This window comes from Salinibacillus aidingensis (assembly GCF_055393355.1).
Window position 1 is genome coordinate 115,344 of sequence record NZ_AP043759.1, and the last position, 54,483, is coordinate 169,826.

Consider the following 54,483-nt stretch of genomic DNA (forward strand, 5'->3'; position numbering starts at 1 on the left):
TGAAGGCAGAAAAGGTATTGAAAGTTGACATATTATATAATGATCCGTAGTATCTTCAAAGGGCTAAAGATTTAACCATTTATCATTTAATGGTAATCGTAAACTTTTAATGAACTTCAAAGGAGGTTAGCAGCTATGCGGCTTGTGATTGTTGAAGTCTGTGACGGCAATTTGATGGCCAGAGTTGATCTGGAGGAAATTATAGAGCATGAATATCCGGAAGCTGCTGTGATTGAAAATAGCTGCCTTAACTTCTGCGGAATGTGTGCGAAGCGTCCTTATGCAATGGTTAACGGTCACCGTGTGTTTGGTCAGACTGCTGAAGAATGTCTGGACAAAATCCGGACTAAAATTGAAGAAGAATTAGCTGTATTTCATTAAAAGGGACAGTCCCCACATGCGCAAATGTGGGGACTGTCCCTAAGAGGGAGGCTGGAGGGATGCTAATGAAGAATAATCCTATCATAGATTTACCGCCTAGCAGAATTGTTAAAAGGCTAAATGCGGTTACTCTGATAATTATACTAGGTACATATATTTATTTAGCTTTTGTTTTCCCTGGGCTCCCCGAGGAAGTACCTATGCATTTCAATTTGGCCGGGGAAGCTGATAATTGGGGGAATAAAGCGTTTATTCTGGTTTTGCCACTTATTTTTGCTATTATCCTTTTGCCTTTACACTTTTTGCAAAGGACTCCATACATGTATAATTTTCCTGTGAAGGTGACTGAAGAAAATGCCAGTCGTTTATATCGGCTGGGACGATTACTTCTGGCTGTTATGAATGTGGAAATGGCTCTCCTGATGGTATTCATCACCTGGGCGGTGGTTCAAACGGCCAAGGGCCATCCATTTTTAAATGGGATTATGATTGCCTTTCTTCTCCTTCCATTGGTCACTGCGCTGATTTTCATCATAAAAATGGTAAAATCTAAGTAAAAGGAGCTGATAACGTTGAGTAAAACCTTATTTTCATTTCAAATTTCAACCCATGAAAAACAGTCTTTTACGAATTTAGATCAATATATACAGGATGCCTTAGAGCAAAGCAATATAAAAGACGGGATTATGGTAGTTTATTGTCCTCATACCACCGGAGCGATTACCATCAATGAAAACGCTGATCCAGATGTTAAAACTGATTTAAAGCTTGGGTTAAATGAAACCTTTCCCAATAAATCAGAATATGTACATATGGAAGGGAATTCAGACGGTCACATGAAGTCATCTGTCGTTGGGGCGAGTGAAACCCTGATTATTTCAAACGGACGCCCTGTGCTTGGCACCTGGCAAAGTGTATATTTCTGTGAATTCGACGGACCAAGAATAAGAACGGTTTATATAAAAATCATTGAAGGGTAATAAGAAAAGCGGAGGCGACCCGTTTAGGCCCGACGGCATAAGCAAAATCTCCGGAATGGCCGCTTTTTGGCCATGGAGGAGATTTTGCTTATGACCGCTTGGGCCTGGGAGCCGCAGCTGGACATAGAAAAGCGGAAGCGACTTTTCAGGTCATGCGGGATAAGACGAAGACATGGAGTGGCATGGGTTTTGCCACGTAATGGCTTTGGCTTATATCCGCCTTGACCTAGGAGCCGCAGCTGGACATTAGAAAAGCGGAGGCGACTGGATAATCAGTCGCCTGCGCTTATGTTCAATAACTATTCTCCCTGCCATTCATTATGGTTTTGCACAGAATACGTACTCTTAATGGAGAGTATGGCTGTCACAAGGGACGCACCAATCAGAATTGCTCCAATAAAAGCATTTTGTTCAACGGTAGTCTGTTCAATGATGATACCTCCCAGTAAAGAACCGAATGCAACCCCGAAATGCAGGGCAGAGTTACTTAAACTTTGCTGAGTATCCGATGTTTCGGGTGATGTGTCGATCAGGTAGGTCTGCATTGCAGGGGAAATGGCCCAGCTTAGAATCCCCCAGATGAGCACCCCTATAAATAATAAGGGGATATTAAAGGTCATATAGGGAATGGAATAAACGATAACCCCAAAGATAATCAGTGAATAAACAATCGTTTGTTTTGTACCGAATAAATCTCCCAGCGTACCCCCGATTCCACCGCCACTGACAGCAGCAAATCCGAACGCAAAGTAAATCACGCTAATCCAGGTTCCATCCAGACTGGTTGATGACTGCAGGAACGGTTTTAAATAAGCATAAAGAGCCGTATGACCAGTCATATACAGAAATGTCGTAGCGTGTGCAAATACAATTTTGGAACTTTTTAAGGTCCTAAGTTGATCTCGGAGCGGTACAGGTGGAGTCGGTGTCCTTCTTTCCATTAAAAAGTAAACACCAGCCATTGAAATTATCGTCAGGATTGCAATTATGACAAAGGGGGCCCGCCAGCCAAGCCCTTCACCAATTAAAATGCCAAAAGGAACCCCTAATACGATGGCTCCACTGACCCCCATGGATACCATTCCGATAGCCCTGGCCCGGTACTTACGCTCAACTAAACCTGGAGCCATGACCAGACATAATATAATGAGTAATGCCCCGCTTGTTGCCGAAATCACTCGACCAAGAAATACTATACTATAGGTGGTACTGAAAACGGTGACCACATTTCCAATGAGAAAGATGAATAAGGATATCATCATTAAGGTTTTTCGTTCAATCTTAGCTGTCATCACCAGTAATATTGGAGACATGATCGCAAAAATAAGTGAAAATATTGTAATGAGAAAGCCGGCCTGTCCAAGTGATATATTCAGATCCCTGGCGATTAAATCTAAAATACCGCCAATGATAAGTTCGACCAGACCAATGACAAAGGCAATGACCATTAATAAATATACCCGTTTATCCATACACTGCCGTCCTTTCTTAGAAGTTCAATTCTCATCGTATACCTCTCGGCCGTTAAAAACAAGGAGGATTTACCTGGAGTGAAGAAGTCCTGCTTGACACACGGATTGAATAAAACCTATTTGCCTGTAAATGCTATAATAATTCATACATCATTTTAGCAAAACCCGGGTGATTACATGACTGGACGGATAAGAGAACAACTGCAGAAACCCTGGATTCTCGTATTAACCATTGGACTCGGTACCATGCTGAATCCATTGAATTCATCGATGATTTCTGTAGCACTGACTCGCTTGCAGTTTGAATTTGAATTATCGTTTGCGGATGCCTCATGGCTAATCTCTATTTTTTATCTTGCAAGTGCAGCAGGACAGCCTGTAATGGGGAAATTAAGTGATATGTTTGGTCCTAAGCGATTATTTATGACAGGGCTGGTACTGGTAGCGGGTGCATGCCTGCTGGCCCCTTTTTCACCAAATTTCGTCTTTTTGCTTGGGTGTCGGGCTTTGCAGGCGATTGGCAGCTCAACGCTATTTCCAAGCGGGATGAGTATGGTACGCACAAGTATCACACAAAAACAGGGACAAGCCCTGGCAGCCTTATCTATATTCGCCAATGTTTCGGCAGCATTCGGGCCATCTATTGGCGGCTTTTTAGTAGGTGCCTGGGATTGGCCTTCCATTTTTTTCGTCAATTTTCCTTTTATCATTCTTTCGTTTGTTATGGCTCTTTTTATATTGCCGAATACGGGTAAAATGGAATTTGATATGAAGCGAATTGATTTTGGCGGAATTTCTCTGTTTATTGTGTCGATTGTCGGCTTAATACTGTTTCTTCTTTCTTTGGAACAAACGGTTAATATATGGGCGCTTATCGTATTTGTATCAGCTGGAATCGCTTTTTATTTCTATGAAAATCGACATCAGGCGCCATTTATACATTTTCCGACCTTAAGGCAAAATCCGACCGTAACATGGATTTATTTACAATTTATGACGATTAATCTGGTTTATTATTGTTATTTCTTCGGGTTTCCCACGTATTTGCAGCAGGCTGCAGGTTATAATGAAGGAAAGACAGGCTTAATAATGCTTGCACTGGCGGGGTTCAGTGTCATTATCTCACCACTGGCAGGGGCCCTGATTGACCGTTTTGGATCAAAAGTTCCCATGGTTATTGGAGCCGTCCTCCTTTTAATTGGAACAGGACTCTTACTTACTTTCGATCAGGCATCCCCATTACTTTGGTTAATGGTGATTATGGCTGTGCTGGGAATGAGTAATGGCTTTAACAATATTTCCGCACAGACGGCCTTGTTTGAAAATGTATCAAGAGAGGAAACCGGTTCAGCTTCCGGACTATTTCAAACGAGTCGCTATTTAGGAGCCATATTATCCGGTAGTCTGCTTGGGATCACCTTTAATCAATTTGTCGATACCAAGCACCTGCACCTTGTGGCTATCATCTGCTTTATTTTCTGCCTGATCATCGTAGGTCTCTGTCCCTGAAGCTACCAGGGGAAAACAGGGCTTCTAATTCAGGTCACCTTGACAGCTAGCCCCATTATCCGATATAATTTATTTTGAATTCGAGATATTAAAAGATATTTTAAAATAAGGGTTGATAACGATGAGTTCAACTGAAAATTTTAATCAGGAAAGTGAGCTTTCTTTAAAGTTATTTATCGTTTTAACACGTGCATTACAATCCGTAGAAAAAAAAGCCATCAAAGATATAAAGAGTCTCGGACTTAATCTGACCGAGTTTTCCGTTCTTGAATTGCTTTATCATAAGGGGGAGCAGCCGATTCAAAAGATCGGAAGCAAGGTTCTCCTTGCCAGCAGCAGTATTACGTACGTGGTCGATAAACTGGAAAAGAAAAACTATATAAGAAGACGTGCGTGTCCGAATGATCGGCGTGTGACCTATGCAGGTGTTACAGAAGCCGGGAAGCAGTTAATGGATGAAATCTTTCCAAAGCATGTGGAGGCGATTAATGATATTATGGGCGGCCTCAATAATGATGAAAAGCAAACGATGATTGAATATCTGAAAAAGTTAGGCTATCATGCGGAAGGACTGGAAAAGGAGTAAGCCAGCTGGTTGATGAAGGACCTGAGCTTGAAAATTGACAAGGTCCTTCCTTTTATTTAAAATAAATCTCGAATTCATAATAATTGAATTTGTAATAATTAACTTAAAACAATTCATGAACACAGGAGGAATACATCATGCTAAAGATAGGTATCGTTTTGGGAAGTGTAAGAGAGGGGCGTAATGGAGAGGCAGTAGCCAATTGGATCAATGACTTTGCCGGAAACCGTAATGACGAAGCAGAGTATGAAATTATCGATCTTAAAGATTACAGCCTTCCGTTATTAGGTGCAGCCGTACCTGAAAACCAACAGGAGGAAGCCAATGCTGCAGTAAAAGCCTGGTCAGAAAAAATGGCCTCTTTTGATGGGTATATCTTCGTCGTACCTGAGTATAACCATGCAGTTGGTGGAGCCTTCAAGAATGCCTTAGATTATTTAAAATCAGAAGTAAATAATAAGGCAGCGGGCTTTGTCGGTTATGGAAGTCTGGGTGGTACTCGTGCCCATGAAAATCTCCGTTTAATTTTAGGTGAGCTTCAAGTAGCTGATGTGCGTACAGCTGTTACATTCTCTCTTATGACTGATTTTGAAAACATGAGTGTGTTTAAACCAGCGGATTACCATGAAAATAATGCAGATGAAATGCTGGATCAGCTTCTTGCATGGAGCGGTGCATTAAAAACAATTAGATAAACTGGAATAAAAAGGCTGCCACACATTGTGGCAGCCTGTTTCCTATAAAAGGCAGGCTTTTAAAATCATCCGCCGTAACGGATAAATATGAAAGGAGATGAACATATGGAAAAGCAGTTTTTTAATGAGAATGCCATTTATGTAGGAGAAGTAAATATTAAAGTGACGAACTTGGAACAATCCATCACGTTTTATAAGGAAATCATCGGATTTGACGTTCTGGAACAGACAGAAGGGAGGGCTGTTCTGACAGCTGATGGGAAAACACCATTGGTTACTCTTGAACAGCCAGAAGGTATCCAGCCAAAAGAAGGAAGAACAGCTGGCCTTTATCATTTTGCAATCTTATTGCCTTCGCGTGCTGATTTATCCCACTTTTTATCTCACATTATTCAAACGAAATACCGCTATGGCCTTGGTGCTGCCGATCATTATGTCAGTGAAGCTTTATACCTCTCCGACCCGGATGGAAATGGGATTGAAGTTTATCATGACCGCCCATCTTCTGAGTGGAACTGGGCCAATGGTCAGGTGGATATGGCAACCGTTGAACTTGATGCACAGGGGATTCTTGATGAAAGCAATGGAAAGTGGGCAGGACTCCCATCGGATACCATTATCGGGCACATTCACTTACATGTAAGAGATTTAGAATCAACGGAAGCTTTTTATATACAAGGACTGGGTTTTGAGGTTGTTACTCAATTACCTGGAGCACTCTTCACCTCAACAGCGCGCTATCATCATCATATTGGTCTGAACGTATGGAATGGTACAGGGGCAAAAATCCCGGATAAAAACCGTGTAGGACTCAATTATTTTACATTGGTGTTTCCGGATGATGACCAGCGGCAGCAGGCAGTAGACCGTCTGGAAAATCAGGGGGTACATGTAGAAAAACAGGGCGATATTCATGTAGTAGAAGACCCCTCAGGAAATGTTATTCATTTGGTGTAGGTGCCTGTCACCACCCGAATTTTGTCGAAGCATCACAGGTTGGGGGTCTCATCAACAACGTTCGTTAGAATTCTACAGGGTGAGAGGTTTTTAATTTAATCGATACCCTTCTTGTAACGCTACGAATTCCCCATAAGATGATACTGGCCAAAAGTATGGACCCAATAATGGATAGCGGCATTGGTACCTGATCTGCTTCAAAAGGGAGCCACTCCGGAATATACAGTTCACTGTATTTTTTCCTATCCTTTTATTTACAATAATCATTAAGGAGGGTTGATCATGGTTACCTTTACAGAACCTGCAATTAACAAAATTAAAGATGAACTGCAATCGGTTTTAAAAGATGGCGAGGAGCCTTTACTACGATTAACCATGGCAATTGGTTGAGGAGGCCCTCAATTACAACTGGCTCTGGAGGAGTCAGCCATGAAGAATGATCAACAGTTTGAGGCACATGGAATTGAGTTTTTAATCAATGAAAAGGATCAGCCATATTTCAATAACACAAAAATTGATTATACAAGGACCTTATTAGGTGGAGGAAAATTTGAAGTTCTGAGGGTATAATCATTTAAGGTGGTGACAACTTCTGTCACCACCTTTTTCAATGGTCAACTGCAGGGAGGGGAGTGCTTGGCCATAAAGAGATTTGATTGATGTCATCCGTACAGTGACTGATACCAGGGCTGAATCGATTGATATCGCACATGCAGCGACTGATATCATTGCCAAAACGACCGATAGCCCAAAAGTAAATTGATAAACAGAGAAAACTGATGGATGAATCCCGTTAACTGACGGATATTCCATAAATTTAGACGTGATTCTGCATAAACATAAAGGATAAACCACGAAAGGCGATTGATTTCCTGAAGTCCAATTGAAACCAGGACTGAAACAGATTATATTTTGGTTGATTCAAAGCCATAAGCAACCGATAACCCCATCCATCAGACGGATAAACAGCAGAAACCGACTGATCCCACACATTTGCCCTTTCCAATTAATAGCCATATGATCTCCAAACATCTCGCTATTCTCCTTAAAATGTCTCAATATTGCCATATCTCATATTTTTCTAATATACTGAATGTATAAACTAAAAAGGTGTGTGGATGATGAACATAGTCGTTTCAGCAGATTCATTTAAAGGCAGTGCCTCAACATTTGAAGTGAACGATTATATTGAGAGGGGAATCAGGCGGGTGATGCCTGACGCTCAAGTGACGAAGCTTCCTTTGGCTGACGGTGGTGAGGGAACGGTTGATGCTTTTATACATCATTTAAATGGGCAGCACATCGAACGGGAGGTAACCGGACCATTAGGGAAAAAGGTAAAAGCTAAGTTTGGTCTGGTAGATAATAAAGCTGTTATTGAAATGGCGGAAGCTTCCGGTCTGCCACTTATTACTGAAGAAGAAAAAAATCCATTCGATGCAACAACATATGGAACAGGAGAATTAATAAAAGCAGCACTGGACTACGGTGTAGATGAAATTTTGATTGGGCTTGGCGGAAGTGCTACAAATGATGGGGGTGCCGGTATGGCGCAGGCCTTAGGTGTATCCCTTAAAGACGACAGGAATGATGAAATAGGATTCGGCGCAGCCCAGCTGGAGCGTTTGTCCCATATCGATATGTCAGGAATCGATGAACGCCTGGCACATACAACAATCACGGTATTATCTGATGTAACCAACCCTTTATGTGGAGAGAATGGAGCTTCCTATGTGTTTGGCCCCCAAAAAGGAGCCTCTGACCAGGATGTGAAGAAATTAGACCAGCTATTAAGACATTTAGGTGAGAAAATTGAAAATGAACTCCAATTACAGGTTATTGAACAACCTGGAGCAGGCGCTGCTGGTGGGCTTGGAGCGGGATTAGCTGCCTTCTGCGGGGCCAGGATTCACTCAGGGATTGAAAAAATTTTGGAGATTATGCAACTGGACGAGTATGTCAGGAATGCCGATCTTGTTATTACAGGAGAAGGAAGAATGGATTATCAGTCCGTTAATGGCAAGGCCCCAATTGGTGTTGCCAAGGTGGCTAAGCGGTACAACCTTCCTGTAATTGCCATTGTAGCAAGTGAGGGTGAGCGAGTGACCGAGGTTTATCAGAATGGCATAGATCTCGTGATTGATATCATTAATGAGCCTATGACAGTTGAAAAGGCCATAAGTAAAGTGGATGAACTGACAGAGGGTGCCGGGGAAAAGGCTATTCGAGCTTTTCGATTATCTGTATAAACATCTAATTTTGTACCACTAAATGAATAGAAAAAGGCATAGAATGTAGTGTGGATAAGGGAATGGGTATTTGAAAGGAGCAGGATAATTGTATGCAGGACACTCCATTAAAGGATAAGTTTGGTCGACCATTTCAGGATCTCCGTATTTCAGTGACAGATCGTTGTAATTTTCGCTGCCGCTATTGTATGCCTAAGGAGATTTTTGGCCCGGATTTTTCATTTTTACCCAAAGAGCACTTATTATCCTTTGAAGAAATAGAACGACTGGCAAAGCTGTTTGTACAATTGGGTGTGAAAAAAATACGCCTCACTGGCGGTGAACCACTGCTTCGAAGGAATTTGTCATTGCTGATTCAAAAGCTGTCCAATATCGACGGATTAGATGATATAGCTTTAACGACAAATGCATACATGCTGGAAAATCATGCAGAAAAACTTAAGGATGCAGGGTTGAAACGTGTCAACGTCAGTCTGGATGCTATTGATGACGAAACATTCAAATCCATCAATGATGTAGGTGCGAAAACCAATCGTGTTTTAAAAGGAATCCATAAGGCCAAGGAAGTCGGGTTGGAAGTAAAAGTGAATATGGTTGTGAAAAAGGGAATGAATGATCATGAAGTCATTCCAATGGCCAAGTATTTTAAAGAGCATGAGATTACGCTTCGTTATATTGAGTTTATGGATGTTGGTCAAACGAATGGCTGGGACTTCAGTCAGGTCGTTACGAAGAAAGCACTCTTTCAGCAGCTTAATGAACACTTTAAACTGGAGCCTGTGGAACCTGCCTATAAAGGGGAGGTAGCTCAAAGATACCGGTACGCTGGTACAGATACGGAAGTCGGTTTTATAACGTCTGTTTCGGAATCCTTTTGCTCAACTTGTACACGCGGCCGCCTCTCTGCGGATGGGAAATTCTTCACCTGTTTATTTGCAACGGATGGTCTGAATCTGAAAGAATTGCTCAGAACTGGTGCCACCGATGACGAAATTATTTCAGCTTTCACCCCAACCTGGGAAAACCGTACAGACCGTTATTCTGATGAACGTACAGAAGAAAGTGTGAAAAACAGGCCTAAAATAGAAATGTCTTATATTGGCGGATAAGCATTTTCACTTCGCTATCTCTTTCATCAATGTTTTTTCACAAAACTTATCGACAAGTTCTATCCTCCTTTGATAGTCTATAGTAGGAAGAAAACGTTTTCTGAATAATGCTTACATCAATAGACAAAGGGTAGGGAGTTTACTTATGAAGAGATTAGTCATACTAGGTGGAGGCTACGGGGGAATGAAAATTGTTCATCAGCTGTTAACGAGCGGGTTTCCCCATGACGTGGAAATTATTCTGGTCGATCGGAATCCGTATCACTCACTAAAGACTGAGTTTTATGCGATAGCAGCCGGAACAACAGCTGATAAGGATGTACGTATTGAATTCCCTCATCATGAACAGATTCGTTATGTTTTTGGAGAAGTTACTACGATTGATACAGAAAATCAGTTGGTAAAAATGGGGGATGAACCTGATGTTTCCTATGATTACTTAGTCATTGGATTGGGTTGTGAGGACAACTATCATGGAATTGAAGGGGCAGAGGCGTATACCGAAAGTGTCCAGACAATAGCAAAAGCCAGAAAAGCTGGTTCAGCCATCGGAAATCTGGATGCGCATTCGAAAGTAACCATTGTTGGTGCCGGCTTAAGCGGAATTGAAGTAGCTTCAGAGGTCCGTGAGAGCAGACCGGATTTAACAGTCCGTTTATTGGACCGGGGTTCATCTGTCCTAAAAGCCTTTGACGAAAAAATCCAAAGGTACGTAGAAGACTGGTTTGCTAAAAATGATGTCGAAGTGGTTCATCATGCCAACGTGGAATATGTGGAAAAAGGCCAGGTCTGTAATAATGGCAGTTGTTTTGACAGTGATGTAACGATTTGGACAGCAGGTGTTAAACCCAATCACATCATTGAGGAAATTCCCTTTGAAAAAGACGAACAGGGAAAAATCATATTAAATGAATTTTATCAGGTGCCCAGTCAAACAAATGTTTATGTGGTAGGTGACTGTGCCTCATCGGTCCATTCTCCAAGTGCACAGCTGGCAGGTCAGCAGGGGGAAAAAATTGGAGATGTCTTAACGGATGTATTGCAGGATACAGAGCCTGATGTTCCTTCAGAAGTTAAATTAAAAGGGAAGCTTGGCTCATTAGGCAAATCGGATGGGTTTGGCAGCATGTTTAACCAGCCTTTTACCGGTTTTCTGCCACGCCTGGCTAAAACAGGAGTACTCTGGTTAAGCAAAAGACACTAAAAAAGCCTTGTCATTGTCGAGTTTCATTTCGACAGTGACAAGGCTTTTGTTGTAGAAGCGACGGCCGGCTTCAGCACCCTATTCCTGGCTGGACAAACGGGCGCTTCCGCCTATGCTTTTAAAATCGCTCGGTTATGGTTGTGGCTTGTCTGGATGTTTCCTCCATTAATTCTGACAGCTTTTGATGGTCATTGGATAAAGTATCAACGGTTGCATTCATTTCTTCTAAGCTGGCGGATGTCTGTTCAATAATAGCAGCCAGATCATTTGTGGAACGTTCTACGCCATTGGATTGATTTTCAACCATCTCTGCCAGCTCGGTAAAGCTCTTTAACCCATGAGTTAAGTTCTGCAGGGTTCTGGTAATATGTTCAAAATAGCCTGTGACATCATTTGTAGAGGAAACACTGTCTTTAATTGTTTCTTCACTTTGTCCCATCTTGTTAATGGCTTCCTGATTACTCTTATTTAATTCTACAAGATTTTTAGTGATTTTTTCCGTCGTCTGGCCTGTGACATCAGCCAACTTTCGAATTTCATCAGCTACAACAGCAAAGCCTGATCCAGCTTCACCTGCCCGCGCGGCTTCAATTGATGCATTTAAGGCAAGCAGGTTGGTCTGCTCTGTAATATCCTTGATCGAATCCGCGAATGTATTTGTTTCCTCAATTTTTTCAGTTAAAACGCCAAATGTCTCATTTAAGGATTGAATAATTTTTTCCAGGTTATAAATATGGCTGGATAAGGTTTCAATTCTATCCTGACCATCGTAGGCGAGATTCTTGGCTTCATTTGATTCCTCGTATAGTGATGTGGATGTTTGATAGACCTCCTGAGCACTTGATCGGGTACCTTTTGTGCTTTCGGCAATTTCAGATATTTGTTCCGTTTGAGATTGACTTCCCAGGGATATTTCATGAATTGTGGAAGCCATTTCCTTCTGGGCACTTAAATTTGTTTGTAAATGCTCGTTGGCTGATTCAATATTTTCTGTAATGGACGAGACACTGTCTTCCAACTGGGTCTTTTGCTCTTCCTTCCGTTTAGTCTCTTCTTCTGATTGAATCAGTAACTCCTCAATTTTTTTATCCTGCTGATTGGATAGATGAATGATGACGTAGAAAATCACACCCATTAATAGATAAACCAGCATATAGGTAGGGAAGATGGCTTTGATGACTTCCTGCTCCGGAGCAGCCATCACCAGATTCGCAATGACGGTAATAAGTCCTAATATAAACCCTTGAAGAAAGATTTTTGTATGTAAATGAATCGCTGAATATACGGTAAGAAATAATAAAATAACCATAACATCCAGGGTACTGCTATCAAAAATAATGCTGACTAAACAAAATAAGTAAACGATCCAAATAAAAATGGACGGTAAAATATTAGGCTTTTTAAGTGCCTTCTGAAGGATGAAATAAGAAAGCCATAAACAAAGCAGCTCTGTACTGTAGATCCCGGTGTTAAAACCTTCTCCCTGTATAATGGATAGTGTCAAGGCGGCGACAAGAGAGATTGACATGGTGACAACCATTAAAGTGTTCTTTTTGAATGTATTGCTCTTACGCATATGTTCTATACTGCTCATCATATTCCCCCTGATCTTGTTGAAAATTGTCAACTATGTATTTACGTCCTATTATATGTCTTTTTCCTCTTTTTGTCATACCAATATATGTAAAACTGGTTATCTTTAATAAAATTTATAAAAAGTTTGACGTTTTTGTGAACATTGTGAATAATATATAGTATAAGGGGGTTGGGAAAATGAACACCAATCAAAGGATATTGAATGCTGTAAAACTTACAGGCGGGTTGATTCTGTTAGCCGGAATTGTATTATTTGCTATCGGACTGTTTGAAAGCCATTACAGTATTCTGGTTTCTATTGGAACGGGAACCATTATAGGGGCCGTGTTTATTTTTCTAATGGGAGTTTTTCTTGTGATATCAGAGGAAATAGTGGAGAAAAAATCAAGCAGAGCAGAAAACATGAAGAAGATTTAAAAAGGAGAGCGCCTTTTGACGCTCTCTTTTAATCTTTAAATATATCCCCAGGCAAGGGCGAGCAAGGAGCCGAATATCGTTACTAATGCAATGATCAGCCCATAGTAGATGTTTGTATAAATGGCTCCTTTATCCTTTGATTCTCCAGCATGCATAAACACAACCAGCTGAAGAGCGGCCTGAGCAAATGCTGTAATAAGCAGAATCGTTAAACCGACTGTAAATGAAACATCGTAAAAGTAAACCAGCAGAGCCACAATTGTAAGGATTAATGACCCTGCAAAACCCATGACATGTTTACGTGGAAATAGTTCTTTCATCTTACATCATTCCTTTCAGGTAGACGAAGCTGAAAATAAAGATCCATACGACGTCTAAGAAATGCCAGTAAAGAGAAAATATGAATGATTTATTGGTCGTCTCTGGTGTTAAGCCACGTTTTTTAATTTGCATCATAATGAATATCCCCCAGAATAATCCAAAGGTTACGTGGGCTCCGTGAGTTCCCAATGTTGTAAGCAGAATCGATGTGAAACCACTGGTCTGCAGTGATGCCCCTTCATGTACATAATGGGTAAATTCATAGATTTCCAGCCCAAGGAAACAGACCCCTAAGAGAAGGGTGATTGCGAAAAAGGCTTGCATCGCTTTCTGTCTGCCTAATCGCATAGCATGCACACCCAGGCCAATGGTGAAACTGCTTGTTAATAGAATAAAGGTTTCAAGCATAATCGGTGTAATAGTGAAAATTTCCTCCCCGGATGGTCCACTTCCTGTTCGGTTTTCAAGCAGGAAGTAGGACGCAAAAAGGGTAGCAAACAGCATAATTTCTGCACCGATAAAGATCCAAAAGCCTAATATATTAAGGTTGTTTTGTTCTGTACTATATTCAAGAGGCTGCGTTTTTTCTATACTCATGATTTAGCACCCCCTAATTTTTCTTCGGTCTCTTTAATATGATCCACCGACAGATGGTGCCCATGATCCTGCTCCAGGGAACGGTGAGCCATACAGCCAAATATACCAATGGCCGAAATAATCGCCAGAATCCATAAGCTGAATACCATCGCAAAACCGAATACAAAGAAGAAAGCACTCATGATAAACGGAACACCGCTGTTATTTGGCATGTGAATTTCTTCGTATTTTCCTTTAAACAGGTTTCCGTTGTTCTTCTTGTGATTCCAGAATGCGTCACGAGTGGTAACCTCTGGTGTAACCGCGAAATTATATTCCGGAACCGGGCTGTGTGTTGCCCATTCTAAGGAACGTGCATTCCAAGGATCTGCAGGTATATCTCTGGATGCATATCGTGTACTGTAGTAAATGTTGTAAACGATAATCACAAACCCTATAGCCAGCATAATGGCTCCAACAAAGGCAATCATGTTCCAAATACCGAATCCAGTTGCTTCGGAATAGGTGTACATCCGGCGTGCCTGACCGTCAAGACCTGAAATAAACATCGGGAAGAAGGCGACACAGGTACCAATTCCGATCAACCATGCTGCCCATTTTCCGAGTTTTTCGTTCAGCATGAAGCCAAACATCTTTGGCCACCAGTACGTGAGGCCAGCAAGCATAGCGAATACAACACCTGGAATAATCACTAAGTGGAAGTGAGCAACAAGGAACATCGTATTATGATACTGATAGTCAGCAGCTGACATCGCCAGCATAACCCCTGTTACACCACCAATGGTAAAGATCGGAATAAACAGCAGGGAATATAGCATCGGTGTTGTAATCCGTATCTTCCCTTTCCATAGCGTAAATAACCAGTTAAAGATTTTAATTCCTGTTGGTACAGCAATCGCCATCGTTGTAATGGAGAAAATACTGTTGACCAACGCGCCCTGCCCCATCGTAAAGAAGTGGTGAACCCATACAAGGAAAGACAGCAGGGAAATGATCACCATTGAGGCAACCATTGATTTATAGCCATAAAGATTTCGGCCTGAAAATGTTGGGATGACCTCACTATAGACACCGAAAGCAGGCAGAATCAGAATATAAACTTCAGGATGTCCCCAAACCCAGAACAGGTTGGCCCAAAGCATATCCATACCACCGTTTCCGGTTGTAAAGAAGTGAGTCGCAAACAGACGATCCATAGTTCCCATCGCCAGAGCTACTGTTAACACTGGGAAGGCAAACACAATAATGATATTGGTAATAAGCGCTGACCAGGTAAACATTGGCATTTTCATAAGGGTCATGCCAGGTGCTCTCATTTTCAGGATGGTGGCAATAAAGTTAATTCCGGTCATCAGCGTTCCTATACCGGATATTTGAATCGCAATCATATAGTAGTTGGTTCCAACAGACTTACTAAATTCATTTCCAGCCAGAGGGAAGTAAGAAGTCCAGCCTGCATCAGGTGAGCCCCCAACTATGAATGAAATGTTAAATAGCATCGCTCCCATAAAGAATAACCAGAAGCTCAAAGCGTTTAATCTTGGGAAAGCAACGTCCCGGGCCCCAATTTGTAAGGGCACAACGTAGTTCATTAGGGCAATGATAAAAGGCATTGCCATAAAGAAGATCATGACAACTCCATGTGTTGAAAAGATCTCATTATAATGCTGGGAGTCCAGCAATGTATTATCGGGTACTGCGAGCTGAGCACGCATCATAATAGCGTCCACGCCACCACGGAATAACATGAGTATGGCAGAAATTAAATACATAATCCCAATACGTTTATGGTCAACCGTTGTCAGCCATTCGCGCCATAGATATCCCCATTTTTTAAAATAGGTCAGACCTACGATAATGGCAATGGTGGTAAGGACAATCGCTACCATCGCTGCATAAATTGCAGGACTGGGATGAGGTATGGCAAATCGTTCAAAAAACTCCATCCTGATTGCTCCTTTCAGTAAATGTCATGAATGTGTTTTTCGGTATAAATGAATCTCGTAAACTTTGAAAACAAAAATCTATCGTAAATCTATTCATTCGTGTTCATATTCTTACTGTCGTGATTCTCTTCCTTCATTGATGAACCATGCTTTTCAGGAGGCGGCATAAAGTCTAAATGTGTGCCTTTAAATGTCAATTGACCTAAATGACCCGGCTCCAGCAGTTCATTAAACCGTTTTTCTGTAATCGGTTCAGCTGTCTGTTTTACCTCATCTACCCACTCATCAAATTCCTTTGGTGGAACAGCCTTTACGTTAAATGTATTTTCGGCAAAGCCTTTACCACTGAAGTTTGCATTTCGTCCCATATATTCACCGGGAACATCAGCAGCTAAGTGTAAAGTAGTAATCATATCGGCCATAGCGTATTTTTGCCCGCCTAATTGCGGAATCCAAAAGCTTGTAATCGGACCATAAGAGTAAAGTTTGAATTCTAATGGTCGATCAGTTGGAACATATAAGTAATTGACCGTTTCGATATCCTGCTCCGGATAACTGAAATGCCATTTCCAGTTTGAAGATGATGCATAGATAACTAACGGTTCTTTATCTTCATATCCTTCTGGGGTGGATTCTACGGCATAGTTACTTTGAACCGAAACAAAGGAGAGAAATGTCACAATTAAAATAGGAACAACGACTACAATGGTCTCAACAATCGGATTTCCTTCGATGTGAGGTGGTTCATAATCATCCGGCTGTTTAGAAGCGCGATATTTTAAAAGGATAAAGGTCAGAATCCCAAATACGACAACCACAATGACTGACATGAGAACGATGGATAGTTTAATCACATCCGCCTGCGTTTCAGCTTGTGGTCCTTTAGGATCTAAAACGAGTAAATCACAGCCTGATAATATCGTAAAAGCAGTAAATACAATGGATAGGAAAGCCCATTTCATTTTCATGCAGGTACCCCTTTCTATTAAAAGTGAATCAATGGACTTGATTTAAGAAGGTGTGATACTTATCACTATCTCTATAGTGTTAATGTTATTTTAGCGGTATGGTATTTCTCAAGAAAAAGTGATGCATTTCACAAAAAGTTCATAAGAAATCAACGAATTTGTGACGGATATGATAAAAGTGTGACAAATCGGGCTTTAATATTTCGTCTATTCAAACTTGTCCACCATATTATGTGGGGCGTATCGACAATGGAGCGAAAAAAGCATACCCGTTTATGGGTATGCTTTAACGATACTGTTCTTCAATGAGCAGGGACAGTTCTTCCCAGCGTTCCATCGCTTTTTCCAGTTTTTCTTTTGTTTCCTGTTGTTCCTCGAATAAATGCTGAGCTTTTTCAACATCACTGCCGGCCTGCTCAATTTCAGCTTGTAATTCCTCTATCCGTTCTTCCAATTCAGTAATGTGGTCTTCTATGGTTCCCCATTCTTTCTGTTCATGATAGGAAAGCTTTTTCCGTTTCTGCTTTTGCGGCTTTTGGTTTTTTTCCTCTTTGTGCAGCTCTTTTTTCTGCTGTTCCTCATGCTGTTTTTCTTCTTTTTTTACGTCCATATATTCTGAATAGCTTCCATAATAAATACGTATTTGTCCATTTTCTTCAAAAGACAGCAGACGATTTACTGTACGATCAAGGAAATAGCGGTCGTGGGATACGGTTATGACAACCCCCGGGAATTCATCCAGATAATTTTCAAGAATGGATAAAGTCTGGATATCCAGATCGTTGGTTGGTTCATCTAAGAATAATACATTCGGCTCTTTCATGAGTATACTTAATAAATAGAGCCGGCGCCGTTCCCCTCCGGATAGCCGGTAAATATAGGTCCACTGCATACTCCTTGGGAACAGGAAGCGTTCCAGCATTTGCTCCGCAGTAATGTAATCCCCGTTGGAGGTTCGGATTACCTCAGCGCTTTGCTTAATATATTCAATGACTCGCAGGTTTTCATCCAGTTCCAGACTTTCCTGGGTGTAATAGCCGATCTTAACGGTTTTTCCAATATCAATATAGCCATCATCGGGCTGTATGCGACCAGCCATCATATTGAGCAGGGTCGTTTTTCCACTTCCATTAGGACCGATAATTCCGATTCGGTCCTTTGGTGTAATGAGAAAACTGAAGTCCTTTAACAGCGGTCGATCTTCAAACTGTTTTGAAACGGATTCTAATTCGATGACCTGTTTTCCCAATCTTGAGGTGCTGAGTTCTATATCAAACGTTTGATTGGTTTGCTGGGGAGTCTGATTTTTCAACTCCTCGACCCTTTGTTTACGTGCTTTTTGTTTCGTGGAACGGGCTTTCGCTCCCCGGCGCAGCCATGCAAGCTCATGTCTAAGTGTATTTTGCCGTTTTTGTTCATTGATTTGGGCCTGCTCTTCTCGTTCGGCTTTCTTTTCCAGAAAGACTTCGTAGTTTCCTTCGTATTGGTATAAGTTGCCTTGATCCAGCTCAAAAATCTGATTGGTCACACGATTAAGGAAATAGCGGTCGTGGGTAACAAGAATGAGAGCCCCTTCGTAGTGGGACAAATATTCCTCCAGCCATTCGATGGTTTCATTATCTAAATGGTTGGTTGGCTCATCCATGATCAGAATATCTGCTGGCTGAATCAGGGATTTGGCAATGGCCACTCGTTTTTTCTGTCCCCCGGATAAGGCGTGTACCGGATGGGAGAAGGTCGTGATTCCCAGACGTGTCAGGACGGTTTTGGCCAGTGCATTAGCATCCCAGGCATTGTCTTCGTCCATCTTTTGCTGAGCAGCCAAAAGCTGCTCCTGTTTTTGTGGGCTTTGAGGATCTGCATTTAAGTGAGCTAATGCTCTCTCATAGTTGCGCATGGTCTCCATGATTTGGGAGTTTCCGGCATAAATATACTCCAGCACAGTTTCGGAGCCATCAAATTCAGGGTTTTGCGGTAAGTATTCAATATGAAAGTGCTTAGCATGGTCAACCTGTCCTTCTTCAGCTGAATCCAGTCCCGCAATGACTTTAAGAAGCGTAGATTTTCCTGTACCATTGACCCCGATCAAACCAATCCGGTCATTTTCCTCAACTGTAAAAGAAATATGATCAAATAACACCTTTTCTCCATATGTTTTCGTTAAATTCTCTATGTTTAATAAACTCATTGGTGCCTGTCACCACCCGAAATTTGTCGAATTATTTAGTGTCTATAAACTAACATGAATAGTATATCATTTAAAGGAAGAGGGGTGGAATAAAAGGGCTAATAATTTAATTCACAAATACTACTGGATCTGAACGGGTTGTTCATGTGTATATTCAAATTCAAAATCATTTCCCATGTTATCAGGCTGTTTTGTATGATAATGATAGGATACACCGATTCCTTTTTTTATAACATATTCTTCTTCATAACGATTATTGGGATAGCCCTCTATTCCATTTATAAAGGATGAAACTCGAATTTCATCGTCCTTTTTATCTGTAATTTCCGAGGTCATAGAATAGGTTTCTCCATCGATTGAGACTTCCTGTTCCCAGGCGGAGCCCTTTTGCACATGATATGGAAGGATCATGCGGGTCGGAGCGATGCCATAAGGAAATGGGAAGATGTTTTCTGTGGAATTTGTTGCCGGATCATGGACTTGATAGACTCTTCCATCTCTTACAAGATAGCTAATAAAAAAGAATGGTGATCCTGCACTCGCTGGGTCTTCTACTTGAACATAATTCTCAAAGAGGGACTCGTGAGTTTCAGGCTCTGATGCTTGTTGAACCTGTACAGCACCATGGGAATATTCAAAGAGTCCGGAATAAATGATTCCTTCTTTATCCTTGATATCAAACCAATCCTGTAACTGTTTATTCTTCGTTTTTGTAAGAACATAATAGAGAAGGGATAATTCATTTTCGTTTAACTGATCCGACGAATGATCGAGCTTCTGTATATCAGAAAAGCCAAGGTCGGTCAAATCCTCTTGCACGACATTCTGAGTCTCTCTGTCTATTGATTGATAAGCCTTGTAAGTTTCTTTTAAAGACACTGGCTGCAATAGGTTAGGTTCCATTTGCGTATAAAAGTCATCGGGCCTTTCTAAGTGCTTATAAGCCGGAACTTTAATGCCTGAGTTTTTATGCTGATTCTGCGCTGGTGATGTGTCTATTTCCTTTTCTTCTTCTTCTGAGTTTATTTTCTCCTCTTCTCCCTGATTGTCTGGTGGATTAGATATAGTCTGACCATTCTGAGAGTTGGACTTAGCACCATCCTCACAAGCGGTCAATAGTAAACTGAATAGAAACAGGCCAGCCATAAACCTTTTTTTTAAAATCATCACGATATTCAAATCCTCCATTTCTTAACAATGAACCTTCCCTAACAAAAATAAAGTAAAACTTCCATCAGTGGGGGGATTACGGCCAGTTCATGCGTGATAAATTTATGACATGATATGTTATACTATTCACCGTTATCCTTTTTATGTCATGAATCTGTGAGGTTGGGAGAAGTGAAAATGAAAGACAATCAATCTCGTATTTGGACGTTTCTGAACAAAAATCGGTGGGCTATAGGGGTTATGATACTAGTAATTACACTCCTCTGGGGTTATGCCTGGGTTCTCATGAAAGATGCCCTTCAGTATATGGGGCCATTTACATTTTCGGCCTTTCGCTTTGGGACGGGTACACTCACAATGATCATCGTATTAGCCATTATGAGGATAGGTTTGCCCCCTAAGGATAAATGGGGTCACTTACTTGTGGCAGGTATTCTGCAGACTAGTATCGTCTTTTTGTTTGTGATGTATGGTTTGCGGTTTGTTGACGCTGGTAAATCCTCTGTTCTGTTATATTCCATGCCTATTTGGAGCAGTATACTGGCTGCTAAGTTTTTAAAAGAGAAAGTTCCCCGGATGAAAATGATTGGGCTTGGTATGGGGTTAATTGGCCTCTTAACCATTCTTGGCTGGGATATTTGGATAAACCAGAACCCGAGTATCATTATTGGAGAGTTACTGATTGTAACTGCGGCCATATCGTGGGGCGCATCAAATGTTTATTACCGCCTGAAATTGAGTGATGTGCCGCAGCTTCAGGTAAATACATATCAGATGCTCTTTGGTACATTGGGGATCATATTAGCAAGCATCGTAATGGAGTGGGGAGATTCGGTACAGCTTACAGGTGAGAGCATTTATTATGTATTATTCACAGGTGTACTTGCTTCTGCCTTGTGCTTCACAGCCTGGTTCTTTTTATTGAGTCTAATTGACATGGTCACAACAACGATTTCTACTCTGCTTGTTCCTGTTTTTGGGATGTTTTTTGGCTGGTTATTACTGGATGAGAAATTAACCATAAGCATTATTATTGGTTCCGTTCTGATTCTGAGTGGGATCATTATTGCCAATGTGTATCGTGGTCCGGCTAATCGCAAAACATATATTTCGAAGCATGAGGCCGAGAGCCAGGGTGGCTAAGGAATGGTCACTTCCGCTGATTAAAGTTTTATAGAATAACAGGCTCCCGTATCAAAAAAAGATGCGGGAATTTTTAATGGCCAAGAAAATTGTAAAATAATCGATTAGTGGATAAGAAATCGGGAGAGGCGACATCCGGCTCCAGCGCCCAGCGACTAGCGAGACTTCCTTCACCTCCGTACGATAAGTCAACATCGACTCACAAGGTTCGTCGTGTTTCCTTTTCCGCGTGTTAACTTCTGTAAGACCCCCTGTAAGAAATAAGTGGGGGTCAACAGCCAGTAAACACCCGATTTGTTCAACTAACAATCCGTGGGGGATGAACCCCCACTAATTGAAGTTTCACTTTATCTCCTCCGGCTCAGTCCTGTCCGTACGTCGCTAATAGAAAAGCGGAGGCGACTGTTCAGGTCATGCGGGATAAGACGAAGACATGTAGTGGCATGGGTTTGGCCACGGAATGGCTTTGGCTTATATCCGCCTTGACCTAGGAGCCGCAGCTGGACAAACGGGCGCTTCCGTCTTTGTTAATTTGCTCATATTTGTATTCATTTTGCTTTTCAGACGGAAAAAATGAAAATAACAGCTAAGCATTTTTATTTTTCATTTATTAAATCGGTCCTGTTTTCTCCTTTTCGGAATTTGCGCAGGGTATAAAAGAAAGACATAATAAGCACATTCAATTATTTATTTCAGGAAGGAGATTTAAAGAATGGCAGATTTTAAGTATGAGATTGTAAAAACCATTGCTGTATTGTCTGAGTCAACAAAAGGCTGGACAAAGGAATTTAATGTTATCAGCTGGAATGGCAGGGATCCTAAGTATGATCTGCGGGATTGGGCACCCAATCATGAGCGTATGGGCAGGGGAGTAACCCTGTCAAATGAAGAAGCGGATAAATTGAAAGAAGTGCTTAATGATCAAGTCACCCCAGAACTAACACCTGCAGGAACTTTAAAAGAATAGAAAAATAAAGGAACACATTCATCAATAAAGAGAATGTGTTCCTTCACGTAGAAATAGGTTATTCATGATAGCACAGTTTGAAATGGTTCTTACTTAGAGGATTTTACTTCGTGTGGTTAGGTTATGGCGGAGAAGGTGGGATTCGAACCCACGCGACGGTTGCCCGTCCTAATGCATTTCGAGTGCATCCCCTTCAGCCGGACTTGGGTACTTCTCCACATAGAAGATGCTGGTGAGAGGATTCGAACCTCCGACCCCTTCATTACGAGTGAAGTGCACTGCCAACTGTGCTACACCAGCATAATTTCATAGACAAGCGCTAAAAGTCACATAGAATATAATAAAACATTCTTCGGAAATCTGCAAGAGTCAGTTGATAAATTCCTCATTTTAACAGACGGACAGGGGGATTCGTAATGAATCCCCCTGTCTGGTTACTTTTGATTACGATCTGCATAAACCGCCATGGCATCACGCATAAATACAGCTAATCCTTCGCCGTACTGATCAATATTTTTCGTAAATCGTTCATCAGCGACATACATCTGGCCTAAGCCTTTAAATGCATCTAAGGAGTAGTGACCGATTTTATTAAGATAATCATACCAGACTTTAATAGCCACCTGAGCCTCTTCAGAATCGGGGGATGAATGACGGATAGCAGCCAGATCCTTATATATTCTGTCAAACTCTTCCCCTAATGCCTTCTGTTGTTCGTGAGACATACGTCCTATTTTATGATTGGATTCATCTACAGCTTTATCTCCCCATCGTTTACGGGCTTCCTGTTCATAGGGATTGTGACTGAAATCAAATCCTGCAAATTTCTCTTTATCAGACATGGTGATTTCCCCTTTCTCATTTTGAATCGTCCTGTCGATTGTTCTGATCATCTGGTCCAGACGCCGGCGTTTTTCCTCCAGCATTTTTCTATGCATAAGAAGAGCTTCTTCACGGTCAAAGTCCGGGCGATTCATGATTTCCTTTATTTTTTTCAAAGGGAAGTCAAGCTCTCGGAAAAATAAGATTTGCTGCAGTCTGCTCAGATCTTTTTCTGAATATATCCGATATCCTGAGGCATTTTTTTGCGCAGGTGTGAGCAAACCGATTTCATCATAGTGGTGAAGGGTGCGCACACTGATACCTGCTATTTCTGCCAGTTCTTTTACCTTCATTCTTATGAACCTCCCTTGTACTCTTAACTTTAAAGGATAACGTAACGTAAGGGTCAATAAAAATGTGAAAAATTTTTCTAGCCTATATTAAACAATGTTGCACCAGTTTCTTTCCTTCCTATGTCTTTCATCACAGACAATCGTTGAGGCAAAATGATAGTAATGGGGAAGGATAGTAGTACGGAAATGACGTAAAATTGGGGGAGAAAACAGTGAATAAGTGGTTTTACTTCAATCTGTTCCTGCTGGCGCTGGCGGTTTGGCAGGGGGTGCTTAATGGAATCGCGAACATTTCCATCTGGTTCGGAATAAGGGGATTAACGTTTATTTTATATAACTGGAATATGCACTCGTTTTTTTCGGAAATACGGAACGAATCTGATCGTAAACGGAAAATAAAAATAGCGAATATAGCCAGAAAACTGATGCCTCATCATACATGGGTCGGGTTTGCTGCCTGTGGTCTCATCACCCTTCATCTTGTCCTGATTTTGAATAACTATGGGTGGAATATCGAGAGCCTGAAAATGGTGAGTGGAGTCATTGCTTTCATGGCTTTGATTGCCCAAACCGTAAGTGGGTGGATGAGAAAGGTAAGGCTACAGGAAAAGACGACGAGCCCATTTACGTCTCGGCTTTATTCTGTTTTTCAGTATCCTGCTTCATATTTTGCTGTAGACAGAGGATTTTTTACACCCCAAAAAGAATGAAGTGATGTAGACTCATTATAAAGATACCTGCGTTGGAGGGGTGTATAGCTGTGACGAAAGTTCTGATTGTGGAGGATGAAAAGAAGCTGGCGAGAGCTTTGCAGCTGGAACTGGAATATGAAGGCTATGAAGCGGAGAGTGTCCTTGATGGGAAGGAAGCTGTTGAACATATTCTACAGGATACAAGGCTTGATTTAATTCTTTTAGATATTCAATTACCAGGACTGAGTGGCTTTGAGGTTTTACGAAGAGTCAGACGTGAAGGAGTTCAGATTCCTATATTGCTGCTAACAGCCCGGGATGAGGTCCATGATAAAGTGAGTGGTCTTGATTTAGGGGCGAATGATTACCTGACCAAGCCTTTCCAGATTGAAGAACTGCTGGCCAGGGTTCGTGCCCATCTCAGACAGCAGCCAAAGCAGCAGGAGGATATTCTCAGAATGGAGGAGTTATCCGTTAATCTTCAGACCAGAACAGTCAGGAGGGGGCAGGATTCCGATTGAGCTGACCCCGAGAGAGTTTGACCTGTTAGTCTTTCTGCTGAAAAATGAAAACCAGGTATTAACCAGGGAACAGATTATTGAACAGGTTTGGGGCTATGATTATTTAGGGGATACCAATGTAGTGGATGTATATATCCGCTATCTGAGACAGAAAATTGACAAACCCTATTCCAAGGCCTATATCCATACGATTCGAGGGGTTGGCTACTCGGCAAGGAACGGTCAGGTATGAAGCTGAAAACAAAGATTCAGGTCTATGCTACCCTGGTTTTACTCATTACTATACTATGTATTAATACCGCTATATTCCTTCTGTTCAATAAGATAACTGTAGACGCTGAGGTTAATCGGGTAAAGGCTGAAGCTGATACGTTAATGGAATCCCTGGCAACAAATATGAATACAGGTGTCAATCTGGATGAACTGTTAAAGGCTTATGTTCCTAATCAGGGTATTGTACGTATCATTAATAATGAGGAAATGACCATCCATACGGTGACAAAAAAATCAAAGTATTACAACCTTTCAGCAGACTATATACAAAAAGAAACGCATGACATCGTGGAAGGACAGGATGGTATGCGATATGCCGTCATTTCAACCCCGATGATCTGGGAAAATGGGGAAGTCGTAACTCTTCAGGTAGCCGAGGAGCTTATCAACCTTGAAGACACTATGTCGACGTTATTTTATGTTTTGCTGTTTGCATCATTAATCATGGTGATTCCTGCACTGATTGGGGCCCGGGTCCTCAGTAACTCTTTATTAAGACCAATCCAGCGCCTGACCAATATTATGACTGAGAATGCCAGTCAGGGGCAAATGAAGAAAATTCGACTGTCAGGCCGTTCTAAGGATGAACTCCATCAGATGAGCAGTACATATAATCAAATGATTGATCGACTTAGAGAAAGCTTTACACGTCAGGAGCAATTTGTTTCCGATGCCTCTCATGAGCTGAAAACGCCAATATCTGTAATTAAGAGCTATACTCAATTGCTGAATAGATGGGGAAGAAAAAAACCTGAAGTCTTTGAGGAAGCTACTGAAGCCATTCAAACCGAGACTGATCGAATGGATGCGATGATTCGTCAAATGCTCACTCTGGCCCGGAACCAGAAGAGTGACCACCTTAAGCTTGAATCTGTCAATCTCACTGCTCTCCTGCAGGATTGTGTGAGAGCATTTTCGGTGACTTATGACAGAGATATTCAGCTTTTTTCCACGGAAAATAAGTTAGAAGGCAGGGTGGATCGTGAAAAAATCAATCAGGTGTTCTACATTCTGATTGATAATGCCTGTAAATACAGCCAGGATGAGGTTCATGTGTACACCGATTCTTCAGAAGGCTATATTCAGGTTAAGGTTCAGGACTTTGGCGAGGGTATTCCGGAAGCAGACGTAGAACGTATTTTTGACCGGTTTTACCGGGTGGATAAGGCAAGAAGTCGTGATAACGGTGGTACGGGCTTAGGTTTGTCCATTGCAAAGCACATTGTTGAGAGCCATAATGGAATCATTACTGTTGATACAGAGCTGGGTAATGGAACAGCCTTTACCGTTAAGCTTCCGAAATCTTAGATATTTCCATTCATTTTCTCATCAAATTTTAATCTTTCTCACATTGTCTTTTCATCTCCGTTGTCTATGATAAAGACAGTAAAAGAAATAGGAGGGAAAAGCATGAAGAAAAAAATTCTTGTTTCTGTCATGGCCATTATAGTAGCCTTTGGTGCGGGAATGGGGATCCATCAGATGACCAAAACTTCCTCGGCAGCATCATTATCTATAGAAGAGGCGCGTAAAATTGCCGAGCAGCAGTTTCCGGGTGAAGTGGTTGAAATTGGGCTTGAAAAGGATGGCAATCGTGCTGTCTATGAAATGGAAATTAAGGGTGATGGTCAGGAGTATGAACTGCTGCTTGATGGAGAAACAGGTGAAGTCATTAAATTAGAACAAAAAGCTGCAGCGAAAATTGACACAGAGAAACAGTCAGGACAGTCACAAAAGCCTTCAGACCAGTCGGATGATAAAAAGCAGGAGGGTTCATCCGGAAAGAAATCGGATGATGATGCAAATTCTGAGCCATCTCAAAATGACCCAGAAGACCAATCATCCAATCAGCCAAAAGATGATCATCATGATGACAAAGATGTAAAACAAGATAAAAACAACGATTCTAAAAGTGATGGGAATGGCAATCAAAAATCAGATGATGACCCTGAAGCAGTCAGATTCGAACAGCCTAAAAAAGAAAAACTACCCATTATTCAGGCTCAGGCTATTGAAATTGCCCGAGCAGAAATTAATTTTGATGGAAAAGTAGAAGAGGTTGAACTTGACGATGATGATGGCCGCTTATACTACGAAATCGAAATGGTAAGTGCAACCCATGAAGCAGACATTGAAATTGATGCTTATACGGGTGCTGTTTTATCCATATCCACAGAGCGAGAAGAGGATTAAGAACAAAAAATGGTTAAAAAAACACGTTATCCGAGAGTTATAATCGGATAACGTGTTATGTTCCGTTCACCTAAGGGAGAAACAGAATATCCTGTAGCTGAGCCTGAAGATGATGCACCAAAAGCACCAATGTGGACTGAGCGTTGGGGACTTTGGATGGCATTACTATTAGCCGTTATGGCCATGGCGTATGTTGTACCAATTGTTGATATGATTATGAATGCACCTCCAGGGTCACCGCCAATTAGAACCTGGTAAAATTTTTGAGCCAAGTATAAGTGGATCTGCTGACCATGAAATACTTGGCTCTCATTTTTAAAGGAAGTGATTCCATGAAGCAAAACAAGCGAAACTGGATGGCTGTGATTGCGGTTCCAAAATTTAACTTATCTGTTTTTCACTTTTATGTTATTTGCCATGGCCTGGATTTATATTAGCGCCGATGAACAAATTTGTAATAACTATCTTGAAGTAGAGCAGAAAACCCTCGGATGGGGGTCTTTAGCCCTTGCAATATGCTTAATCATCTATGTAGTACAGGTTATGTTTATGAATAAACCGGAAGAAGAGCGCTGACCCTTCAGTATATTAGCTGACTTAAGGGATCAGCGCTTTTGTTTTAATATCCTACTTCAACTGAGGCTACTGCGATAACCATTAAGTCGTTTTGGTCTTCTTTATCTTCAAGTACGATGCCGTGGGTGGTGGCAAGACCTCCGTGTTGAACTTCCAATGTCACCTGACCATATGGAATTTCAGCTTTTACGGCCTCCTCATCTAACTGCTCCTGATTGGAGGGTACACCAAGTTTGATCTTTACCTGCATATTTTCCAGACTTTGATCGGGTAGTAATTCCTTAATTCCAGGCATAGAGTTAAAATGAATGGCATTATGGACCGCTCGAACAGCAGCTTTTGTTACGTTCTGGCCGTGTACATCAATTCCCATTCCGGTTTCAATGAACAGAAGTTTTTTCATTATGAATGCTCCTTTATACCATTAAATATGCTACCCTATATTATAATAATATAAAGATAGCTGGGTAAAATGAGTAGCTTAATATTCAGACAGAGGAGGCCCGTGAAGACTTGGGAAACGTTTATACTTTAGCAAAAGTCATTCTTCAAATAGGTATTATATCTTTATTCTATATGGTGGGTACCTGGATTCAACAGCTATTTCATCTGATGATCCCCGGAAGTATTATTGGTATGCTCCTGCTTTTCGTTACGCTGCTGACAACAAAATTTAAACCGGCTTGGATAGAGGATGGTGCAAATCTATTAATAAAGCATCTGCCATTATTATTTATCCCTGTCACGGTTGGAATTATAAATTATTTATTTATTTTTGAGGGAAAGGGACTCGTTCTGATACCGATTGCCTTTGTCAGCACAATCCTGGTGATTGCAGGTTCCGGTGCGGTGAGTCAGTACCTGGCGGGAAAAAAGGTGACGGAGCATGAATAGTCTTTTGATCATCCTGGCAGGTTTGATAGGAACCTTTATCGCGTATACAGGAGCTTTATATTTGTACCAGAGATTCCCCTATCCAGTTTTGCTGCCTGTGTTTGTTGCAACTCTCATTATTGCTATATCCCTTCTTATGTTCGATGTTCCTTATGAAGCCTATATGCAAGGAGGGAAATGGATCGATTGGCTGCTTGGACCTGCTGTTGTGGCACTGGCATTTCCGCTTTATAAACAATGGGAGCTTGTAAAAAAATATCCCTATCCATTACTGGCTGGAGTAGGGGTCGGATCAGTGCTTGGAATTTCCACAGGACTATTGTTAGCCAAGTGGTTTCAGTTCGATGACCAGATTATATATTCGATGATTCCGAAAAACTCCACCACACCTGTGGCGATGGATATTACGGAGTCTCTGGGCGGAATCGCACCTATGGCAACCGTGTTTGTAATGATTGCCGGGATTGGTGGTGCCATTACAGGACCAACCATTTTAAAGTGGTGTGGGATTACTCATTTCTTAGGGATGGGAGTGGGGATGGGGAGTGCTTCTCACGCGATTGGCACCTCCAAAACCATGGAACAGAGTGTGCAGGCAGGAGCTGTCAGCACGGTGGCTATGACATTGAGCGCCATTGCTATCTCTATTTTAAGTCCGGTCTTTTCCTATCTTTTGCTGTAAATGAAGCCTTAAAAAGCAGAGCTAAAATGGCAGGTTGAAACATTCCTTTCCATCATCTGCTCCTCCTGCCTATTACTGCACCACATTCATCTCGGCCAGTAACTGCTTAATTTGCTTTGTGGCATCCTCGACACTTTCAGCCTTAATCGGAATAATATGATCCTCGGCATATTGGGTGATGGAGTGCAGATAACGGGGATCATAGTAATAATCCAATAAGCGATCAACAGCTGTCTTATAATCCCCCGTTTTAAGGGCTTCTTCAATTTCTTTCGCTACAGGTGTATGGATTCGCTTTTTAATTTTATTGAACGCTTCTAAGCATTGCTCGGGATAATTCCATGGCTGGTATTCATCCAGGATGACTCTGATTCGTTCTTCTCTGGGCAGCTCTATATAGAACTGTACCCCTTTCTCTTTTTTATTCATTAAAAAGTCTGGAAGGACAGCCTTTCCAATCCGCTTACTTTCACCTTCCATTAGTACATATTCACGGTCCTGATAATTCACGAGTTCCTGAAGAAGAAGGGAATCAAATGTCTTCTGGTTATGAGGTCTGCGGCCGACCTGTCCAAAAATGGATCCCCGATGATTTGCCATTCCTTCTAAGTCCAACACAGGATAACCTTCTGATTTTAATTGCTGCAAAATCTCAGTTTTTCCTGTTCCGGTGTAGCCATTTAAAACAAAGGCACGGGGCTTCATATCGAAGTTTTCCAGCGTTTCGACGACCCAATTCCGATAAGTCCGGTAGCCGCCATTCAGACGGTAAACAGGGGTTCCGGCCAGGTCTACAACTGTTGCAGCAGCTTTACTCCGCATACCTCCCCGCCAGCAATAAACCACCTTTTCTCCTTTTAAATCCTTCACTTGTTTTATAAAATCAGGAAGCTTGGCAGAGAAGATCTCAATTCCCCGTTCTCTTGCTGCTTTTGGGCTCTCCTGCTTATAAATGGTTCCAACTTCTTTTCGTTCTTCATCATCAAAAACAGGGATGTTCACACTTCCAGGAATCCTTGAATCCTCATATTCTGATGGTGATCGGACATCAATGATGGAGATTTTCCCCTGCTCTGCTTTTGTCTGTAACTCATCTAATGCCATGTCTTGAAACATATCAATCAGCCTTTCTAATCTTAGAAAAAACGTATCCTTCATATATTGTAAATCTAATTCGTAAAAAAAGAAAATCACAGACGCCCAGTGAATTAATGGAAATGATGATTGATTTTTTCATATTCATCGTTAAGGTGTTCCCTGTTGATTAAGTAAATAAAACCCAGACTAAGTAAAGAGGCAATCACAGCCAGAAGAATCATCCATGTATGCGCAGTGCTGACTCTGTTCATAACAGCAAAATGACTGGCAAACCCCGTCATTAAGAGAGTGATTCCAATCGAAATAGACATTTTCATTTTTTTCGATGGATGGCTATTCTGTAATAAACCAGCCTCTGAAAACAGGGTAAAGCCTAAACGATAGCGATAAAAAAGAATGGATAGATGAAAAACGATAATGGCATATAGAAACTGCATGGTCATTAGCGATGTAAAGCTTGTCAATGTTGCTGATACCAGGTCACTATTGATAATTTCCAGCTGATTTAAAAGTGTATATACAGGGCTCTGGATTATTGATGCACTTAAATAACCAGCGATTGTAACCATAAATGACTCCCATAATTTGAGATGCACAAGAAGAAAGAAAAAGAGTATAGATACACTGTGGTTCACGATTTCCCCAAGGTAGAATGAGAGATTCCAGACATTATAAAACAATAAGGAAATCCCCGATATAACAAAACTAGTTAGCAAGAGCCGAAAATAGATGCTTCGAAAAGGGATACGAAAAAGGGTAATCGATAGCAGTAGTGTGGCAAATGCTTCAACAGCGCCAAATAAGAACTCTAAAATAAATAAAAAACTGATCATTTACTCGTCTCCTTTTAATCCTTTTCAGGTTTTTTAAACCAACGCTGTTTCGGCTCACCTTTTATCGTTGTAGTCCTTTGCAGGTCAAGATTATTCGCAATGGCTCTGTGGATAAGGGGAGAAAGAATTTTTTGTTTTATTTTTGCAATGGTCGTAAACGTTCTTTCTCCTTCCTGTTTCTGATCAAAGTAGACATTCCCAAGCTTCTCATCATATTCTTTTACATGGTTTAAATTAACGAGATTTGTACGATCCAGAGAAACAAAACCGTCCTGTTCATTAAGGACCTGGTGCATTTCACTTAATTTTGTGATCTGCAGGTAGCGTTTATCGCCAACATAGTATACGAGACGACGGTTTTCAGACTCTATATAGTCGACATCATTTAAATTAATCGTAACAAATTCTGACGTACTGTCGATTGTATCTTCTATAACAGTCATCCATTTACACGGTTGTTCAGCTGACAAATATTTCACTCCTTAGCACAATATGTAACTCCTGTCAATATAAATTCATGTACATCGATTTTTCTTTTATTACCTCTCATTCCTTTATATACTGAGAGAGGAGGATAACATCTCGTTTTTAACGAGGCTGACAAATAGGATGTTCATAAGCCATGGCAGACTTCATGAACGGTTTACTATTATATAAAAGAAATAGAGTAGCGTCTAGTTTCCGAGTGATTGATAGATATTAGAAAGTCTGTTGCCCTTATTGAACATCCATATCTGTCTTTTCATACCCTGCTGATAAAATTCCCCATAAGGATTCCTTCTGATTTCCTTCCTTAATGAATTACATAATTTCATCACGCATTAACTGGCTGTAATATCCCCCACTTCAAGTCTTAAGGGTAACCTAACAAGACTAAGTGGGGGATAAACGGCCAGTAAATTCCTGATAAGTTCAACTAACCACCAGAGGGGGGCCCCCCTCTGATGGAAGTTTCACTTTACAAATGTACTTTGCTGTTGATGTTCCTTGATTATTCACCGTGTTTATTTTATTGTAGATATGAAGTTTATATTGGAAATAGTTTAACTAGACTACATACTAAATTATATATGTAAAGGAGAATTTGTAATGGGCAAAGTACTCGTCTTTGGACACAAAAATCCGGATACAGATACGATTGGTTCAGCTATTGCTTATGCACACTTGAAATCAGAATTAGGTGCGGATGTTGAACCGGTACGTTTAGGTGAAGTAAATGGTGAAACTCAATATGCATTGGATCATTTTAATGTTGAAGCCCCAAGATATGTCGAAACCGTTGCTAATGAAACCGATCAGGTCATCTTGGTTGACCACAATGAGCGTCAGCAAAGTGTAAGCGATATTGATCAGGTGCAAATTAAAGAGGTTATTGACCACCATCGTATTGCGAACTTTGAAACCAGCGATCCATTATACTATCGCGCGGAGCCTGTAGGTTGTACGGCTACAATTCTTAACAAGCTTTATAAAGAAAATAATGTAGAGATTCCTAAGAACATTGCCGGATTAATGCTATCCTGCATTATCTCGGACTCTCTATTGTTTAAATCTCCTACATGTACGGAGGAAGATGTTCAGGCAGCTAAAGAGCTTGCAGAGATTGCCGGTACTGACGCTGAAAGCTATGGTCTTGAAATGCTTAAAGCAGGTGCAGATGTAAGTGATAAAACGGCTGAAGATTTAATCTCTCTTGATGCCAAAGAGTTTGAAATGGGTTCAGAAAAAGTGGAAATCGCCCAGGTCAATGTGGTAGACCCTAATGATGTATTGTCCCGTCAAAGCCAAATTGAAGAGGCTATTAATAAGACGATTGACGATAAAGGGTTAGGTTTATTCCTATTTGTCGTTACCGATATTCTAAATAACAATTCAGAGGCTGTTGCACTGGGAAGCCGTACAGATGCAGTAGAAAAAGCTTTTGATGTAACATTATCCGAAAACAAGGCAACACTTGAGGGAGTTGTATCCCGTAAAAAACAAATCGTTCCTTTCGTGAAAGAAGCGATGTAATAACAGAGATGCCTGTTTAGCAAAAAGGTTGTGAGCCATGACTTTGGCCCACAACCTTTTTTGAAATAGACTGGTACTTCCGTCTTTGTTACTTAATTAATTCAACCTTCTTAAGGCCATGCAAAATACCGTCCTCATCCACAGGCTTTGTTACTAGTTTTGCTGCTTCTTTAACTTCGGAAAGTCCATTCCCCATCGCAATGCTATTGGGTACAGCTTTAAGCATTTCAATATCATTTAAGCCATCCCCAAAGGCATAAACATTCTCGAGTGGAATTCCGAGATGCTGGATCATCTTTTGAATACCATTGGCTTTAGAACCCCCTCTGGGAATGATATCCATGGAAAATTCATGCCACCGTATAAATGTTAAGTCATCAAACGCTTCCTCGTAAGGTTTTTCTTCACCTGCCGTACAAAAGAGTAATGACTGATATAAATGACGGTCTTTAAAGAAGTCCGGGTCATATTCAGGGTGACTGAATTTTAAGCTTTTAAGGCTTTGATCCACATGGGGATGATATTCGATATTTGATTTCATCATAGATTCATTCATATAAACCAGTGGATGATCGTTTTCTACTGCCATTTTCGTAAGTTCTTCTATGCTTGTTTTATTAATAGGGTTTGTAAAAATAACCTCATCCTGAGAAACCGCATATTGGCCGTTATAACTTACGTATGTATCAATGCCTAACTCCTTCCGTAATGGCTCAAACATAAAGGGAGCCCGTCCTGTTGCAATGGCTGCAATATGCCCCTGTGCCTTTAAATCTGATACGGCCTGTTTCGCTGATTTCGGCAATTCCTTATCGTGGTCGAGTAATGTTCCGTCAATATCAAAAAATACGATGCTTTGTTTCGTCAAATTTCATCACCTGTTTCTTTTAGTCTGTATTTATTCTACAATAAAATCAGATTTTATCCTATGATGTTACGTTAAAGAAAGGTACGTGTTTCCTATGCTATGGAAAATTTTCATGCTCATTATCCTGGTGTGGATCATCGGACTGGTTTTAGACCTTTTAGGGAAGTTTATTCATCTTTTATTAATTGTCGCATTATTTGTTATCGTTTTTAAGCTTGGTCAGCGTTTCTCCAAAAAGTAAGCCTGCTTATTTTTTGGAGCCTGTGAACAAATATTTAAAAAAAGCAGCAAGCCTATTGGGTTTATCCTCCTGCTCCTGATTTGCCTGCTGTTCTTCTTCAACAGAAATATCCTCTTTCTCAATCGCATAATCTACCGCTAAAATTAATCCCAGATCGGTTTTTGCCTGTTTATTGGTGACAGATTTGTACGCAATGTTATATTTCCCCGCTAACTTTTTATACGGGTTAAAATAGGAGGATCTGACTTTTCCGTTAAGCAGAATTTCAGCATCAGGATAATCCTTCATCGCCGCTTCCAGTTGATCCATCCCTTTTTTCTTCATGACCTGTCCCTTGGTTAACACTAATATAACACGTTCCCTCAATGTTCCTAAAAATCGTCTTCTTTCATCAGGTTTTGTCTCCTTTTTTCCGTAGATTCCTTCTTCTATATATTCATCCATTTTTGATTTAGACATGGGATCTCTCTCCTCAGACAGAATTTGCCGTCGGGCCTAACCGGTCGCCTTCGCTTTTCTATGTCCAGCTGCGGCTCCCAGGCCCAAGCGGTCATAAGCAGAATACCCTCCATGGCCCAAAAGCGGCCACTACGGATATTCTGCTTATGCCGTCGGGCCTAACCAGTCGCCTTCGCTTTTCTTACTACTCCTTAAGTCTTAATTGAAAATATATCTGTAGTTCGTTATGTCCGGTTCTTTTTCTCGATATGATATAGACAAGCTATTGAAAGGAGGCGGGTGTAAATGAAAAAGTTTGTATTATTTAGTTTAGGGCTAATTGCTTTTCTTATATTACTGGCTAATATTGGTCCGATGATTTTATTAGCAGCCAGTGTATGGTTCCTGTATATCATATTTAAACAATTCATGAAAGCTGATTCCACTGCCGGTAAAATTGGCTGGGCCATTCTGGGGCTGTTTGTAGTGGGTATTGCCTTCTCTAATCTGTTTGCTGTTATAGGCCTTGCAGCAGGGTATGGACTGTATCTGATTTATAAAGAATGGAAAAGCAGCAGTCATCATCAGTCACAGCCTGAGTCCGATGACCCTTTTGTGAACTTTGAAAGGGAATGGGCCGAATTAAATAAATCATAAAGGAGAGATGTGCGATGGCAAATGTGTTTAAGCGATTATCGGAGAGTATTTCGGCGGATCTTCATCAGATGCTTGATGAAAAAGAAGAGAAAAATCCAATTGCAAAACTGAATCAGTATTTGCGCGAAAGTGAAAAGGAAACAGAAAATGTGCGTAAGCTGATTGAAAGACAGCATCGTTTGAAGGAAGAGTATACACGAGAATATTATCAGGCTGGAGACATGGCGGACAAGCGGAGACGTCAGGCAGAAATCGCGAAAAAAGCCGGTGAAATGGAAATGGAGCAGTTTGCCCTGCAGGAGCTTGCAGAATATGAGACTCGTGCTGAACGAATGAAGACCATGCGTGATGAAATGGACGAGAAGCTTACCATGCTTGAGCAAAAATACGAAGAAATGCAGCATCGGCTTAAAGACATGAAGTTAAAGCGTATGGAGCTGATGGGAAGGGAAAATGCAGCCCGGGCACAATATCGGATGAATCAGGTGCTTGATGAGTATCCGGAAAAATCCTTCTCCCGGTTTGATGAAATGGACCGCTACATTCAGCATCTTGAGCAGAAGGTGAATAGTGCCTATTATCGAAATACGTTTGACAGCAAAATCGCTCAATTAGAACGTGAACAGAATGAACAGGAAAAAAACTCTGCCAATTAAGCTGGATATGGTATGCTAATAACATAATTAGATAATCTTTTTATTGCTTCTTCTAACTATATAAAAAGGCGCAGAGCTTCTGTGTCTTTTTGTACATATCTGAATATACAAAAGGAGGGCTCACAGATGTTTCAACGGCTGCCGACAAATACGATAAACTGGATCATTTTAATTGTGATTGCTCTCTTTTTGTTCGAGATTCTCTTTTTTAACGGATGGTTAATTTTTTCTATTTTATTTTCTTCCTTTATGATATTTGTGGGCTGGAAAAACCTCTCTTATACATGGGGGAAAATCGTGTTCTTTTTCGGCTGTATCAGTCTTTTCTTCAATATTTTAAATACCATGGCTGTCCGTTTTTTAATCATAGCCGGTGTAGTCCTGTTTATTCTTCATTATCAGCGCTTAAAAAAGGAGCCTGAACAGATCACCCCTCAATTTACCAGGGATGATGCGGAGCAAAGGGCAGATGAGGAATCGTTAATAAAAGTGAAGCCTCTGTTAAACAATCGTTTATTTGATGATCAGGCAACCTCCCAGACCTCCTATAAATGGAGCGATATAAGTATTCATAGTGGCTTTGGGGACCGGATTATAGACTTAAGTCATACCGTTCTTCCTGAGCAGGCAGTCATATCTATACGTCATTTTATCGGAAATATTATTATTTACGTACCCTATGAAGTAGAAGTACAGCTAGTTCATAGTTCTATTTTTGGACGGGCATACATTTTAGGAGAGCATCATGAAAAGCTGATGAATGATACCCTGGCTTATAAAACCGAAAACTATGATAATCATATACCCCGGGTGAAGATGATCACCTCAATTGGATCCGGAGATATTGAGGTGAGGCGGATATGAAGTGGATACTTAAGCAGATGATGATTGGAATTGTCGCTGCGGTCAGTTTAACGGTACTTGTCCTGGCTCTTACCTTTATTTCATTTCCCCTGAATGACTGGAGGGGGCTATTTGATACTTACCTGTTCAATGATGTTCCCTATATCTGGTTAGTTTTGGCACTCTCCATCCTGGCAGGTGTCATAGGCGGCACGGCTTATGGGATATCTTCCAAACAGAATTTTCAATTTATCCAGAGAAGGCTGGATGAACTTCTCAAAGATCAGAAATTGACGATGGAAGACGACATCATGATGAAGGAAATTCAGCAGATTCAGGAGCAGATATTGGAGTTGGATAAGAAATTTAAGAAGCAGACAGAAACCTTTCAGCGGATGACAACCGAGCGGGCCCGGGAGCGGGAAAAGAGTTTGCAGGAGGTTGTTGTTCAGGAAAGGAACAGATTGGCAAGGGAGCTTCATGATTCCGTGAGTCAGCAGCTATTTGCTGCTTCCATGATGATGTCTGCAATGAAGGACAGCCATCCTCAACAGGACCCTGGTTTACGAAAGCAAATATCCTTAACTGAAAATATGATTCATCAGTCACAATTGGAGATGCGTGCATTATTGCTCCACTTAAGACCAGTAGCTCTGAAGGGAAAGTCTCTTCAGGAAGGGATTGAGGAGCTATTGGCGGAGCTGACGCAAAAAGTCCCAATGGAGATTGACTGGCATTTGGAGGACATGGAACTGGATAAAGGAATAGAGGATCAGTTATTCCGGATTTTACAGGAATCTGTCTCCAATACCCTCAGACATTCGAAAGCGGGTAAGCTGGAAGTGTTATTAATAGAAAGAGACGAAAACGTCATTATGCGAGTTTTGGATGATGGCATTGGCTTTAATGTAGAAGAAGCTAAAACCAGCTCCTACGGGTTACAGAATATGCAGGAAAGAGCCCTTGAAGTAGGAGGGAATTTAAAAATCGTGAGTATCGTGGGGGAGGGCACCAGGTTAGAGGTGAAGGTACCCCATTTATAAAACTTTAATATAGAATGACGAAGAGGTATTTTCTGCTGCGGAAGAAAGGTGGTGGCTCATATGATAAGTGTCCTTTTTGCAGATGATCATGAAATGGTTCGTATTGGAGTGTCCTCCTATCTGGCTTCGCAAAAGGATATTGATGTAATAGCAGAAGCCGGTGATGGTGAGGAAGCCGTCAAACTGGCTCTTGAATACAAACCAGATATTATTCTTATGGATCTGGTGATGGATAAAATGGACGGTATTGAAGCAACGAAACAAATTAAGGAAGCATGGCCACAGGCGAAAATTATTATAGTGACAAGCTTTTTGGATGATGATAAGGTTTATCCCGCCCTGGAAGCAGGGGCAACCAGCTACATGCTGAAAACATCCAAGGCGGGTGAAATAGCAGATGCCATCCGGGCGACCTATGAGGGGCAATCCATTCTGGAACCGGAAGTAACTGGAAAAATCATGTCCAAAATGCAGAATACAACTGGGGAACCGCATCTTCAATTAACAGGGCGTGAAAAAGAAGTCCTCTCCCTTATGGCGGAAGGGAAAACAAATCAGGAGATTGCAGATGAGCTGTTTATTGCCATGAAGACGGTGAAGGTTCATGTGAGTAATATTTTAGGTAAACTGGAAGTGCAGGATCGAACGCAGGCGGTAATTTATGCGTTCAAAAATAACCTTGTTTAGCTTTGAGCGGACGAAATATGTAGATATGAGCCGGACTCTGTTTAGCAAAAGCTGACGTTGCAAAACAGAGTCTGTTGTTTTATGATGAATATGCGATTTGAGAACGGTTATACGATTATTCGTACGCATGACATCAAGTGAGGAGTATACCTATGAATTATCAACAATGGCAGGAAGTCATGAAGAGGGATTTTTTTATCACTGATGAAGATCAGGAAGCTGTGATTTATTCCAGACCTTTGTCGGAACTATTGATAAAAGAAAATATGCAGGAACTGATTGATTTATATTCCCCCAACTTTAAAGCCTTACATCCCGCAGCTACAGCGGCAGCGCTGGCAAGGTGGTTTGCAAGCCTCCCGCTGGCTGTTCAGTACACATCATCGATCATGAATGAAACGGTAGATTTATCTCCTCAAAATGTTACCGTCCGCCTTTATTCCGTTCAAGGAACCTATCGTTTTTCTTTTAAGCTGGATCGATGGGCAACCTTTCCTTTCCATCATGATCAGCCAAGAGAGGAATGGCTGTATCAGCGACTTGCTGCTTTTTATAGGGAGACGATGCAGCCATTATTCGAAACCCTGGCCGAATCGGTGCAAATGAACGCCGGCCAATTATGGGGCCAGCTGCCGAGAAAGTTTGATATTTATTTAGATCAATGGAAGCACAGGGCAGGTGACGAATTACATGAGCAGATTGATCAGGATTACCGGTTCCTGGCTGAGAAGATTGAACCAGATGTTTTTGGCCGTAAACGAAATCCTTTTCGGGTAAAACAGCGATTCATTGATAGTTTAGATGATAAAAATAAACAGGTTCCAGTCGAGTGTACTTGTTGTTTGAATTATTTGCGTGAAGGTGAGAAGTTTTGCTTTACCTGTCCTCGTTTAACAGAAAAGGATCGGGAGGAAATGCGTAAAAACAGGGAAGAAGAAATCAGGGCAAATGGTTAAAAGACAAGAATCTCTCACTTCAACAAGTGTCAGATTCTTGTCTTTTTAATGCTCAACGTAAATTCGCTTTCCTGTGTGGCGATTATAGTAAACGTAGATCGTCTTTTTTGTTTTCGTGTCTATAAACGTTTCGGACGTTTTTTCAAATCCTTCAGGTACTTCGTTAGGCTGTAAAAACGCTTTGCGACTGTTTTTATCCGTTTGATGAGTAATGACTAAAATGACAATGAGCAGAAGGATTTGAAAAACAAAATATCCTATGACAAATTTCATCATTATTCCTTTTTCTCCAACCTTACCGCGGTACCATAGGCGACGATTTCACTCATGTTGTTGCTGATGCTGCCGGAATCAAATCGGAACATAATGATACCATCTGCACCCATTTGCTGTGCGTTTTCTGTCATCCGATCCAAGGCTTCTTTTCTTGCATCCTCAAGCATCTCCACATATTGGCGGACTTCACCGCCGAATAACCCTTTAATCGAAGCAGTGATGTCCTTTCCGACACCGCGGGCTCTTACCGTAAGTCCAAAGGTGGGGCCTAATACTTCGGTCACTTCATATCCAGGAACCTTTTCACCTGTCATAATAATCATGTTTGCAACACCTCGCATCATATTCTTCATTTTATTATTGAATAGTTGCTAATGCCCTATACGATAAACGTCCGGTATAGGTTTCATATCTTTTTATTTTAAGAATCTCTTTATACTGAATGGAGCAAGGTCAAAATCAACGTTTTCATTCATAGCCATTTTACTCAAAATTTCTCCAACCACACTGCTGAATTTATAGCCATGCCCGGAAAATCCACACGCAATTGTGACATTCGGATGCTGGGGCAGCTGATCAATAATAAAGTCCCCATCAGGAGTCATGGTATATACACAGGTTTTTCCGGTGTTTTGACTCTGAACATGCGGAAAATAGGCCTCTAATATATCTGAAACGTCCCCGATATCTTCTCTGTAATATCCATAAGGTTTTAGGGGACGACCCATTTGAAACTCCCGTCCACCGTCGTGTCTTCCAATTTTAACTCCGGACTCGTGAATGCTTGGAAATCCATAATAGGTACCCTGGCTAATAGCAAAGGTGAATGCTGGGAATTCTGCTGCATTATAAATTTGGTCATCGGCATCGAACCAGGAAAAGGTTTTACGTAAGGTGGTTAAAGGTAAAGATACATTCAGCTTTTCGCCTGTCTTTTTTGCCCATGCTCCAGTGGTCGCAATAAGATGGTCTGCTTCAAAGCTTTCGTTTTCTGTATACACGGTTGCTGAATCTTTATGTATGTCAATATCCACAACTTCGCTATTCACTTTTATCGTAGCCCCGAAGGATTCGGCCAGGGAACGATACGTTTGTATAATCCTTTCACTAAAAAGGACTCCTGAGGTGGTCTCTAAGCAGCCTATGTAATGATCGGGTAATGACAGCCCTTCCCACTTTTGGGAAATTTCTTTTGCAGACAGGGTTTGCAGTGGGAGGTGATAGGTTTCTGAACTTGATTGTACCTCACGAATAAAGGAAGAATCCTTTTCTCCTATATTTAAGACACCTGTTTGCAGAAATAAATCCTCCCCTGATTCCTTTTCCAATTCATACCAAAGCTCCTGGGCGCGGAGAGCTAATGGAACATAGTGTTCACCTTCCCCATAGGCATGACGTATGAGTCGGGTTTCCCCATGATGGGACCCGTCCTGATGCGGGGGATTATGAGAGTCGATAAGCAGAACCTTTTTCCCTTGTCTTGCCAAATAATATCCTGCAGCCATGCCCATGGATCCTGCCCCAACAATGATTGTATGAAAATGCATTTTTGACATCCTTTCAAATAGATCTGATTCTTATATTTTAAGTGGTGTAAACAAATTTTTGTACTTATAAATTTTTTAGTGTTACAATTATACAAAATTAAATAAAAAATTCCTTCGGGGTCGGGTGCAATTCCCTACCGACGGTGATGGAGCCGAAACTCCTCAGTCCGTGACCCGTGAGATGAAAATCGAGCGGTGGACCTGGTGAAAATCCGGGACCGACAGTGAAAGTCTGGATGGGAGAAGGAATGGAAGATCATACGGCAGTGATTCAGGTTATATGCATGGAAAATGGCTATTTTTCGGATTCCTCCTGATTCATTTGTTTTTTGCTATGCTGTCGTAAAATTTTTAATCATACACACCTTCTCCCTTCTGATTTTGAATCAGAAGGGTTTTTTAATGAGATGACCAAATCTTAAACATACGAAAGCAGGGACTGTTATGAATGATCAGTACTATATGAAATTCGCCTTATCCTTAGCCAGATCCGTATCGGGCCAGACCAGTCCCAATCCACCTGTTGGAGCGGTAGTGGTGAAGAATGGGCAGATCATCGGCTTTGGTGCCCATTTAAAAGCTGGTGAGCCCCATGCAGAGGTTCATGCGTTACAGATGGCTGGGGACAAAGCAAAGCATGCGACCATTTATGTAACGCTTGAGCCATGCAGTCATCACGGAAAGACCCCACCCTGTGCAGACTTAATCCTGCAAAAAGGTCTGTCACGTGTTGTTGTGGCAACGGTTGATCCAAATGAAAAGGTTGCAGGTCAGGGGATTAAACGACTGCGAGAATCGGGGGTTCAGGTTGATGTGGGGATATTAAAAGAGGAAGCTGACAGCATTAATAAAGCATTTTTTTATTATATTCAGCATCATAAGCCCTTTGTCACACTGAAGTCAGCTACAAGCCTGGATGGAAAGCTTGCCACTGTCTCCGGAGAAAGCCAATGGATCACAGGAGAGGAAGCCCGACAGGATGCCCATCTGTATCGGCATACCCATGATGCTATTCTGGTTGGTGTCAACACAGTATTAAAAGATAATCCAACTCTCACAGCCCGGCTGCCCCTTGGCGGTAAAAATCCGGTACGAGTGGTGCTGGATACCCATTTAAGAACGCCTCTTCAATCAAATATTATAACAAAGAAAGATGCCGAGACGTTGATCATAACGGGATCGGAAGCCCGACAGGATACCATTGCAGGCTATGAACAATTTGCCCATGTGGAAGTGATCCAGCTTGATCAGCCTGAAATCACTATTCCCAGAGTGCTGGAGGAATTAGGGAAGCGAAAAATTATGACCCTGTTTGTAGAGGGTGGAGCAGAAGTGAATGGCAGCTTTCTGAAGGAGAAGGCTGTTCAGCAGGTCATTACTTATATTGCCCCAACGATTATTGGTGGAAGGGGAGCGCCAACATCCATCGGAGGAGATGGCATCGAAAGTCTCTCAGACAGTCTGGACTTATCCATTACCTCCTTTGAAAGAATTGGCAAGGACCTCAAAATTGTGGCAGAAGCTAAAAATCATGATGAAGGGTGAAAATATGTTTACAGGAATTATTGAAGAGTTAGGCACCATAAAGGATATCCAGAAGGGTAAACAGGAAATTGAAATGACCATCGAAGCGAATGAAATTTTATCAGATATTAAGGTAGGAGACAGTATTTCGGTTAATGGTGTCTGTTTAACCGTGACAGGCTATTCAGATGACGATTTTCAGGTTGATATCATGCCGGAAACGGTGAAGGCGACCTCTTTACGAATGCTGGATAAAGGCTCACAGGTTAATTTAGAGCGTTCCATGCCAGCAAATGGCCGGTTTGGCGGACACTTTGTTTCAGGACATGTTGATGGTACAGGTACGATTATTGAGAAGAAACCGGTGGCGAATGCGATTTACTATCAGATTGAGCTTCCGGACGAATTGGAGAAGCTGATGATGCTAAAGGGTTCAGTTGCGGTTGATGGAACGAGTCTGACAGTCTTTGGAACAGAAAATAACGTTTTAACCATTTCCTTAATTCCTCATACAGCCGAAAATACAGTTTTAGGACAGAAGGATGAGGGAGATATCGTGAACATCGAGTGTGACATGTTGGCGAAGTACGTGGCTAATATGATTTCCGATAAGGACTGACCTTCCGGGCAGAAACATTTTAGATCAGCTTTTATAAAAGACGAAAAGGAAGTGACAGCATGTTTGATAAAGTAGAGGAAGCAATCGAGGATTTAAAGGCAGGTAAGGTCGTTATTGTAGCCGATGATGAAGATCGTGAGAATGAGGGAGATTTTGTTGCTCTTTCAGAAAAAGTAACCGCAGAAACCATCAATTTTATGATCACACATGGCCGTGGGCTTGTATGCACATCCATTACTGAAGATTTATCCAATCGTCTGGAACTGCATTCAATGGTTAATCAGAGTACAGATCCTTATGGCACAGCCTTTACAGTAAGTATTGACCATCGGGATACAACGACAGGGATTAGTGCTGCCGAACGGGCGCTGACCATCCAGCAATTATTGTATCCTGATTCGAAGCCTGCTGATTTTAAAAGACCTGGACACGTGTTTCCGATTGTAGCAAAAAACGGTGGCGTATTGAGACGAGCGGGGCATACGGAAGCTGCGGTTGATTTAGCTAAACTGAGCGGTGCCTTTCCATCAGGGGTGATTTGCGAAATCATTAAAGATGATGGAACCATGGCCAGAGTACCAGATTTACGCAAAATAGCTGATCAGTTTGGTCTTAAGTTTATTACGATTAAGGATCTGATTGAATATCGGAACCAGAAGGAAAAGCTGATTCAGAAGGAAGTTGAAGTCAATCTTCCTACCGAATTTGGGGATTTTAAAGCTGTTGCATATACCAATGCAGTGGATGATCGTGAACATATCGCCCTTATAAAAGGGGAGATTGATCCGGAGAAACCGACATTGGTCAGAGTCCATTCCGAATGTCTGACGGGTGATGTATTCGGTTCCTATCGCTGTGATTGCGGACCTCAGCTGCATACAGCCCTTGCACAGATTGAGGAAGCAGGAAATGGTATTTTGCTTTATATGAGGCAGGAGGGCCGAGGGATTGGATTAATCAATAAGCTTCGTGCCTATAAGCTGCAGGAGGAAGGCTATGACACAGTAGAAGCCAATGAAAAATTAGGATTTGCTCCTGATCTTAGGGATTATGGAATTGGTGCACAGATATTAAGGGACTTAGGTCTTAGAAAAATGCGTCTATTAACGAATAATCCGAAAAAAATTAAAGGACTTAAAGGGTATGGTTTAGAAGTAGTTGAGCGTGAACCTATTCAGATGCCTGCCCGTAAAGAAAATGAACGTTACCTGAAAACGAAGCATACAAAGCTGGGACATTTATTGGAGTTTCATACTCATTCATGATCGATAAAACAAGGAGGAAGCAATCATGGGACAAATTTTTGAAGGAAGCCTAGTAGGCACTAATTTAAAAGTAGGAATCGTCGTTGGTCGTTTTAATGAATTTATCACAAAAAAATTATTGGAGGGCGCAGTGGGTACCCTGCAACGTCATGGAGTTTCAGAGGAGCATATTGATACCGCCTGGGTTCCGGGAGCTTTCGAAATTCCGTTAATCTCGCAGAAAATGGCGGAATCTGGAAAGTACGATGCTGTGATTGCGCTTGGAACAGTTATCAGGGGCTCTACTCCCCATTTTGACTACGTTTGTAACGAAGCCGCGAAAGGCGTATCAAATGCTGCGTTAAAAACCGGCAAACCGGTCATTTTTGGTGTTATTACAACAGATACCATTGAGCAGGCAATTGAACGTGCAGGAACAAAGGCAGGGAATAAAGGCTCTGAAGCGGCTGCTGCTGCAGTGGAAATGGCTCAGTTAGTAAAAGATATGGAACAGTGAGGAATACAAAATGACAAATACCGTTGTAACCATTTTACATGAAGGGGATGCAGAGCAGTACTGGAATTTAAGGATAGAGGCCTTAAAGGAAGCGCCGGATGCCTTTCTTACCACCTATGAAGAAGCTGTTCAGCGGGAGAATCCGGTTGACCAGACTGCCGAACGATTATCAGACGAAAATAATATAACTTTTGGAGCCTTTACGGATGAAGGTTTAGTCGGTGTGACAACCTTACAATTCTCGGATAAAAGGAAGGAAAAACATAAAGCTTTTCTCTTAGCCATGTATGTGAAGCCGCAATATCAGAATCGGGGTATTGCGAAACAGCTGATTTTCAAAGCTATTCAGACGGCTCGGAGGCAGGGAGAAGTGGAACAGATTCATTTATCGGTGGTTTCCACCAACAACGCTGCTATTCACTTATACGAATCCATTGGTTTTAAAATGTATGCCACAGAGCCCAGAGCGATTAAAACGGACAAGGGATACTTAGATGAACATTTAATGGTCTTATCTTTATAAATTGTCTCGCTGGTGTAAAGTGCCAGTAGGGGAATGTCATGCATAGAGTAGTAATGAAACATTTTCCAAAGGAGCTGAAAGCATTGGAGCATCATAATACTCTTGCGTGGCATGAAGCGCTTGAACTGCATGAACTTGTCGCCTTCAAATCAATTGGTGTCATGAAAATGAAAATGGCCCTGCCGAATATCACGGACCAGACTTTAAAAGGTCTGTATGAACGCAGTATTCAGGAAAATCAGTCGGATCTGCAGGAATTAATGGAATTTTACCGTCACGTTCCATCCCCTGACGGCCGGAATGAAGAGGAACGAATACATGATACTTTTTTTGAAGGTGATTTACTCGCTTTTACGAAGGCAGGGGTTCGGAATTATGCCATTGCGATAACAGAAACCGCAACCCCAGCGTTAAAGGAAGTCCTGACAAAGCAATTAAATCAATGCATAAGACTGCATGATATGGTTTATCGCTATATGTTTAAACAGGGTCATTACCCATCGTATAATTTAAACAAATTATTTTCGAATGATTTAAAACTGGCACAAAAAGCGTTATCCATGTAAAGAAAAAGGGCTATCACTGAAAACAGGATAGCCCTTTTTGATATTCAGGCTGGCTGTACCTGGATCTGTCTGATCACCCTCAACCATTTCCTTTATTTCCGGCATAAATTTCATCCTTATATCAAAGGATAATGGATGAATCTATATGGGAGGTGCCGTATGAGTCAAAAAAATAATCGCAAATCAGAAAAGACGGTAGCAAATAAGTATTACGAGCCTGAGGACTACGAAAAACAGGATCAACTGTCTGCAGGAATCGCCGAGACCCATGAACAGGCAAGCGATACATTAACAGAAGGTACGATTGATGGAAAAATTGAACGTGAAAATGGTGAAAGTGAGGATATACCCCGAAAGGGATATGAATAATAACAACTTTCGTGGCTGTTCCTGTGTGGGGCAGTCATTTTTATTCTTTAAGAGGGGGATGAAGGACAGTTTCTTTGAATTATGGCACTCCAGTGTCCTTCATCCGCTTTTCTGTTATTTTTTATTTTTGTTTGGGAGTTTGTTGGAGGGGGCGTTTTTTCCCTGACGTCTGCGATTGCGTTGATCTTTTCTCTGTTTGTCATGGATTCTTTCAATAAAATCCTGGGTACTGTCCATAGATGGTGAACCTCCTTATGATGGATTCTTTTTGTTACTATGTCCGATTGGGATAGAAAAATGTAGGCATAGGATGATTAAATCATGGAAATTATACATTACGGTTGCATTTCCGGAGAAAAAGCGTTATATTTAAATAAGCAAAATGAAATTGAAGATCGAATATTTACTTGATGACCTCTTTATAAAAGTAGGTAAAGTAAGTTGCGGTTCATTTCTTTTGTAACATTATTTTTATAAGGAGGTCATTTTAAATGACTGGTACAGTAAAATGGTTTAACTCAGAAAAAGGCTTTGGTTTTATCGAGCGTGAAGGTGGAGACGATGTATTCGTACACTTCTCAGCTATCCAGGAAGATGGATTCAAAACACTTGAAGATGGACAAAGTGTTGAATTCGAAATCGTTGAAGGCGACCGTGGCCCACAAGCTGCGAACGTTGTTAAGCTATAAGCTGAAATATCAGGCACATTCCGTGTTATGCGGAATGTGCTTTTTTAATCGTCCAGGAAATTATAAAATTTCAGATTTGTGGATAAAAAATCATGAGAGGCCACGTTCGGCTCCAGCGCCCAGCGACTAGCGAGACTTCCTTCACCTCCGTACGATAAGTCAACATCGACTCTCTCCGTTCGCCGTGTTTCCTTTATCTCCTCCGGCTCAGTCCAGTCCGTACGTCGCTGATGGGCATTTCTTGTTCGAAATACTTGTAAAGAAGAGGATTTTGTTACAGGATAAAGAATATAAATTTTATGAAGAAGTTTAAATATTAAAGGAGGTTTTCATATGTCTGAACAAAAAGGATGTATTAAATGTGGCAGTACGGATGCAGGGAAGAAGGATGTGTCCATGACGGGTACAGGTCTTTCAAAAATGTTCGACGTACAGAACAATCGTTTTACTGTTGTATATTGTAATAACTGTGGATATTCAGAGTTTTACAATCAGGAGGCATCGAAGGCCAGTAACGTGTTTGACTTCTTTTTTGGTTAAACAAACGATTGATTGAAAAATGCGACACCAGCATTTCAACGGTCAAAAGAGCGGATAACTTTTGATTGGAACAAAGAACGCTAAAAAGAAGGTATAGATATGCAGTGGATACATAAGAATTTTGATCAATTAGCAGTAAGTGAACTTTACACATTACTGAGGGAAAGAGTTAATGTATTTGTCGTTGAACAGAATTGCCCCTATCCGGAAATAGACAATTATGATCAGCATTCCACGCACTTGTATTTAGAACATGACGGAGAGATCGTTGCCTATTGCCGTCTGCTTCCCCATCATACCATTTATCGGGAAGCTTCCATTGGCCGTATTCTTGTCACACAAAAGTTCAGGAAACAGGGCTATGCTAAAAAGTTAATGGATAAAGCATTAAGTATTATGAAAGAGGAATGGGGAGAGACCGAAATTAAACTGCATGCTCAATCACATCTGCAAAACTTTTACGGTCAGTATGGATTTGAAACCGTGACGGATGAATACATGGATGACGGAATTTTGCATGTAGATATGATATTACACACTAAAAAGAAGTAAGTCGGGTGCACCCATGACTTACTTCTTTTTGGTTGTCTAGGAAATTATAAGATTACGGATTTGTGGCTAAAAAATCATGAGAGGCCACGTCCGGCTCCAGCGCCCAGCGACTAGAAAGACTCTTATGACCGCTTGGCCTGGGAGCCGCAGCTGGACAAACGGGCGCTTTCGCCTTTGTTCACTTCTATTCTGTTACTTGTAAAAAAATAGAATCATATTTTTGGATAAGTTCCATATCTAAATCTGTAATTCCTTTTGCCCGCCATGAAGTAAGCTTGACCGTAACCACCTTGTACTCAACAGAAATAAAGGGGTGATGATCTACTTCTTCTGATAGTTCGGCAATTTCATTTACGAACTGAATGCCTGTTAGAAACTCCGTAAAACGGTATCGCTTCGTAAGCCAACGTCCATCCTCAACGTTCCAGTCTGAAAGATAATCCAGTTGTTTTTCAATTTCCTCCGCTGGTAAACGCTCCATTTGATAACCCCTTCCGTATCTAGATACACAGTAACATTATAAGGGGAAAGAGGCCTCTTAGTAAAACACATTTTTTCAAATAAATAGGTGAACGTTCGACAAATGTTTTATTTTCATGAGAACGTAAAGTGATGTTCGCATATTTTAAAATATCCTTTCTAAATTTCCATTTATATAAAAGTATACCATGATCAGAAATTAGAAAGGATATCTTCCTGCAGATTTAATGCTGATTTTCAATATAATGATTAATAAGCTCTTCAATTTGCTGCTCATCAGGTTTTTGTCCACTAAAAGAGAAGGTTAATTCTTCTATAAAGTCTCCTTCCCTATAAACATGAATGGAACCCTTTTGAAGACTGACGGCATATTCCACATCAAACTGATAATCACCCTGCTCAATTGCACCCATTAGATAACCCTCCAATAATGGTTTGTACATACTTTTCCCTGTTGAAGCTTATTCTATTTAACAGGAGGTGTGAAAATGCAGGAACGTGACAGACGTACTTATACAGGTGAGCCATCCGCCCATTTGGATGGGGAAAGAGAGGGGGTATATAAAGACTCGGCAGGTGTACAGGCAGGTGTGTCCATGGATGGTGATCCGAAGAAGGAAGTCAATCAGAATCCGGAAGATGCCATGATTAAAAGTGATCCTGAGATGCTGAAGCTTAATAAAGCTTTAAAGGGCAGAGATCAGACCGGGGAAAACTGATAGGACTTCCCTGTATATTTTCCACAGACTTGTCAATTACAGATAGGAGCATTTTGGGATATAAAAAACTCATCGCTCCTTAAAATGAGCGATGAGTATGCCTGATCAGGAGCTTAAGATTGTCACTTCTACATTCTTTACTCCCCACGTATTGGCTTTTGCCTCTGAAGGGATAAACACATCAATTCGCTTCCCTTGAATAGCACTTCCGATGTCTCCGGCAACAGCTTCCCCATAGCCTTCCACATAAAGTTTGGAACCGAGTGGGATAACATCAGGGTCTACGGCTACCACCTTTCTATCGGGGTTTTCCAGCAGGTTTATTCCTGTTCTTGTAATACCACTGCAACCATCACAATGGGCTGTATAGGCTGTAGCTTTCACCGTCAATGTTCGTTTTTCTTTCTCCTTTAAAAAGTCTTGTCCAGTTAAGGATAATTCTGTTGTAAACTGGCTGTACTTCAACAGACTATTTATAGACCCTCCGATTTGAAAAGCAATTTCACTGGTTGGCTCTTCCTTTGCGACTTCGATCATTTTCTCTTGATTATTAATTTCTTTATTTTTCTCTGTCTGAGCAAAAGTAAAGTGTCCTAATGAAAATATACATAAGATAAATACTAAAATTAGTGCTGATAGTTTTTTCATGAGATAACCTCCAATCACCGCGCCATTATAACAGTCATGTATTTCAGTGCAATAACAACGACTTAACAAAAACGATACATTTTCAATACAAAACGTAAATATCTGTAATGGACATCGGATAATGGTCCTTTTTTCTCTTGAGTAAAAAGTTTCAGGAGAGGACAATGGAGGACAGAAAGGCGATAGTATTGTGCAAAAGCATTTATTTGAAAGAGGAATTTGGAGAATCTTAGCGAATAAGCTATTAGAGTGTGCAATTTTTTTAGTGAAACCCCGGATGGCGTTTAAGACATTATTCTCTAATAGGTTTTTTGAACAAAAAAAAACCTGGTTTACACCAGGTGAAAAGTTAAACGTCATATGTTCAGTTTGAAGCAATTGGGGTTTGCTTCATGGATTGGAATGGAAAATAGTTCGTTAAGAAAGGTGAAACGTATTAACCATGTTTACGCTTAAGATAGAGAGAGGTTATCCAGTTCAGGGCAACGATTGTAATGATAATACATAACCCTAATGTGATAACATCTCGTTCAGGCGTTGCCATGGCATCATACCCCTTTCAAACTTCATTTTGATTCAAAATACTAATCATTAAGCTAATTACAACACATTTTAAACCGGATCGTATAAACAAAAAATCTTAATTGGAAGGGAAATACTAAAGTCAAAATAGTTAAGACTTCTAAAATTAATACATTGGTCCTGGATCTTTTCTGTCAAAAGTAATGACCTTTGCAGCTGATTCATTATCTGGAGTTACATCTACACTTGCAAATGAAACAACAATGGTAAATGCTAATACCAGACTTACAAGTACTTTTTTCATCCATATTCACCCTTTCTATTAATTTCTCTATTATAGTTATATCAGATTTTAAAATTCTATGTTTTGGGCAAATAAGCCCATTTTCGGTGAATAACAGCATATTTTTTACGAATATATCGCCCAGACGCTAAAACTTATGAAGATAGTAATATTTTTTTCTAGAAAATCCCAAAAATGTACGTTGGATGGTGAAGATGTATGTTAATCAGTGGTAATATCGGGGAAAAAATTAAGGATTTAAGAGAGTTTTACGGAATCTCTCAAAAGGATTTATGTAAAGGAATCTGTTCCCAGGCTTATATCAGCAGGCTGGAAAAAGGTGAAATTAATGTTTCGGCAGATTTGTTGTTTATGCTCTCAAGGAGATTAGGGATTGAAGTTAATTTTTTCTTTGAGAACTACAAATCATCAAGATCAGAGTATGTAAGTGTCACTATGGATGAAATTCGCGATGCTATACAAGATAGAGACTATAAACATGTAGATGAGATCGTTGAGCTTGAATTAAGTAATCCGTTATTTAAAGATAACCTGGAAGGAAGGCAGTTTCTATTATGGCATAAGGGAATATGTAAATATGAACTAGGGAAAAGTGTAGAGCGTGCAATGTTTTATATTGATGAAGCGTTGTCGTGCAGTTTAACTACAAATAAAAACTATTCACAGCGAGAAATTGAAATATTGCTAACTAAGGCGATTATTCTGCATAATACTAAACAATACAAAAGCAGCAAAGACATCTATTTAGAATTGCTTTCTGCTTTGAATAAAAATATTTATATTACCGACGAAAAAATTTTTGTGAAAAGTTATTATAATTTCACACGATTACTTGTGGATTTAAAAGAATTTGATGAAGCCATAAAGAATGCCAAATCAGGTCTTCGCCATGCAAAGAAAAATGAGTTGCTTTTTTTACAGGGAGATCTATATTTCCAAATTGGCAGGTGCTATGAGCTCATGAATGATTATAATGCGGCACAGGAAAATTATCAACTATCTTCACATTGCTTTTATTTAAGTGAACATACAGAGCTATATGATTTATCAACCGAGGCTCTAAATGAAATGAAGGAATTGCGGGCAGAATAATTGATGACAATAGTGGAGGTGGATTGTACTTATCCATCTCTTTTTATGTTATTTTTTACAGATTGGTAAAAAATAAATACAAGAAAGTTTGTTTTGAATGTGAATAAGCAGTATGATTTAAAATATATGGAGGTTAACTGGATCACTTTATGTTATAATTGAAAGGTTGAATATTGATAAAGGTTTTTTAGAGGAGAGTTGTTCATGCAACATAGAAATGATTTGCGTAACATTGCGATAATTGCTCACGTAGACCATGGAAAAACAACATTGGTTGACCAGCTATTAACGTATTCTGGTACCTTTCGTGATAATGAGCATGTAGATGAGCGTGCAATGGATTCGAATGATTTGGAAAAAGAACGTGGAATTACGATTTTATCAAAAAATACGGCCATTCATTATAAAGATACACGTATTAATATTCTGGATACACCAGGACATGCGGACTTCGGTGGAGAAGTTGAACGGATTATGAGTATGGTAGACGGAGTATTGCTCGTGGTTGATGCTTACGAGGGTGTAATGCCTCAAACCCGTTTCGTACTTAAGAAGGCTTTGGAACAAAAATTACGCCCTGTTGTCGTGTTAAATAAAATTGATCGTCCAAATGCCCGTCCGGAAGAGGTAGTGGATGAAGTTCTTGATTTATTTATTGAATTAGGTGCCGATGATGACCAGTTAGAATTTCCGGTTGTCTATGCTTCTGCTCTTCAGGGAACTTCCGGTTATGAGCCTGATGAACTGGGAGAATCCATGGACCCTATATTTACGACAATTATGGATCATGTTCCGGCCCCTATCGATAATGCAGATGAATCCCTGCAATTTCAGGTAACGTTACTTGATTACAATGATTATGTTGGAAGAATTGGTGTGGGAAGAGTATTTCGCGGCTCGATAAAAGTCGGCGATCAGGTTTCCCTTATGAAAAAGGATGGTTCAGTACGGAACTTCCGAGTCTCCAAGCTGTTCGGCTTTATTGGCTTGAAGAGAGTGGAAATTGAAGAAGGTAAAGCTGGTGACATCGTTGCTGTATCTGGTATGGAGGATATTAACGTAGGTGAAACGGTTTGTTCACCTGAAAATCGGGAGCCACTGCCATTATTGAGAATCGATGAACCAACCCTTCAGATGACCTTCCTGGTAAATAACAGTCCATTTGCTGGTAAGGAAGGGAAGTATGTAACGGCCCGTCAGATTGAAGAGCGATTAATGACTCAATTAGAGACGGATGTCAGCTTGCGGGTGGAGCCAACATCATCCCCTGACGCATGGACGGTTTCCGGTCGCGGAGAGCTTCATCTGTCAATTTTAATTGAAAATATGCGCAGGGAAGGCTATGAGCTTCAGCTTTCCAAGCCACAGGTAATCCTAAAGGAAATTGATGGGAAAATGTGCGAGCCTGTAGAGCGGGTCCAGGCTGATGTTCCTGAAGATTATTCAGGTTCTGTGATTGAATCCTTGGGTTCCAGAAAAGGTGAAATGCTCGATATGATGAACCAGGGAAATGGTCAGGTACGTCTTGAATTTAAGGTACCTTCCCGCGGACTTATTGGGTATGCAACAGAGTTTATGAGTCAAACAAGAGGATACGGTATTCTCAATCATACGTTTGATGGATATGAGCCTGTTAGTACAGGAAACGTCGGTGGACGACGCCAGGGTGTTCTGGTTTCCCTCGAAAATGGGAAGACCACCACATACAGTATCATGTCTTTAGAAGACCGCGGTGTCATTTTTGTAGAACCTGGAACAGATGTGTATGCAGGAATGATTGTTGGTGAGCACAATCGCGAAAATGATCTGACAGTAAATATTACGAAAGAAAAGCATTTAACCAACGTTCGTTCAGCTACGAAGGATCAGACAGCTACGATAAGAAGTACACGTAAATTAACACTGGAAGAGGCAATTGAATATTTAGATGATGATGAATACTGCGAAGTAACACCGGA

General features: G+C 41.0%; 65 protein-coding genes, 2 tRNA genes, 1 pseudogene and 1 riboswitch (1 of these 69 cut by a window edge). Of the genes and pseudogenes, 42 read left to right on the forward strand and 26 right to left on the reverse strand.

Features of this window, described 5'->3' with window-relative positions:
• Positions 1-135: 135 nt before the first annotated feature.
• The 3 genes from ACZ5OK_RS00695 to ACZ5OK_RS00705 all read left to right on the forward strand — a co-directional run bounded on the left by ACZ5OK_RS00695 (position 136) and on the right by ACZ5OK_RS00705 (position 1,361).
• Positions 136-381, forward strand: coding sequence for a YuzB family protein (locus ACZ5OK_RS00695; RefSeq protein WP_343842846.1), 246 nt, complete (start codon positions 136-138; stop codon positions 379-381).
• A 65-nt stretch (positions 382-446) separates the two neighbouring features.
• A complete protein-coding gene (locus tag ACZ5OK_RS00700) occupies positions 447-938 on the forward strand; it encodes a DUF1648 domain-containing protein (RefSeq protein WP_343842849.1) in 492 nt (163 codons plus the stop codon).
• A 15-nt stretch (positions 939-953) separates the two neighbouring features.
• Positions 954-1,361, forward strand: coding sequence for a secondary thiamine-phosphate synthase enzyme YjbQ (locus ACZ5OK_RS00705; protein ID WP_343842852.1), 408 nt, complete (start codon positions 954-956; stop codon positions 1,359-1,361).
• A 299-nt stretch (positions 1,362-1,660) separates the two neighbouring features.
• On the opposite strand, the gene ACZ5OK_RS00710 is transcribed toward ACZ5OK_RS00705, so the two are convergent.
• Positions 1,661-2,833 carry an MFS transporter gene (locus tag ACZ5OK_RS00710; protein WP_343842854.1) on the reverse strand — a complete coding sequence of 391 codons (1,173 nt, stop codon included), beginning with the start codon at positions 2,831-2,833 and terminating at the stop codon, positions 1,661-1,663.
• A gap of 177 nt (positions 2,834-3,010) precedes the next feature.
• Between ACZ5OK_RS00710 and ACZ5OK_RS00715 the strand changes: the two genes are divergently transcribed.
• From ACZ5OK_RS00715 to ACZ5OK_RS00735, 5 genes are all read left to right on the forward strand, one after another.
• Positions 3,011-4,342 carry an MFS transporter gene (locus tag ACZ5OK_RS00715; RefSeq protein WP_343842857.1) on the forward strand — a complete coding sequence of 444 codons (1,332 nt, stop codon included), beginning with the start codon at positions 3,011-3,013 and terminating at the stop codon, positions 4,340-4,342.
• A gap of 121 nt (positions 4,343-4,463) precedes the next feature.
• Complete coding sequence (locus ACZ5OK_RS00720) at positions 4,464-4,928, forward strand: MarR family winged helix-turn-helix transcriptional regulator (protein ID WP_343842860.1); 465 nt, start codon at positions 4,464-4,466, stop codon at positions 4,926-4,928.
• A 137-nt stretch (positions 4,929-5,065) separates the two neighbouring features.
• Entirely contained in the window at positions 5,066-5,623 is a 558-nt protein-coding gene (locus ACZ5OK_RS00725) for an NADPH-dependent FMN reductase (RefSeq protein ID WP_343842863.1), read from the forward strand.
• A gap of 105 nt (positions 5,624-5,728) precedes the next feature.
• A complete protein-coding gene (locus ACZ5OK_RS00730; RefSeq protein WP_343842866.1) occupies positions 5,729-6,580 on the forward strand; it encodes a VOC family protein in 852 nt (283 codons plus the stop codon).
• A gap of 429 nt (positions 6,581-7,009) precedes the next feature.
• Positions 7,010-7,150 (forward strand): hypothetical protein, encoded by a 141-nt coding sequence (locus ACZ5OK_RS00735; RefSeq protein WP_343842869.1) that lies wholly within the window; start codon positions 7,010-7,012, stop codon positions 7,148-7,150.
• Between the two features lie 247 nt (positions 7,151-7,397).
• Here the strand turns inward: ACZ5OK_RS00735 and ACZ5OK_RS00740 are convergent, their stop codons facing one another.
• Entirely contained in the window at positions 7,398-7,586 is a 189-nt protein-coding gene (locus tag ACZ5OK_RS00740; RefSeq protein ID WP_343842871.1) for a hypothetical protein, read from the reverse strand.
• 112 nt (positions 7,587-7,698) lie between these two features.
• Between ACZ5OK_RS00740 and ACZ5OK_RS00745 the strand changes: the two genes are divergently transcribed.
• The 3 genes from ACZ5OK_RS00745 to ACZ5OK_RS00755 all read left to right on the forward strand — a co-directional run bounded on the left by ACZ5OK_RS00745 (position 7,699) and on the right by ACZ5OK_RS00755 (position 11,142).
• Positions 7,699-8,829 (forward strand): glycerate kinase, encoded by a 1,131-nt coding sequence (locus ACZ5OK_RS00745; RefSeq protein ID WP_464758242.1) that lies wholly within the window; start codon positions 7,699-7,701, stop codon positions 8,827-8,829.
• A 92-nt stretch (positions 8,830-8,921) separates the two neighbouring features.
• Positions 8,922-9,938, forward strand: a complete 1,017-nt coding sequence (moaA, locus tag ACZ5OK_RS00750; protein ID WP_343842877.1) for a GTP 3',8-cyclase MoaA — start codon at positions 8,922-8,924, stop codon at positions 9,936-9,938.
• Between the two features lie 145 nt (positions 9,939-10,083).
• Complete coding sequence (locus ACZ5OK_RS00755; protein ID WP_343842879.1) at positions 10,084-11,142, forward strand: NAD(P)/FAD-dependent oxidoreductase; 1,059 nt, start codon at positions 10,084-10,086, stop codon at positions 11,140-11,142.
• Between the two features lie 118 nt (positions 11,143-11,260).
• On the opposite strand, the gene ACZ5OK_RS00760 is transcribed toward ACZ5OK_RS00755, so the two are convergent.
• On the reverse strand, positions 11,261-12,718 hold the full coding sequence (locus tag ACZ5OK_RS00760) for a methyl-accepting chemotaxis protein (RefSeq protein WP_464758243.1): 1,458 nt from the start codon (positions 12,716-12,718) through the stop codon (positions 11,261-11,263).
• 197 nt (positions 12,719-12,915) lie between these two features.
• Here ACZ5OK_RS00760 and ACZ5OK_RS00765 point away from each other — a divergent pair, with 197 nt between their 5' ends.
• A complete protein-coding gene (locus ACZ5OK_RS00765) occupies positions 12,916-13,155 on the forward strand; it encodes a hypothetical protein (RefSeq protein ID WP_343842884.1) in 240 nt (79 codons plus the stop codon).
• A gap of 35 nt (positions 13,156-13,190) precedes the next feature.
• Here the strand turns inward: ACZ5OK_RS00765 and qoxD are convergent, their stop codons facing one another.
• The 6 genes from qoxD to ACZ5OK_RS00795 form a co-directional block, all read right to left on the reverse strand.
• On the reverse strand, positions 13,191-13,475 hold the full coding sequence (gene qoxD, locus ACZ5OK_RS00770) for a cytochrome aa3 quinol oxidase subunit IV (RefSeq protein WP_343842886.1): 285 nt from the start codon (positions 13,473-13,475) through the stop codon (positions 13,191-13,193).
• Position 13,476: 1 nt separating this feature from the next.
• A complete protein-coding gene (qoxC, locus tag ACZ5OK_RS00775; protein WP_343842889.1) occupies positions 13,477-14,073 on the reverse strand; it encodes a cytochrome aa3 quinol oxidase subunit III in 597 nt (198 codons plus the stop codon).
• Positions 14,070-16,019, reverse strand: a complete 1,950-nt coding sequence (qoxB, locus tag ACZ5OK_RS00780; RefSeq protein ID WP_343842891.1) for a cytochrome aa3 quinol oxidase subunit I — start codon at positions 16,017-16,019, stop codon at positions 14,070-14,072. The genes qoxC and qoxB overlap by 4 nt, the downstream gene beginning before the upstream one ends.
• Before the next feature lie 89 nt (positions 16,020-16,108).
• On the reverse strand, positions 16,109-16,987 hold the full coding sequence (qoxA, locus tag ACZ5OK_RS00785; RefSeq protein WP_343842894.1) for a cytochrome aa3 quinol oxidase subunit II: 879 nt from the start codon (positions 16,985-16,987) through the stop codon (positions 16,109-16,111).
• 286 nt (positions 16,988-17,273) lie between these two features.
• Positions 17,274-19,175 carry an ABC transporter ATP-binding protein gene (locus tag ACZ5OK_RS00790; RefSeq protein ID WP_343842897.1) on the reverse strand — a complete coding sequence of 634 codons (1,902 nt, stop codon included), beginning with the start codon at positions 19,173-19,175 and terminating at the stop codon, positions 17,274-17,276.
• 120 nt (positions 19,176-19,295) lie between these two features.
• Positions 19,296-20,345, reverse strand: coding sequence for a hypothetical protein (locus ACZ5OK_RS00795; protein ID WP_464758244.1), 1,050 nt, complete (start codon positions 20,343-20,345; stop codon positions 19,296-19,298).
• Positions 20,346-20,522: 177 nt separating this feature from the next.
• Here ACZ5OK_RS00795 and ACZ5OK_RS00800 point away from each other — a divergent pair, with 177 nt between their 5' ends.
• Together ACZ5OK_RS00800 and ACZ5OK_RS00805 are read left to right on the forward strand one after the other, a co-directional pair.
• The gene (locus ACZ5OK_RS00800) at positions 20,523-21,488 is read left to right on the forward strand and encodes a DMT family transporter (RefSeq protein ID WP_343842903.1); all 966 of its coding nucleotides are present in this window, start codon (positions 20,523-20,525) and stop codon (positions 21,486-21,488) included.
• A gap of 712 nt (positions 21,489-22,200) precedes the next feature.
• Positions 22,201-22,455 carry a YdbC family protein gene (locus tag ACZ5OK_RS00805; protein ID WP_044164242.1) on the forward strand — a complete coding sequence of 85 codons (255 nt, stop codon included), beginning with the start codon at positions 22,201-22,203 and terminating at the stop codon, positions 22,453-22,455.
• A 124-nt stretch (positions 22,456-22,579) separates the two neighbouring features.
• On the opposite strand, the gene ACZ5OK_RS00810 is transcribed toward ACZ5OK_RS00805, so the two are convergent.
• The 3 genes from ACZ5OK_RS00810 to ACZ5OK_RS00820 all read right to left on the reverse strand — a co-directional run bounded on the left by ACZ5OK_RS00810 (position 22,580) and on the right by ACZ5OK_RS00820 (position 23,636).
• Positions 22,580-22,672: transfer RNA gene (locus ACZ5OK_RS00810), tRNA-Ser, on the reverse strand.
• Between the two features lie 10 nt (positions 22,673-22,682).
• Positions 22,683-22,755: transfer RNA gene (locus tag ACZ5OK_RS00815), tRNA-Thr, on the reverse strand.
• Between the two features lie 134 nt (positions 22,756-22,889).
• Positions 22,890-23,636 carry a MerR family transcriptional regulator gene (locus ACZ5OK_RS00820; RefSeq protein ID WP_343843160.1) on the reverse strand — a complete coding sequence of 249 codons (747 nt, stop codon included), beginning with the start codon at positions 23,634-23,636 and terminating at the stop codon, positions 22,890-22,892.
• Between the two features lie 206 nt (positions 23,637-23,842).
• On the opposite strand from ACZ5OK_RS00820, the gene ACZ5OK_RS00825 reads away from it, so the two are divergent.
• The 5 genes and pseudogenes from ACZ5OK_RS00825 to ACZ5OK_RS00845 all read left to right on the forward strand — a co-directional run bounded on the left by ACZ5OK_RS00825 (position 23,843) and on the right by ACZ5OK_RS00845 (position 27,567).
• Positions 23,843-24,340: a hypothetical protein gene (locus ACZ5OK_RS00825; protein WP_343842910.1), complete on the forward strand. Its 498-nt coding sequence runs from the start codon at positions 23,843-23,845 to the stop codon at positions 24,338-24,340.
• Positions 24,341-24,390: 50 nt separating this feature from the next.
• Positions 24,391-25,075, forward strand: a pseudogene (locus ACZ5OK_RS00830) (response regulator transcription factor).
• Positions 25,072-26,424, forward strand: a complete 1,353-nt coding sequence (locus tag ACZ5OK_RS00835; protein WP_343842913.1) for a sensor histidine kinase — start codon at positions 25,072-25,074, stop codon at positions 26,422-26,424. Before ACZ5OK_RS00830 ends, ACZ5OK_RS00835 begins: the two are co-directional and overlap by 4 nt.
• Before the next feature lie 102 nt (positions 26,425-26,526).
• On the forward strand, positions 26,527-27,309 hold the full coding sequence (locus ACZ5OK_RS00840) for a PepSY domain-containing protein (protein WP_343842916.1): 783 nt from the start codon (positions 26,527-26,529) through the stop codon (positions 27,307-27,309).
• A 57-nt stretch (positions 27,310-27,366) separates the two neighbouring features.
• Positions 27,367-27,567: a hypothetical protein gene (locus ACZ5OK_RS00845; RefSeq protein WP_343842919.1), complete on the forward strand. Its 201-nt coding sequence runs from the start codon at positions 27,367-27,369 to the stop codon at positions 27,565-27,567.
• A gap of 361 nt (positions 27,568-27,928) precedes the next feature.
• Here the strand turns inward: ACZ5OK_RS00845 and ACZ5OK_RS00850 are convergent, their stop codons facing one another.
• Positions 27,929-28,288 (reverse strand): Lin0512 family protein, encoded by a 360-nt coding sequence (locus ACZ5OK_RS00850; protein ID WP_343842925.1) that lies wholly within the window; start codon positions 28,286-28,288, stop codon positions 27,929-27,931.
• A 110-nt stretch (positions 28,289-28,398) separates the two neighbouring features.
• On the opposite strand from ACZ5OK_RS00850, the gene ACZ5OK_RS00855 reads away from it, so the two are divergent.
• Positions 28,399-28,779 (forward strand): CidA/LrgA family protein, encoded by a 381-nt coding sequence (locus ACZ5OK_RS00855; RefSeq protein ID WP_343842928.1) that lies wholly within the window; start codon positions 28,399-28,401, stop codon positions 28,777-28,779.
• Positions 28,772-29,461 carry an LrgB family protein gene (locus ACZ5OK_RS00860; protein WP_343842930.1) on the forward strand — a complete coding sequence of 230 codons (690 nt, stop codon included), beginning with the start codon at positions 28,772-28,774 and terminating at the stop codon, positions 29,459-29,461. Before ACZ5OK_RS00855 ends, ACZ5OK_RS00860 begins: the two co-directional genes overlap by 8 nt.
• Positions 29,462-29,533: 72 nt before the next feature.
• Here the strand turns inward: ACZ5OK_RS00860 and mnmH are convergent, their stop codons facing one another.
• From mnmH to ACZ5OK_RS00875, 3 genes are all read right to left on the reverse strand, one after another.
• Positions 29,534-30,577, reverse strand: coding sequence for a tRNA 2-selenouridine(34) synthase MnmH (mnmH, locus tag ACZ5OK_RS00865; protein ID WP_343842932.1), 1,044 nt, complete (start codon positions 30,575-30,577; stop codon positions 29,534-29,536).
• Between the two features lie 92 nt (positions 30,578-30,669).
• Positions 30,670-31,392 carry a hypothetical protein gene (locus ACZ5OK_RS00870; protein WP_343842935.1) on the reverse strand — a complete coding sequence of 241 codons (723 nt, stop codon included), beginning with the start codon at positions 31,390-31,392 and terminating at the stop codon, positions 30,670-30,672.
• 14 nt (positions 31,393-31,406) lie between these two features.
• A complete protein-coding gene (locus tag ACZ5OK_RS00875; protein WP_343842938.1) occupies positions 31,407-31,862 on the reverse strand; it encodes a LytTR family DNA-binding domain-containing protein in 456 nt (151 codons plus the stop codon).
• A gap of 619 nt (positions 31,863-32,481) precedes the next feature.
• On the opposite strand from ACZ5OK_RS00875, the gene ACZ5OK_RS00880 reads away from it, so the two are divergent.
• Entirely contained in the window at positions 32,482-33,405 is a 924-nt protein-coding gene (locus tag ACZ5OK_RS00880; RefSeq protein ID WP_343842941.1) for a manganese-dependent inorganic pyrophosphatase, read from the forward strand.
• Between the two features lie 88 nt (positions 33,406-33,493).
• On the opposite strand, the gene ACZ5OK_RS00885 is transcribed toward ACZ5OK_RS00880, so the two are convergent.
• Positions 33,494-34,273 (reverse strand): Cof-type HAD-IIB family hydrolase, encoded by a 780-nt coding sequence (locus tag ACZ5OK_RS00885; protein WP_343842944.1) that lies wholly within the window; start codon positions 34,271-34,273, stop codon positions 33,494-33,496.
• Between the two features lie 94 nt (positions 34,274-34,367).
• On the opposite strand from ACZ5OK_RS00885, the gene ACZ5OK_RS00890 reads away from it, so the two are divergent.
• Positions 34,368-34,514, forward strand: coding sequence for a lmo0937 family membrane protein (locus ACZ5OK_RS00890; protein ID WP_343842946.1), 147 nt, complete (start codon positions 34,368-34,370; stop codon positions 34,512-34,514).
• Positions 34,515-34,520: 6 nt separating this feature from the next.
• Here ACZ5OK_RS00890 and ACZ5OK_RS00895 read toward each other — a convergent pair whose 3' ends face one another.
• A complete protein-coding gene (locus ACZ5OK_RS00895) occupies positions 34,521-34,973 on the reverse strand; it encodes a YueI family protein (RefSeq protein ID WP_343842948.1) in 453 nt (150 codons plus the stop codon).
• 285 nt (positions 34,974-35,258) lie between these two features.
• Here ACZ5OK_RS00895 and ACZ5OK_RS00900 point away from each other — a divergent pair, with 285 nt between their 5' ends.
• From ACZ5OK_RS00900 to ACZ5OK_RS00925, 6 genes are all read left to right on the forward strand, one after another.
• Complete coding sequence (locus tag ACZ5OK_RS00900) at positions 35,259-35,609, forward strand: lmo0954 family membrane protein (protein ID WP_343842951.1); 351 nt, start codon at positions 35,259-35,261, stop codon at positions 35,607-35,609.
• Positions 35,610-35,623: 14 nt separating this feature from the next.
• Positions 35,624-36,265, forward strand: coding sequence for a PspA/IM30 family protein (locus tag ACZ5OK_RS00905; protein WP_343842954.1), 642 nt, complete (start codon positions 35,624-35,626; stop codon positions 36,263-36,265).
• Between the two features lie 126 nt (positions 36,266-36,391).
• Complete coding sequence (gene liaF / locus ACZ5OK_RS00910; RefSeq protein ID WP_343842957.1) at positions 36,392-37,129, forward strand: cell wall-active antibiotics response protein LiaF; 738 nt, start codon at positions 36,392-36,394, stop codon at positions 37,127-37,129.
• Positions 37,126-38,151 carry a sensor histidine kinase gene (locus ACZ5OK_RS00915; RefSeq protein ID WP_343842960.1) on the forward strand — a complete coding sequence of 342 codons (1,026 nt, stop codon included), beginning with the start codon at positions 37,126-37,128 and terminating at the stop codon, positions 38,149-38,151. Before liaF ends, ACZ5OK_RS00915 begins: the two co-directional genes overlap by 4 nt.
• 60 nt (positions 38,152-38,211) lie before the next feature.
• Positions 38,212-38,838 carry a response regulator transcription factor gene (locus tag ACZ5OK_RS00920; protein WP_343842963.1) on the forward strand — a complete coding sequence of 209 codons (627 nt, stop codon included), beginning with the start codon at positions 38,212-38,214 and terminating at the stop codon, positions 38,836-38,838.
• Between the two features lie 152 nt (positions 38,839-38,990).
• Positions 38,991-39,794: a hypothetical protein gene (locus ACZ5OK_RS00925; RefSeq protein ID WP_343842966.1), complete on the forward strand. Its 804-nt coding sequence runs from the start codon at positions 38,991-38,993 to the stop codon at positions 39,792-39,794.
• A gap of 45 nt (positions 39,795-39,839) precedes the next feature.
• Here the strand turns inward: ACZ5OK_RS00925 and ACZ5OK_RS00930 are convergent, their stop codons facing one another.
• From ACZ5OK_RS00930 to solA, 3 genes are all read right to left on the reverse strand, one after another.
• The gene (locus tag ACZ5OK_RS00930) at positions 39,840-40,070 is read right to left on the reverse strand and encodes a hypothetical protein (RefSeq protein WP_464758247.1); all 231 of its coding nucleotides are present in this window, start codon (positions 40,068-40,070) and stop codon (positions 39,840-39,842) included.
• Complete coding sequence (locus tag ACZ5OK_RS00935; RefSeq protein WP_343842972.1) at positions 40,070-40,393, reverse strand: YbjQ family protein; 324 nt, start codon at positions 40,391-40,393, stop codon at positions 40,070-40,072. Before ACZ5OK_RS00935 ends, ACZ5OK_RS00930 begins: the two co-directional genes overlap by 1 nt.
• 93 nt (positions 40,394-40,486) lie before the next feature.
• Complete coding sequence (solA, locus tag ACZ5OK_RS00940) at positions 40,487-41,617, reverse strand: N-methyl-L-tryptophan oxidase (RefSeq protein ID WP_343842975.1); 1,131 nt, start codon at positions 41,615-41,617, stop codon at positions 40,487-40,489.
• Positions 41,618-41,723: 106 nt separating this feature from the next.
• Positions 41,724-41,869, forward strand: a riboswitch (FMN riboswitch).
• 192 nt (positions 41,870-42,061) lie between these two features.
• Between solA and ribD the strand changes: the two genes are divergently transcribed.
• The 7 genes from ribD to ACZ5OK_RS00975 all read left to right on the forward strand — a co-directional run bounded on the left by ribD (position 42,062) and on the right by ACZ5OK_RS00975 (position 46,979).
• A complete protein-coding gene (gene ribD, locus ACZ5OK_RS00945; protein WP_343842978.1) occupies positions 42,062-43,162 on the forward strand; it encodes a bifunctional diaminohydroxyphosphoribosylaminopyrimidine deaminase/5-amino-6-(5-phosphoribosylamino)uracil reductase RibD in 1,101 nt (366 codons plus the stop codon).
• A 4-nt stretch (positions 43,163-43,166) separates the two neighbouring features.
• A complete protein-coding gene (gene ribE / locus ACZ5OK_RS00950) occupies positions 43,167-43,760 on the forward strand; it encodes a riboflavin synthase (RefSeq protein WP_343843165.1) in 594 nt (197 codons plus the stop codon).
• Between the two features lie 59 nt (positions 43,761-43,819).
• A complete protein-coding gene (locus tag ACZ5OK_RS00955; RefSeq protein WP_343842981.1) occupies positions 43,820-45,025 on the forward strand; it encodes a bifunctional 3,4-dihydroxy-2-butanone-4-phosphate synthase/GTP cyclohydrolase II in 1,206 nt (401 codons plus the stop codon).
• A 25-nt stretch (positions 45,026-45,050) separates the two neighbouring features.
• Positions 45,051-45,521: a 6,7-dimethyl-8-ribityllumazine synthase gene (gene ribH, locus ACZ5OK_RS00960; RefSeq protein WP_343842984.1), complete on the forward strand. Its 471-nt coding sequence runs from the start codon at positions 45,051-45,053 to the stop codon at positions 45,519-45,521.
• Between the two features lie 10 nt (positions 45,522-45,531).
• Positions 45,532-46,044, forward strand: a complete 513-nt coding sequence (locus tag ACZ5OK_RS00965; protein ID WP_343842987.1) for a GNAT family N-acetyltransferase — start codon at positions 45,532-45,534, stop codon at positions 46,042-46,044.
• An 83-nt stretch (positions 46,045-46,127) separates the two neighbouring features.
• Entirely contained in the window at positions 46,128-46,610 is a 483-nt protein-coding gene (locus ACZ5OK_RS00970) for a spore coat protein (protein WP_343843167.1), read from the forward strand.
• A gap of 159 nt (positions 46,611-46,769) precedes the next feature.
• On the forward strand, positions 46,770-46,979 hold the full coding sequence (locus ACZ5OK_RS00975; RefSeq protein WP_343842990.1) for a YozQ family protein: 210 nt from the start codon (positions 46,770-46,772) through the stop codon (positions 46,977-46,979).
• Between the two features lie 114 nt (positions 46,980-47,093).
• On the opposite strand, the gene ACZ5OK_RS00980 is transcribed toward ACZ5OK_RS00975, so the two are convergent.
• Positions 47,094-47,216, reverse strand: coding sequence for a DUF4023 domain-containing protein (locus tag ACZ5OK_RS00980; RefSeq protein WP_343842993.1), 123 nt, complete (start codon positions 47,214-47,216; stop codon positions 47,094-47,096).
• 254 nt (positions 47,217-47,470) lie between these two features.
• On the opposite strand from ACZ5OK_RS00980, the gene ACZ5OK_RS00985 reads away from it, so the two are divergent.
• From ACZ5OK_RS00985 to ACZ5OK_RS00995, 3 genes are all read left to right on the forward strand, one after another.
• The gene (locus ACZ5OK_RS00985; protein ID WP_343842996.1) at positions 47,471-47,668 is read left to right on the forward strand and encodes a cold shock domain-containing protein; all 198 of its coding nucleotides are present in this window, start codon (positions 47,471-47,473) and stop codon (positions 47,666-47,668) included.
• Between the two features lie 333 nt (positions 47,669-48,001).
• Positions 48,002-48,208 carry a zinc ribbon domain-containing protein gene (locus ACZ5OK_RS00990; protein ID WP_343842999.1) on the forward strand — a complete coding sequence of 69 codons (207 nt, stop codon included), beginning with the start codon at positions 48,002-48,004 and terminating at the stop codon, positions 48,206-48,208.
• 99 nt (positions 48,209-48,307) lie between these two features.
• Entirely contained in the window at positions 48,308-48,760 is a 453-nt protein-coding gene (locus ACZ5OK_RS00995) for a GNAT family N-acetyltransferase (RefSeq protein WP_343843003.1), read from the forward strand.
• A gap of 184 nt (positions 48,761-48,944) precedes the next feature.
• On the opposite strand, the gene ACZ5OK_RS01000 is transcribed toward ACZ5OK_RS00995, so the two are convergent.
• Both ACZ5OK_RS01000 and ACZ5OK_RS01005 read right to left on the reverse strand, forming a co-directional pair.
• Complete coding sequence (locus tag ACZ5OK_RS01000) at positions 48,945-49,241, reverse strand: 4a-hydroxytetrahydrobiopterin dehydratase (RefSeq protein WP_343843005.1); 297 nt, start codon at positions 49,239-49,241, stop codon at positions 48,945-48,947.
• A gap of 223 nt (positions 49,242-49,464) precedes the next feature.
• Complete coding sequence (locus ACZ5OK_RS01005) at positions 49,465-49,653, reverse strand: DUF5370 family protein (RefSeq protein ID WP_343843007.1); 189 nt, start codon at positions 49,651-49,653, stop codon at positions 49,465-49,467.
• A 75-nt stretch (positions 49,654-49,728) separates the two neighbouring features.
• On the opposite strand from ACZ5OK_RS01005, the gene ACZ5OK_RS01010 reads away from it, so the two are divergent.
• Positions 49,729-49,959, forward strand: coding sequence for a hypothetical protein (locus tag ACZ5OK_RS01010; protein WP_343843009.1), 231 nt, complete (start codon positions 49,729-49,731; stop codon positions 49,957-49,959).
• Between the two features lie 105 nt (positions 49,960-50,064).
• Here ACZ5OK_RS01010 and ACZ5OK_RS01015 read toward each other — a convergent pair whose 3' ends face one another.
• Positions 50,065-50,607, reverse strand: coding sequence for a 3D domain-containing protein (locus ACZ5OK_RS01015; protein WP_425542237.1), 543 nt, complete (start codon positions 50,605-50,607; stop codon positions 50,065-50,067).
• Between the two features lie 688 nt (positions 50,608-51,295).
• On the reverse strand, positions 51,296-51,433 hold the full coding sequence (locus ACZ5OK_RS01020; RefSeq protein ID WP_343843011.1) for a hypothetical protein: 138 nt from the start codon (positions 51,431-51,433) through the stop codon (positions 51,296-51,298).
• A 198-nt stretch (positions 51,434-51,631) separates the two neighbouring features.
• On the opposite strand from ACZ5OK_RS01020, the gene ACZ5OK_RS01025 reads away from it, so the two are divergent.
• Both ACZ5OK_RS01025 and typA read left to right on the forward strand, forming a co-directional pair.
• Positions 51,632-52,525 carry a helix-turn-helix domain-containing protein gene (locus ACZ5OK_RS01025; protein ID WP_343843014.1) on the forward strand — a complete coding sequence of 298 codons (894 nt, stop codon included), beginning with the start codon at positions 51,632-51,634 and terminating at the stop codon, positions 52,523-52,525.
• A gap of 204 nt (positions 52,526-52,729) precedes the next feature.
• Positions 52,730-54,483: the 5' portion of a translational GTPase TypA gene (gene typA, locus ACZ5OK_RS01030; protein ID WP_343843017.1), read on the forward strand. The gene runs 73 nt beyond the window's last position; 1,754 of the gene's 1,827 nt are visible here — the first part of the coding sequence; it begins with the start codon at positions 52,730-52,732; the stop codon falls past the right edge of the window.

Excerpts from the sequence above, each read along its gene's own strand:
- ACZ5OK_RS00695 (WP_343842846.1), top strand. The coding sequence starts at position 136 with ATGCGGCTTGTGATTGTTGAAGTCTGTGACGGCAATTTGATGGCCAGA.
- ACZ5OK_RS00700 (WP_343842849.1), top strand. The coding sequence starts at position 447 with ATGAAGAATAATCCTATCATAGATTTACCGCCTAGCAGAATTGTTAAA.
- ACZ5OK_RS00710 (WP_343842854.1), bottom strand. The coding sequence starts at position 2,833 with ATGGATAAACGGGTATATTTATTAATGGTCATTGCCTTTGTCATTGGT.
- ACZ5OK_RS00715 (WP_343842857.1), top strand. The coding sequence starts at position 3,011 with ATGACTGGACGGATAAGAGAACAACTGCAGAAACCCTGGATTCTCGTA.
- ACZ5OK_RS00720 (WP_343842860.1), top strand. The coding sequence starts at position 4,464 with ATGAGTTCAACTGAAAATTTTAATCAGGAAAGTGAGCTTTCTTTAAAG.
- ACZ5OK_RS00725 (WP_343842863.1), top strand. The coding sequence starts at position 5,066 with ATGCTAAAGATAGGTATCGTTTTGGGAAGTGTAAGAGAGGGGCGTAAT.
- ACZ5OK_RS00730 (WP_343842866.1), top strand. The coding sequence starts at position 5,729 with ATGGAAAAGCAGTTTTTTAATGAGAATGCCATTTATGTAGGAGAAGTA.
- ACZ5OK_RS00735 (WP_343842869.1), top strand. The coding sequence starts at position 7,010 with ATGAAGAATGATCAACAGTTTGAGGCACATGGAATTGAGTTTTTAATC.
- ACZ5OK_RS00745 (WP_464758242.1), top strand. The coding sequence starts at position 7,699 with ATGATGAACATAGTCGTTTCAGCAGATTCATTTAAAGGCAGTGCCTCA.
- moaA (WP_343842877.1), top strand. The coding sequence starts at position 8,922 with ATGCAGGACACTCCATTAAAGGATAAGTTTGGTCGACCATTTCAGGAT.
- ACZ5OK_RS00755 (WP_343842879.1), top strand. The coding sequence starts at position 10,084 with ATGAAGAGATTAGTCATACTAGGTGGAGGCTACGGGGGAATGAAAATT.
- ACZ5OK_RS00760 (WP_464758243.1), bottom strand. The coding sequence starts at position 12,718 with ATGCGTAAGAGCAATACATTCAAAAAGAACACTTTAATGGTTGTCACC.
- ACZ5OK_RS00765 (WP_343842884.1), top strand. The coding sequence starts at position 12,916 with ATGAACACCAATCAAAGGATATTGAATGCTGTAAAACTTACAGGCGGG.
- qoxD (WP_343842886.1), bottom strand. The coding sequence starts at position 13,475 with ATGAAAGAACTATTTCCACGTAAACATGTCATGGGTTTTGCAGGGTCA.
- qoxC (WP_343842889.1), bottom strand. The coding sequence starts at position 14,073 with ATGAGTATAGAAAAAACGCAGCCTCTTGAATATAGTACAGAACAAAAC.
- qoxB (WP_343842891.1), bottom strand. The coding sequence starts at position 16,019 with ATGGAGTTTTTTGAACGATTTGCCATACCTCATCCCAGTCCTGCAATT.
- qoxA (WP_343842894.1), bottom strand. The coding sequence starts at position 16,987 with ATGAAAATGAAATGGGCTTTCCTATCCATTGTATTTACTGCTTTTACG.
- ACZ5OK_RS00790 (WP_343842897.1), bottom strand. The coding sequence starts at position 19,175 with ATGAGTTTATTAAACATAGAGAATTTAACGAAAACATATGGAGAAAAG.
- ACZ5OK_RS00800 (WP_343842903.1), top strand. The coding sequence starts at position 20,523 with ATGAAAGACAATCAATCTCGTATTTGGACGTTTCTGAACAAAAATCGG.
- ACZ5OK_RS00805 (WP_044164242.1), top strand. The coding sequence starts at position 22,201 with ATGGCAGATTTTAAGTATGAGATTGTAAAAACCATTGCTGTATTGTCT.
- ACZ5OK_RS00835 (WP_343842913.1), top strand. The coding sequence starts at position 25,072 with ATGAAGCTGAAAACAAAGATTCAGGTCTATGCTACCCTGGTTTTACTC.
- ACZ5OK_RS00840 (WP_343842916.1), top strand. The coding sequence starts at position 26,527 with ATGAAGAAAAAAATTCTTGTTTCTGTCATGGCCATTATAGTAGCCTTT.
- ACZ5OK_RS00845 (WP_343842919.1), top strand. The coding sequence starts at position 27,367 with ATGTTCCGTTCACCTAAGGGAGAAACAGAATATCCTGTAGCTGAGCCT.
- ACZ5OK_RS00850 (WP_343842925.1), bottom strand. The coding sequence starts at position 28,288 with ATGAAAAAACTTCTGTTCATTGAAACCGGAATGGGAATTGATGTACAC.
- ACZ5OK_RS00860 (WP_343842930.1), top strand. The coding sequence starts at position 28,772 with ATGAATAGTCTTTTGATCATCCTGGCAGGTTTGATAGGAACCTTTATC.
- mnmH (WP_343842932.1), bottom strand. The coding sequence starts at position 30,577 with ATGTTTCAAGACATGGCATTAGATGAGTTACAGACAAAAGCAGAGCAG.
- ACZ5OK_RS00870 (WP_343842935.1), bottom strand. The coding sequence starts at position 31,392 with ATGATCAGTTTTTTATTTATTTTAGAGTTCTTATTTGGCGCTGTTGAA.
- ACZ5OK_RS00880 (WP_343842941.1), top strand. The coding sequence starts at position 32,482 with ATGGGCAAAGTACTCGTCTTTGGACACAAAAATCCGGATACAGATACG.
- ACZ5OK_RS00890 (WP_343842946.1), top strand. The coding sequence starts at position 34,368 with ATGCTATGGAAAATTTTCATGCTCATTATCCTGGTGTGGATCATCGGA.
- ACZ5OK_RS00895 (WP_343842948.1), bottom strand. The coding sequence starts at position 34,973 with ATGTCTAAATCAAAAATGGATGAATATATAGAAGAAGGAATCTACGGA.
- ACZ5OK_RS00900 (WP_343842951.1), top strand. The coding sequence starts at position 35,259 with ATGAAAAAGTTTGTATTATTTAGTTTAGGGCTAATTGCTTTTCTTATA.
- ACZ5OK_RS00905 (WP_343842954.1), top strand. The coding sequence starts at position 35,624 with ATGGCAAATGTGTTTAAGCGATTATCGGAGAGTATTTCGGCGGATCTT.
- liaF (WP_343842957.1), top strand. The coding sequence starts at position 36,392 with ATGTTTCAACGGCTGCCGACAAATACGATAAACTGGATCATTTTAATT.
- ACZ5OK_RS00915 (WP_343842960.1), top strand. The coding sequence starts at position 37,126 with ATGAAGTGGATACTTAAGCAGATGATGATTGGAATTGTCGCTGCGGTC.
- ACZ5OK_RS00920 (WP_343842963.1), top strand. The coding sequence starts at position 38,212 with ATGATAAGTGTCCTTTTTGCAGATGATCATGAAATGGTTCGTATTGGA.
- ACZ5OK_RS00925 (WP_343842966.1), top strand. The coding sequence starts at position 38,991 with ATGAATTATCAACAATGGCAGGAAGTCATGAAGAGGGATTTTTTTATC.
- ACZ5OK_RS00930 (WP_464758247.1), bottom strand. The coding sequence starts at position 40,070 with ATGATGAAATTTGTCATAGGATATTTTGTTTTTCAAATCCTTCTGCTC.
- ACZ5OK_RS00935 (WP_343842972.1), bottom strand. The coding sequence starts at position 40,393 with ATGATTATTATGACAGGTGAAAAGGTTCCTGGATATGAAGTGACCGAA.
- solA (WP_343842975.1), bottom strand. The coding sequence starts at position 41,617 with ATGCATTTTCATACAATCATTGTTGGGGCAGGATCCATGGGCATGGCT.
- ribD (WP_343842978.1), top strand. The coding sequence starts at position 42,062 with ATGAATGATCAGTACTATATGAAATTCGCCTTATCCTTAGCCAGATCC.
- ribE (WP_343843165.1), top strand. The coding sequence starts at position 43,167 with ATGTTTACAGGAATTATTGAAGAGTTAGGCACCATAAAGGATATCCAG.
- ACZ5OK_RS00955 (WP_343842981.1), top strand. The coding sequence starts at position 43,820 with ATGTTTGATAAAGTAGAGGAAGCAATCGAGGATTTAAAGGCAGGTAAG.
- ribH (WP_343842984.1), top strand. The coding sequence starts at position 45,051 with ATGGGACAAATTTTTGAAGGAAGCCTAGTAGGCACTAATTTAAAAGTA.
- ACZ5OK_RS00965 (WP_343842987.1), top strand. The coding sequence starts at position 45,532 with ATGACAAATACCGTTGTAACCATTTTACATGAAGGGGATGCAGAGCAG.
- ACZ5OK_RS00975 (WP_343842990.1), top strand. The coding sequence starts at position 46,770 with ATGAGTCAAAAAAATAATCGCAAATCAGAAAAGACGGTAGCAAATAAG.
- ACZ5OK_RS00980 (WP_343842993.1), bottom strand. The coding sequence starts at position 47,216 with ATGGACAGTACCCAGGATTTTATTGAAAGAATCCATGACAAACAGAGA.
- ACZ5OK_RS00985 (WP_343842996.1), top strand. The coding sequence starts at position 47,471 with ATGACTGGTACAGTAAAATGGTTTAACTCAGAAAAAGGCTTTGGTTTT.
- ACZ5OK_RS00990 (WP_343842999.1), top strand. The coding sequence starts at position 48,002 with ATGTCTGAACAAAAAGGATGTATTAAATGTGGCAGTACGGATGCAGGG.
- ACZ5OK_RS00995 (WP_343843003.1), top strand. The coding sequence starts at position 48,308 with ATGCAGTGGATACATAAGAATTTTGATCAATTAGCAGTAAGTGAACTT.
- ACZ5OK_RS01000 (WP_343843005.1), bottom strand. The coding sequence starts at position 49,241 with ATGGAGCGTTTACCAGCGGAGGAAATTGAAAAACAACTGGATTATCTT.
- ACZ5OK_RS01005 (WP_343843007.1), bottom strand. The coding sequence starts at position 49,653 with ATGGGTGCAATTGAGCAGGGTGATTATCAGTTTGATGTGGAATATGCC.
- ACZ5OK_RS01010 (WP_343843009.1), top strand. The coding sequence starts at position 49,729 with ATGCAGGAACGTGACAGACGTACTTATACAGGTGAGCCATCCGCCCAT.
- ACZ5OK_RS01015 (WP_425542237.1), bottom strand. The coding sequence starts at position 50,607 with ATGAAAAAACTATCAGCACTAATTTTAGTATTTATCTTATGTATATTT.
- ACZ5OK_RS01020 (WP_343843011.1), bottom strand. The coding sequence starts at position 51,433 with ATGAAAAAAGTACTTGTAAGTCTGGTATTAGCATTTACCATTGTTGTT.
- ACZ5OK_RS01025 (WP_343843014.1), top strand. The coding sequence starts at position 51,632 with ATGTTAATCAGTGGTAATATCGGGGAAAAAATTAAGGATTTAAGAGAG.